We start from the raw sequence: 55,552 nt of genomic DNA, 5'->3' as shown, positions 1-55,552 counted from the left end.
TCCCCAGCCTGACGGCGATCTCGTCGTAGCTGTACTCCGCACCATCGGGCCGACGGCGGGTATCGCGAAGGAAGACGAGACGTCGGTGGACAGAGCTGTGGAGGTTCTCCGGTTCGTCCGCCGGCGCTCCGTTGAGGAGCTGTTCCACCTGATCGGCGGGTATGCCCGTCCTATACACAAGTCGATCGATATTGAACCCGTCGGGGGCGTAACCCAGTTCCTTGATCAGGTCATTTACGGAACTGAGAACGACTTCGAGTTCGTCTGCCACTCCGATCCCCTCCGGCGTGACAGCCTCGTCAGAAGGGTTCATGTTGGGCGGATCTCCTGGGTTGGCGGGCAAAGGGTGGGCACGGTGTGAAGATGCGCTCGCCCAGAGGTTAGTGGGCGTTGGCAGTCTGCGTCACGCCGCATCGTAACAATTGTGACCTCGAGGGTCGGCCGCGCCGAGTCGCAACAATTGTGTCAGTGTGCGGGTCCCTCGAGGGTGTCTTTGGCCCGACTGGGCCCGTGTCGGCTTCCTGCCTGCCGCGGCCGACGATGCGGCCTCTGGACGGCCGGGCCAGGGCGCAACGCCAAGGGCCCCCTTTTGCGGGTTAGTTGAAGGAGCATCTACCCGCGTGGGGTGGCGTCCCTGTGCGACGGCGACGGCAACTCTCCCCACCTGAAGAACAATTGTTGACACCCTTCTCCATGATCGGGCAGGATCGGACATCGTTGGTCACGGGGCGTACACGCCCCATGGCGCATCGCCTTGCGCTCTGCTCGGCGCCGCGTTCATCCAGCGCCTGTCAGCACATCAGATCAAGGAGCCACAGGGCACCTTGAACGCCGGATCCGGCCTCACCCGGCCTCGGCAACCCTGCCGTTCGGCGTCACCAACTCGGGAGACGTGGATGAATGTGTCACCACCCGCAGCAGCCGCCCACCGGGGCCGCCGCCTTCGCCAGTCGGCCCTGATCGGCACGGCAATCACGGTGGGAGCAGGGGTGCTTCTCGCGCCGGCGGCCAGCGCGGCAGACCGCTGGGGGCCCGGATACCTGATACCAGACAGCTCCGGGAAGCCCGCAGCCTCACACATCGGCGCCTACGGCCCGCCCGGGGCGCAGCTCCCCGGTTTCACCGGCCTTGCATACTGCGGTGATCCGGAGCTCGATGGACCCGAATCCGCCGGTCACTACGGCCCTGTGCAGGAAAACACCGCCTGGACCTCGAAGGCCACCGGCAAGTCGGCGACGGCGCAGGACATCGCCCGCGCCGCGTACGTGCTGTCCAAGTACGGCGACGCGAAGAGCGACGCCCAGGCAGCCGCCGTCGACGCCGCCGTTTACAGCTACCTCGAGGCCGGCACCACCTACGCCCTGCCCAACGGCAAGCGTGCCCTGCAGCGCCTGACCTACCCGAACGTGCCAGTCGAAGCGAAGCGGTTCGCCACCGGCTACATGGCCGAGGCGGCCATGTTCGCCGGCCCCTACAAGGTCAACATCAAGCCGGCTGGCACCGCCCTCAAGCCCGGTGCAAAGAGCGTGGTCACCCTCGACGTCACCTCCGCCAGCGGCCACAAGATTCCCGGCGTCACGCTCGACCTGAACCTGGCCGGCGCCGCCGCGGGCACCGTAACGACCAACGCGGACGGCGTCGCCACCACCAGCATCACCCCGGCCAAGGCGGGCGACACCATCCTCAAGGCGACCGCCAAGTCGCTTCCAGGCAACGCCCTGCGCACGATCACGCCGGCCAATGCCAAGGCACAGCGCATGCTGCTCGCCGGCGGAATCTCCAGCGCCCAGGCGCAGTTGCAGCTCAAGGTCGATGCCCTCAAGGGCGGCATCAAGGTCACCAAGACCGCGGCCGAGTCGGGCAAGCCGCTTGCGGGTGTCGAGTTCACGATCAGGGACGCCGCGGGCAGGACCGCAGCCACCGGCAAGACCGATTCAGCCGGCCACTGGCAGGCCGACAATCTGGCCCCAGGCATGTACACCGTGCATGAGGTGAAGGCTGTCGAGGGCTACCAGCTCGCCTCCGACCAGCAGACGACCGTCCTCGACGGCACGACGGCCGACGTCTCGGTCAAGGACGTCAAGATTCCCGACCAGCCGAAGCCGCAGCCGCGGCCGGTCACCATCTCCGTCCTGCCGCAGACCGGCGCCTGACCGCCACTGCGCCACGCATCCACCACGGACCCATAACCGCTGGGTGGTGACCAGCCACCAGCTGCTCACCACCCAGCGGCCCGGCCCGAGCCGCTCTCACTCGCAGGAACCCCTCATGCCCCCCACGAGCAGCACCTCCCAGTCCGACGACACCGTCAACTCCCGCGAGTCCGCCCCCTCCCGCCCCGGCAGGCGCCGCCTCGCGATCGCCGCGGTAGCCGCCACAGGCATCACCTTCGCCGCCCTGCTGTGGGCACAGACCGGTCACAACTCCGGAAGCCACTCCGCGGCCGCCGCGCAGCCCACCTCGTCCGCGGCCGCGCAGGCACCGGACCCGCTGACCTCCTCCGCCACGCCGCCCACCAGTGACACGAAGGTGGCGGACACCACCGGCACGTCCCACGACGCCGCCACCCGGACCCTGTCCGACTGGAGCGCCGCCAACCCGCCGGCTCAGGGAGAGCACACGGTTGGCGCCACGAACGGGACCGGACCCGGAGGCCGCATCGGGGCGGTCCTGCGCATCCCCGCGCTCGGCGCCGACTGGGCCCAGCCCGTCTACGACGGCGTCGCAGAGCAGCAACTACGCTCCGGCGTCGGTCACTTCCCCGGCACCGAACAGCCTGGCCAGATCGGGAATTTCGCGATCGCCGGTCACCGCTCCGGCGTCGCCGACCCGGCTTTCCGCAGCATCGACCGCATCACGGCCGGCGCCGAGATCCAGGTGGTCACCGCGCACCGCATCACCTACACCTACACCGTCACCCGCGTACGGACCGTCGCGCCGACCGATGTGGACGTGATCGCGCAGGTGCCCGGCAACCCCGGCGCCACCCCCACCGCGGCGAGGCTCACGCTCGTCACCTGCTGGCCGGCCACCGGCCATTCCAAGAGGGTCGTCGTGGAGGCGGACCTCGTCTCAGCCAAGGGCGGTGCATAGTGGCCGAAGACATCGACCCACCGGAGCAGACGGCCGAGACGGTCACCGTCCTGCCGGCGCGCCCCTGGCCGGTCTTCAACGTCGACCGGGCCCGCGCCGAGCTCATCGCGATCGAGATGCTCACCCGCGGCGCCTCCTACCTCAGGGTCCGCCACGCAACTGGCCTGGCCCCCAAGGAAGTACGCCGCCTCCAGACGCTGGTCGCCGAAGAAGCACAAAACCCAGCCACTCCACGGATCGTGTGCCGTACACCTGCCCGCGTTCACCCCGGCCGCCCTCGCGGATCTGCCCCGCCCAGCCAGCCAGATGAGACGGCCGACCCCGTCCAGATGACCTTCACGCTCGACTAACCCACCGGCGCCACCCACCAAGCGCGCCTTCGCCCCCTTCAGGCCCGTGCCGCCACGGGTCTATTTCGCGCACGCCAAAACCCAGGACCCCCCTGTGCCCACGACCCTTGCACCACCCCGGCCGGCTCCGCTGCAGCCTGCCACGGAGCCCGCTGCAGCCAGCTCCCGCGTTCCCGCCAGCGGTCAGTGGATGTCCACGACCGGCGGACGCATCGCACCGAACGGTCACGCCTGGCTCGAAGCCGTCTACTGGGTCTACAAATACGGCCCCTACTCCTCCGAGCTCTCGCACGGCCCCAAGAAGTTCGGCGACACCACCCTGCGCCTGGCCCGAGCGATCGCACACCTCACCGAATGCCGCCCCAGCGTCGCCAACTTGGTGGGGTGGCTGAAACTGTCGACGCGCACCGTGCAGTACCACCTCGCGATGCTGCGGGAGGCAGGTCTGCTCACCTACCGCTCCAAGGGGACCCGCGTGCGCGGCGTCGGGGGGCGGGCCAGCGAGTTCGAGCGCACCATCCCGCCGGCCTTCGACGACGCGGCAGGGCTGCGCACCGGCCCCTCCGACACCCTCATCCGCTCCGTACGCGGCTTTTCCCCGGACCGGATCCCCCTGTTGAAGGAGCTCCACGCAGCGGCCCGCCCCCGGCGCCAGAAGCGGACAAAGACGGCCAACCGCCGCTCGGCTCAGGGCACTTCGCGCAGGCCGTCTTGCACCCCAATGGTGGGTAGTACCTCTAGCTCTTCTACTGCGGGTGATACCTCCTCTCCCTCTGAGAGCAAGCTCGCCAGCGGGCAGCACAACTCCACCTCCCCGAAGAAGACCAACCGCCGGAAGCTGAACCAGACCGGCCGCCGCTACCAGCTCGCCGCCGAGCTCACCCAGCAGATCGGCTGGCTCGGTCGCGCCGCAGTCCCGCGCATCGCCTGGATCGTGCGCCACGTCGCCGATGCCGGCTGGACCGCGGCCGAGGTCATCGCCGTCGTGGGGCTCGAGGCCCCGGCCCTGCGCGTCCACCGCCCGTCCGGATTCCTCGCCCGCCGCCTCACCGGCGCCCACCTGCTGTACGACACCGCCGCCAAGCGCGCCCAGATCGTGGACCACTGGCGGGACGCGCGCCGCGCAGAACGCGACCGGCACACCGACTGGCATCAGGACGACTGCCGTCGGCCCACCAGCCCCGCCGTAGCCCGCGACGTGGCAGCGGCCTTCGCACAGCTGCAGCAGCCGGCCGCCGCGCCGCAGGAAGAGCGCGAACTCGCCGTCGGCGATGACGGCCTGGTCGACCTCGAACAGCTCACCCGCGAAGAGGTCATCGACCTGCGCGCCGCCGCCCTCAAAGACCCTGCCCTCGTCCGGGCCACCGTCCACGCCTGCGGCGAGGCGTACGCCCGCCGCCTCTACACGTCCGCGTTGGTCAACCACGTTCAGAACCTCGCCCGCCTGGGCCGCACCATCGTCCACCGCTGGAGTCCGGAATGAGCACCGAAGACAAGCCCGCCGGCGTCGACCTCGCCCGGGTCGCCCTGGCAGCCGCCAGGAAGGCCGCCAAGGAACGCGGCGCCCACACCTCGGCCACGCAGAACACGAAGCGCCGCTCTGCAGCCCGTCGCAACGGCCGTGATCCCATGGGACTCGGCAGGACCCTGGCACACCTTGTCACCGAGCAGGGCTGGGAGACTCCCGCGGTGGGCGGATCGGTGATGGACCGATGGCCGACCATTGCCACCCCGGAGATCGCCGAGCACCTGCGAGCTGTCGCCTACGACCACCGCACCGGCCGCCTCGACCTCGTCCCGAGCAGTAACGCCTGGGCCACCCAGGCCCGCCTGATCACCGCCCAGCTCATCCAGAAGGCCAACGCCGCGGCAGGTACCGAAGCGGTCCGCCACATCCGGGTTCTGCCCGTCGGTGCACGCACCCCCCAAGCCCCTACCGCCCCCGCTGAGCCAGCAGCACCGGCCCCGCGTGGTGAGGTCCGCACGCGGGAGAGCGCCTCGGCCGGCTACCACCGGGCGCGCGCCGCGATCGTGCTCCCGCCCGACGAATCCTCCCCGCCGCCGCCCCGCACACGCCCGGACGGATGCGACGGCTACCAACACGTCATGGCGCTCGTGAAGAGCCCGCCAGCCGCCCGGCGCACTATCGACCGGGCCCCCGTCCGCACGCGCGAGGACGGATGCGCCGGATACCGCCAGACACTCGCCGAGGTCGGAGCTCTGCCCCAGACCCGCACTCCGGACCAGGCAGCCCTCCACACCCGGGAGGCGGCCTCGACGGGCTACCACCTCACCCGCCGCGCACTCCTGGACGGCAAAGTCCGCAACCAGACCCGCCCCGCATGACCACCCCGTCGTGCCCACGGCCGGCGCGACCGAACGAAGGAAGGCATCCGTGACATCAACCACCTCCGAACGCCAACACGCCACCCCCACCCCCGACATGGACCCGGCTGCCCGACGGACCGCCTCGTCCATCACCGACCCCGATCTCGACGCGCTCTACGACCAACGCGACGCTCTGCTGCGTCTGCTCGCCGTCTCACTCATCGCCAGGTCAGCGCCGGCAGGAACCCGGTCACCCCAGCGGGCATCGCCCTGGAGCTCCTGGGAGCACCTGTGACGAGCCACCTCTGCATGCGGCTTCCCCGGGACGCTGGTTGGGAGGACTCGTATTCACCCCGTGTCGGTGCCGACCGGGGGGACGTCGGAGGGAGCCAGGTCGGTGCGGATCCGCAGGAGCCGCACCGGGTGCCGCCACCGGCCAGCGGAGTCGAGGGAAACGTCGACAGCGACTTCCGCAACGATCACCGGGTCAGCCAGTCGCACGTGCAGCTGATCTTGAGAGCCCCACCCTGCGGAGAACGACCATCCCGTCCACGGGTGGTCAGCGTGGCCGTCTCGGAGCCGCTCGCCCAGGGCCTGACGGGCGGCCGTGTTCAGCACCGTTGTGCGGCCCATGTACTGCAGCTGCCCGTTGGCATCGAGGCGGCCGAGAAGGGCGGTGACGGGGGCGGACAGAGTTCCGGTGACCGCGCCGATCAATGCCTCCGTGCTGTGCCTCGACCGGTACTTCCGCCACCCCCGCCAGCCCGGCCGATATGGCTGATCGAGGCGCTTGAAGACGATCCCTTCCATGCCCACCGCCGTCCACGACAGCCACTCGCCGGCCTGCTGCGGATCGGTGGTGGCGGGGCACAGGGCCCAGGGAGCCTGTAGACCGTGCTTGGCGAACAGGGCTTCCAAAGCCGCCCGACGGTCACGGTAGGCAGTGGCTGTGAGATCGACGGCGTCGAGACGCAGCAGGTCAAAGGCGACGTAATGGGCCGGCCACTGAGCAGCAGCGCGAGCGGCTGTTGACCCGCGCCGGTGCAGGCGTTGTTGAAGCAGTTCGAAGGCGAGGCGATCGTGCTCCCAGATGACGAGCTCGCCGTCGAGAGCGGTTCCGGTCGGCAAGTCGACCGCGGCGGTTTCGATCTCGGGGAATGCGGCCGCCAGGTCGCCGCCGCTGCGCGAGCGAATCTGGACATGGCCATCTGCCCAACGGCCCACCAGAGCCCGGAAACCATCCCATTTGGGCTCGGCAGCGTGACCAGCCGGCAGCACTGGATCCTCTGTGGGCGTCGCGAGCATCGGTTCCGGTAGTTCCCAGGTCAAAGGCATGGTCGACGTCTTCCACCCTGGAGAGGTGGTCGCGGGGGTCGTCGCCCGGATAGCCGATTCGAGACAGTGCCTTGTCCAACTCCATCGGCCCGCGTCGACCAGCTCTGCACCGCCCTTCGGCAGCCATCGCGTAACAGGCTGCCACTCAGGGCCGATGGGTAGCCCTGCGGAGAAAATGAGTACGACAACTCACGCATGGTCGGAGCCCGCCACCGACGATGAACAACAACATCGTCGAGACCAGGGAGTTCCCATGCTCAGCCGCATCGCCGACATCCTGGTGCCCGCCGTCGGCCGCCTGTCGGTGACCACCGACCCCGGCACCGCACTCGCGCCAGGCAGCATCCTCGCCGCGAACCACACCTCGATGGCCGACCCCGCCATCGTCATCGCAGCCCTGCGCCGTCTGGGCGCCGAACCGGTCATCATGGCGACCGCAGGACTGTGGCGCGTCCCGCTGCTAGGACGCGCACTCCTCCGCGAAGGGCACATCCCCGTCCACCGCAAGGACCACCGCGCCGCAGCCGCACTGGACGGAGCCGTCGAGGCTCTGAAGGAAGGACGGATGCTCCTCATCTACGCCGAGGGCGGCCTGCCTCGCCGTAGGGATGCCGCGGAAGCGGCCCCCGAAGCCTTCCGCAGCGGGCTGGCTCGCCTCGTCGAACGCACCGGCGCACCCGTCGTGCCCGTGGGCCAGGCCGGAGCCCGGCGGGTGACCTCCGGCAGCACCGCCAAGCAGCTCCTCGGCCTGGCCACTGCGCCACTGCGTCGGCCGGACCTGCACGTTCACGTTGGGACACCGCTGGAGCTGACCGGCGACCACACCGCACGGACGGCTTTGGCCCGGAGTGCCGTGACCACCGCGTGGCGCACTGCGGCAGCCCAGCTGCGCGAACCCTCCGCACTCACTGCGTAACCCGGCGAAGACGAACTCGGCTCGCCCCATCCGGCCACGTGACAATGAGCTGCCCTATGCGTCGGCCGAGTCGATGCTGTGCTGGGAGGGACTTGCGCGGGTGGGAATGCGATCGTGGGCAGGCCGGCTGGTGCTGGCGTGGGCGACACGGAGACCATCCTGCGGCCAGCGGTAGAAGCGGACGTAGACCCCAGCCTCCCGTTCAGCGCTCTGGCGGGGCAGCTGGACGTCGACCTGGACGACGACGCGGCCGTCGGCGTACTCATGACGGGCCATGACGACTGCGTACCGCCAGCGACCTGCTGCCCGGATCCACAGCGCGGGACGATCGCCGCGGGGCCACAGCCAGACCCGCGGAGGCGGGCCGGCCCCTTCACACCAGGGCGGCGCCTGTTCGGGCTCCTCGAAGGCGGCCACGGTTACGACACCTCCCGGTCCGCGTCCGGAACGACGACTGTGCCGTCCCATGCATACAGCCGCGGGTAATGGACAGCCCAAAGCCCGTCGACGATGTGGATGTGCACGAGGGCGGCAGGACTGCCATCGGCGAGAACCGAGGTGCGCAGGATGAGAGCCTCGTGCGATCGGTCGGCCACCTGGACGCGGGCGGGCAACATACCGCCGGACAGCTCGTCGAACGACAATGGCCCTGGACCAGCTGCGAGTTGGGCCGGATGCAGGCGTACAGCATCCCCGGGGCGAGCGGGCAGTACCTCGACCGGGGAGAGGCCATCACCAGACACGTGCATGGAGCGCGGATGCCACCAGAACCAGCCGAGACCCGGCGGTGCACCGTCGGTCGGACGCCGCAGCAGGTGAGCCATACGCCGTCCACCATGGTCGCGGTACTCCGTCACAACGGCCCGCCGGACCCGGCCCGCGAGACGCACCCGAGCATCGAGCCACTGCTCCTGGGCGTAGACGTGCCCGTCGACGGCCGCGGTCCGCGCCCGGAACGCCACGGGCTCCGCATCTTGGGTGAGCGAGGGCCCGATCAGGCAGACCATGACACGGCACCATGACGGGCGACTGCTGCTGCGGGACCCGCGGTCCTGGACCCGAACCGCGCATTCACGCGGTCCAGGACGGTCTCGATACGCAGCCCGCGTTCGCGTCGCTCATCGAGGCTGAGCTGCTCATGCGCCTGAGCGGCGGACACGAGGCGCTCGGCGGTCAGCGTCAGCGCCCGCAGCCGAGCCCGCTGGAATCCCAAAGCCTCGTACGCCTCAACCGCAAGGAGGCGCAAGTCGCCCGTGTGCGCGCTGGGCCCGTCCGGCCGGGTACGCGACCGAACGATCTTGCTGCGGTCGGCGAGCACCACGGTCAGCGTCAGCGCACGGCATGCCTGCCGACGGACCCGGAGCTGCTCACCGAGATCGACCACGAGGCCGAGCAGAGCGGCGCGTGCCACGTCGGAGTCCAGGGTGTCGGTGGCGAACCGCGTCGAGACCGAGGCACTGAGAGGCAGCTCAGCAGGGACAACCGTCCGACGGTCCACTCCGCGGGCCCTCTCCCACAGCAGGCGCCCCGCTGCCCCTCCTACGACACGCTGAACGGTCCCCAGGGGAAGCTGGGCGAGCAGGCCGATGCTGTGCACCCCAAACTTCCGCAAGGTGCGTTCCTGGACTGGACCGACACCCGGCAAGTCGCCAACCGGGCGTGGCTGCAGAAATGCGGCGATCTCCCAGGAGGCGGCGCCCACCACACAGACACCGCCTGGCCCAGGGGCCTGTGAAGCCATCGAGGCAACCGACCAGTTCGGGCCCACCCCGACATCCACCGACACCCCATACAGTCCCAGCGCCCGAGCTCTGAGTACCCGTGCAAGATGAGCCGGGTCCTGGCCGTGGTAGCGCAGGCTGCCCGTCACATCGGCTACGGCCGCGGCAGGCGGAAGCGCCTGGACGACCGGCGTGATGTCGGCGATCAGGCCGAGCACCAGCCGGTACACCTGCTCGTCGATATCACGAGCGCACCGCAGATGCAGGATCGATGACGTGGGTCCCACGCGGTCGTCTGTGTCCATGAGGGCACCTCCACCCCCACGATACCGAACGGATATTCGAAAACACATTTCCTGGAATCAGCTGCCGCTGTGACCGTCACTGTGATGACTGAGCGTCCGGGCGGAGCTGTTGGCCAGGCACGTTGGAGAGTTCGGTGAGGAGACGCGCTTCGTACACGTCGCCGGAGCGGTCGGGCCCATGAGGCTCGGGCCGATCAGTAGGTGCTCCAGTCGCTCGCCGTTGCTGCCGGAGCCGCGCCGACGGCGGATGTGTCCGCCACGACGGCTACTTCGGCGGAGCGTCGCGCTCCGGGGTTCGGGTGGTCAGACGGTGTTGCTAGTCCGACTACTCGGCTTCTGAAGGGGAGCAGTCCAACTGCCCTACCGGCGCAAGGGCCTGTGGCGACTCAATCAGGGGCGCTCCCGGTGCGCAAACCTCGCTGAAGCCGCCCGGAGCGCGATACTCGAGATGTTCACCCAAGGACGGCAGGCTGCTCAGGGGCTCCTGTGGTGAGGATGTCTGTGATGAGGTCGGCGAGGCCGCGGGGGTAGACCCTCTCACCGGTGGAGAGGAGCTCGTCCAGTGTCCACCAGCGGATGGAGTCGATGTTGTCCGGCTGGGTGGCGCGGGCTGGGTCGATGGCGGCGGGTGTGGCGTGGACGAGCCAGTATTTCTCGACCTGGCGGACGGGGTGGCCGCCGACGAGGTGGTCCTGGCTGCGCTCAGCGATCTGGGCGCCGAGAGTGATGTCGGTGGCACCAAGTTCTTCGCCGAGTTCGCGGCGGAGGGCGCTGGGGTAGTCCTCGCCCGGTTCCAGGCTGCCGCCGGGGGTGGCCCAGAATCCGTCGTTCTCTTCGTACCGCAGGAGCAGGACTCGCTGGTCGGTGTCGAGAATGACGGCTCGGGCCGCCTCCCGCCGGGGCAGAGCGTTCATGGCATCAGTGTGGCAGGGGGCTCAGTCCGGCTCGACCAGGTAGTCCCCGATGCACAGGGCGTCCAGGCCGCACGCCTGGAAGGTGGCTAGGGCGTGCGCCGGGGTTTCCACGATGGGCTCTTGAGTGTTGAGGCTGGTGTTGAGTACGAGGGGGACCCCGGTGAGCTGGTGGACGTGCTCGATCAGCGAGGCGAATGCCGGGGTAGTGCTGGGATCGACGGTCTGGACACGGGCGGTCCGGTCGACGTGGACGACGCCCGCGATCGTGTCCGCCCGGTCGGCTCGGACTGGCGGGGCGAGGAGCATGAAGGGGCTGGGTACGTCGAGGTCGAACCAGTGGTGGGCGTGCGCGGCGAGGACGGCAGGGGCGAAGGGACGGAACGGCTCGCGGTGCTTGATGCGGTGGTTCAGGGCGTGCGAGCTGGCGGTGGTGCGGGGGTCGGCGAGAATGCTGCGGCCTCCGAGCGCGCGGGGGCCGAGTTCGCTGCCGCCCTGGAACCAGCCGATTATGTTCCCCGCTGTGATCATCTGGGCGGCGGTGGCGGTGATGTTGCTCTCGCGCCGCCACCGGTAGGGGGTGCGGCGGCGCTCGACCAGGCCTGAGCGCGGGTCCCGGGTGAGGGCCTGTTTGATCTCGGCGTCCGTGTAGGTGCGGCCGAAGTAGTCGTGGGTGAGCGGCCGGCGGGGCAGTTCGCCGGTCAGTTGGTGCCAGGCGTGGAGGGCGCAGCCGAGGGCCTGGCCGCGGTCGGAGGACGCCGGGGGCGCGAAGTACCCGTCGACGGCGTCCAGGCGGCGGAGTCTGTCGGCGGCCACGCAGTTGAGGGCGACGCCGCCGGCGAAACACAGGTTGCGCAGACCGGTGGCGGCGATGGTCTGCTCGGCCAGGGCGGACAGGGCTTGTTCGGTCTGGGCCTGTACGTATGCCGCGGCGTCGGTGGCGCGCGGGTTGTCTCCCCGGCTGCCGGGCGGTCCGAAGTCGGCGCTGTTCCGGCGCGCGAGTTCGGCGACGCCTGCGGCGTGGGTGAGGGTGAGGCGGCCGTGGACGGTGGCTCCGGTGACGTCGAACAGAGGGGCCGGGTGGGCGTGCGGGTCGCCGTAGGAGGCGAGGGCCATGGTTTTCCCGGCCTCCTGTTCGTGCCAGCCGAGCCAGTTCGTGAACGCCTCGTACGTGGCACCGATACCTCCGGCCCGGGGGCGGGTGGGCGGGTTGCCGCCGAGGCGGTGGATGCCGTCGCGGGTGGCGGCGTAGTACGTCTCGGTGTCGTGGTTGTTGCCGCCGCCGTCGACCACCAGGACGGTCGCCTCGTCGTGGGGGCTGAGGCAGTACGCGGTGTAGGCGTGGCTGAGGTGGTGGTCGACGGGGACGATCCGTGCCAGGTCGACGCCAAGGTGGGCGAGGGCGGTCTCGTCTGCGGTGGGCGGGTGGTGGCCGATGCCGCTGACCGCGAGCAGGTCGACGTCCTCCAGCCGTATGTCGGCGGCGCGCAGGCAGTACAGGAGGGAGGCTTGCCAGCCGGGGCTGTAGCGGGTGCGGTTGAGTCGTTCTTCGCCGATGGCGACCATCGTGGTGTCGGTGATGAGGGCGGCGCCGCCGTCGTGGCCGAGGTTGATGCCGACGACGACCGGGGTGTGGGCGGTCATCAGGCGGCCCCTCGTACGGGTTCGGCGAGCAGGTCCCACAGACCGGTGTGGCCCTTCGGGTCGCGGTACAGGGCGCCGAGTTGGCACAGCTGGACCGTGATGCCGCGGTGGTCGAGCGGTTCGGTGAAGGGATGGCCGAGGGATTCCAGTCCGCCGAACGCGTCATAGACGGCCCGGAACTGCGGGTCGAGTTCCGGGCGTACGTCCGGAACGTTGGTGGAGGTGGTGAGCTTCGCCGCGGTGTCGGTGAGACCGGCGTCGGCGAGGAATCCGCTGACCTGGGCGAGGACGGTGCCCGGGGTGGCGCCGTCGGTCTTGATGATCAGCGGTGGGGTGGGGCACAGCGTTGGGGCGATGTCGGTGTAGAAGGAGTGCAGCCGCTCCAGCAGTCCTTCGTCGAACCACTGCTCCCAGCGGGGCCGTTCGGCCACGTGCCCGCGGCGTGTGAGGCTCTCGCCGGGGCTGACCAGGAGGATCGCGGTCAGGACCTGCTCGGGCAGGGCGGGGGCGATGTGGCGGGCGTAGAAGTCGCGGGCGGTGCGGTAGGGGAGGCTGTCGTCCGCGCGGGTCGCCCAGCAGTAGGCCAGGGCGCCGAGGTGGTTGCGGTCGGAGATCAGCAGCCGGGTGGCGGGGTCGGTGGTGAGCCGGGCGGCGGCGCGGGCTTTGTCCAGCTCGTGGCGCAGGAACCAGAGGCTGTGTCCGGCGGCAGAGGGGTGTACGGGGGCTCGCAGGCCGGTGCTCAGCCGTGCGTTGGGCTCGGTGAACCACAGGCACGCGTCGCCCAGGACGGGCACCATCCGCGCGAGCAGGGAGGTCTTGCCGGCTCCGGGGGGCCCGTCGAGTACGAGGACAGGGGCATCGGTGGGCATGTCAGTCCTTCCGGGGGTGCGGGCCGGGGCGGCAGATGGTGGCCAGCGCGAGCGCCAGGTCTTCCACCCGTACCGCGAGGGCGGTGCTCGTGGGCAGGTCGGCCGGGTACTGGCCAGCCAGCCGGTCGCTGACGGACTGCCACATGGCGGCGAACGGGTCGCAGAAGCCGCACTGCTCGCCGGTGGCGGTGGTCAGGCGGGTCGTGGTGGACCGCTGGTAGGGGCGGGCGAAGTCGATGGTGGCCGCGTCCCCGGGGCCGCTGAAGTGGATCTGCTCCAGGAAGCGGCTGGGCGGTGTGGCGCTGATGACCAGGGTGAAGGGCTCGGCGGCCGGCCCGTACAGCAGCGCGTGGAGGGACTGGCTGTCGGAGTCCAGGGTGCACGCGGCTGGCGTGACACCGGGGGCGGCCAGGGCGAGAGCGGTCAGCAGGTGGTAGCCCTGCCACAGAAGGATCCGCAGTGCGGTGCGCTGGTGCGGGGCGGCAAGCTGCTCAGGTACCGCCTGGGGCGGGTCTTCCGCGAAGGTGTACGGGCTGAAACCGGGCGGCAGCAGGCGCCGGCGGGCGGCTTCGTCGACTCCGTCGGCTTTGATGAGCCAGCCGCCCGCCGGGTCCGGGACGGCCGCGAGAGCGGCGTGCAGGGCCGGGTCGTGAGCGCGCATCGCCCCGACCTCCAGCAGCAGCCCCGCCTCCTGCGCGCGGGCGGCCAGTTTGCGGGTGTGGGTGACGTCCAGGCCGACGGGCTTCTCGGTGAAGACGTGAACGTTTGCGTCCAGGGCCGCTTCGATCAGGTCCTCGTGGACGCCGGTGAGGATCACCAGCATGTCCGCGCCGTCGAGCAGGTCCTTCGTGGTCGCTGCGATACGGGGCACGGCGAAGCGGGTGGCAGCGGCGCGGGCCCGGGCGGGGTCGCGGTCGGCCAGTGCCGTCACCTCGAAGACGGTGGGGCGGGAGGCGAGCAGGGGGAGGTGGAGACCGAATGCGGCTGCGCCGCATCCGGCGACAGCCAGTCTCCACGGCCTGGTCTGCGGGCTCATGGGGATGCCTCCTCGGGGTTCCAGCAGCCGGTGGCCGCGCGGTAGGAGCGGGCGGTGATCTCGTCCTGGGGCAGGGCCCGCAGGATGGGGTTGAACAGCTCCACCGAGGCGGTCCCGGCGTAGCCGACCCGGGTGAGCGCGTCGGCGAAGGCGGGCCAGTTGAGGGCGCCGTCGCCAGGGAAGAGCCGCAGGCCGTCCGTCCAGCCGCGCGGGGTGCCGGTGTGGGGAATGTCGGCGATCTGCACGTGCCCGACCCCGCCCGTACCGAGGGCGGTGATGTGGCCGGGGTCGGCTCCGGCGACCGCCCAGTGGAAGGAGTCGACCAGCACCGCGGCGTTCTCCGTGCCGCTCTCGTGCACCAGCTCGGCGACCGCAGGCAGGGTGGCGGCCACCGGGTGAGGGCCCTCGAGTTCGGGCGGCAGTCCGTCCACGACGCTGACGGCCTCCACCGCGAGGCGCACGCCGTAGTCGGCGGCCGTGTTTGCGAGTTGGGCGATCCGCCGGCGCGCGAGGGCCAGGGCATCGCCCTGGTCGAGCGCGGAGAAGGGGTTGAGGACGGTCGTTGCGACAGGGCAGCCCAGTGCGGCGAACGTCTTGAGCCGCTCGGGAAGGGTCTGCAGGTGCTCGGCGTACCCCGCGGTGTCGACCAGCAGCGGGGCGGGAAGGACGGGACCGGCGGGCAGGATGCCGCTGGCGGCCGCCACCGTCAGCCCGTGCTCGGCCAGCAGGTCACGCACAGGTGCGGTGCCCAGGTGCTGGGCTTGCTGGATGGACAGTTCCACCGCCTCGAATCCAGCGGCCGCCGCCAGGGAGAGGAAGTCGGGCAGGCGGACGCCGGCGAGGGTGGCGGGGTTCAGGCACGGCCGAAACGGTGCGGCAGTCTCAGGACGGGCGATCATGCGGTAGCCAGCTTTCCCGCCAGCAACCGCTCCCGTAGGCCCTCCAGGTCCTCCACTACTGCGGTAAGTACCCGGCGGGCGTCGACCGCCAGGATCGGGGTCGGCCCGGAGGTCTGCACGATGGCCTGCCACGGATCGGCCAGATCCCGGCCGGACTGCGAGACGAGAGCCACCGCGCACTCCAGCCCGGTCTCCTCGTGCAGCCGGCGGGCGGCCTCCGTGGCGGCCAAGTTGTAGAGCTTGCCGACGTGGTAGACGGGGTTCTTGCCCGAGATGCCCTCGGCCGACCAGGGACGGAGCATCGAGATCAGCCCGTTGGAGCGGTTGCCCCGGCCGACCACTCCCTCGTCGCCAGACTCGATCGACGACCCGGTCGCCGTCAGGTAGAGCTCGGGCCGCTCATCGACATCACGGGTGTTCACGAAGACCTCGACGTCCACACCCGGCGCGATCCGCCCGGCCGTCTCCACGATCAACTCCCGGGCCAGGGCCCGGCGGGCGACGTAGGTGTCCAGGCCCGCGGTGTGGCGGGCGATCTGCGGCACACATGCTGTCAGGCGCACGCTGCCACCGTGGCGTACGACCATCAGCTTGATGTCCGTGCCGAAGTACGGGTGCTCGGCACGGAACGTCTCGCTGCTCAGATGCGTCTCGATTCCGCTGGCCAGCTGCTCGCCGATACCCAGGGGCGCGTAGCCGACCCCGGCGGAGGTGTCGTTGGAGAACAGGCGGTGCCGCTCGGCGAGGTCGTCCAGGCTCCGCGGGGCAAACCAGCGCTGCCGCGAGGCCGCCTGCTCCGCGTTCGCACCGTCGGCGACTGCTCCGGGGCTGGAAGCCTGGGTCAGCCGGGGCCTCACCTGCACCCACCGCTGGGTGTCCAGCAGCGGCAGGGCTGCCCCCAGGAACGCACGGGCCGCCGTGGTGACGATGTCCTCGACGGGGATGGACTGCGCGCCCAGCGCGGTCGTGATCCGCCCGTTGACCAGGACCTGAATGGGGGCCGTCATCTCGCCGTGCCCGAACGCCACGTCGGCGGAGCCGCCCAGCAGCGCCAGCTTGTCCGTGTTGTGGTGCAGGATCGCGCCGAACTGGTCCAGGCAGTAAGTGCTGTAGGCGCGGGAGATCGCCTCGGCCATACCGTCGGCGAGAGTGTCGGGGTGGCCGGAGCCCTTCCGCTCGATCACCTCGACGGCGTTCTCGGCGCCGGCGGGGTACAGCCCTGCGGCCGTGATGACGTCCATCAGCAGCTCTCCATGATCTTGTGGACAGGTAGTTGAGCGAGCGCGATCGGACGGCGGCCGAGCAGCCGCAGACGTCCGCGCTCCAGGTGGTATGCGCCGATGCGCGCCAGGTCGCGCGCCGACTCCACGGCGCGGGACCGGTCCAGGAAGGTCCATCCGGCGGCCAGCCCGATCACGGCCTGGTGCACGGCCTCACGCCCGGCCTGGATCGCGGCAGGCTCGACGCGCACGCTCAGGTGCATCCGGGCGACGCACACCCCGTGCCCGGCGCCCTGGCGGACGAAGTGCCGCAGGGTCGTCTCCGGACGGTAGACGGGATGGGAGACGACGGCAGCAGGCTCGATGAGGGTCTGGTGTCCGGCCTGGCGGGCGCGGTCCACGAACTCCAGGTCCTCGCAGTCCCCGAGCCACCCACCCCGGCGCCCCAGATCGGTGCGGAACAGGCCGACGTCCATGGCGGTCTGACGGTCGAACAGCAGATTGCAACCGGTAACCCAGTACGGCCACACCGCCAGCTCCCGGTGAGCGGGCCAGTCCACCGCGCCGTGGCACTCGCGCAGCGCCTTCGTCAGCGCCGTCACCGAGCCGCCGGGGTACTCCACGACAGTGCGGCCTCCCACGGCGAACACCTGCTCCTCCTCGATCGCCGTCACCAGGGTCTGCAGCCACTGCGGCTCGGGGCTGATGTCCGGATCAGTGATCGCGACGTAGCGGCCCCGGGCCGCGCAGATCCCGCGGTTGCGCCCCGCGCTCAGCCCCGGCGTCGGCTCGTACAAGACCCGCACCGCGAACGGCCAGTCGCCCTCCCGGACCGCTTCGGCGATCGGGCGGATGGGTCCGGGCAGGTCGTTGTCCACGATCACCGCCTCGAACCGGTCGGCGGGCAGACTCTGGCCGGCCAGAGCGTCCAGCAAGCCCCGCAGGTGTCCGGTGTTCCCTCGGGCGCTCACGACGACCGACACCAGCGGCACATCCAACTCGCCCATCGGCGGTTCCCTCCCTCGCAACGGCGTGTACGGCGGGATCCATGGCACCGCAGCCCGTCTTGGTCGGGGAAGGCGAATCCTGTTGCTGCGCTGTTGCCGAGCCCTCGCCGAAGCGCCCCCGGAGGTCGGCCGAATCGCTAAGGTCGGGCCATCACCGGACGTTGCGTGAGGAGAAGACCGCGATGCCCGATCAGCTGCCCTTACTGCACCCGTTGGCCGCGCTGCGCTCCGCACTCGACCTGACCGGTGCGCAGTACCTGGACCGCCTGGACGACATCCACCACGCCCTGGGGTACGGCCGGATGGCCAAGCGCCGCGAGAAGGTCTCCCGCTGGGAGACCGGCGTCCACGTTCCCGACGAACCCACCCGTTACGCGATGGCCCGCCTCCACGGCATCCCGCTTGCGGCAGTCGAGGAACTCGGCTGGCCCGGCTTTCTCCTGCTGGCCTTTCCTGGCGACCGCCCGGCTCTCGACAGCCCCTGGTCCCCTGCGGGTACCGTGGCAGCAGTAGCGGCTGCCGCTCAGGGAGGGTCCATGGATCGACGGGGATTCCTGATCTCCAGCGGTGCCGCGCTGTCAGGCATCGCGGCCAGCTGGAGCACCACAGCAGCCGCCCCGCCGCTACCCCCCGACCCCGTGGGCCTGGGCCTCGACCCAGACGTGATGAGCCGTCTCGAACAGCGCGTGGACGACCTGCGCCATCTGGACGACGTCCTCAGCAGCAGTGAACTCCTTCCGCCCGCTACCGAGGAATTCCGCCTCCTCAACCGGTTCGCCAGCCGCGCTACCGGCGACAGCAGCCTCAGCCGGCGCCTGTTCTCCACGCTCGCCGAAGCCGCCCGCATCTGCGGCTGGCTGCACTTCGATGCCGATCGGCACGCACAGGCCCAGCGCTTCTACATCACCTCCCTGCGCGCCTCCGCCTCCGCGGGCGACCTCGGAGCCGGCGCCAACACGCTGAATTTCATGGCGATCCAGACCTATACCAAAGGCAACCCGCAGGACGCCGTCAACCTCGTACGCACCGCACAGGACCGGGTGGCGGCGACGACCACGCCCCGCGTCCGCGCACTGCTCCACGCCCGTGCCGGTCGGGCCCTGTCCAAAACCGGTGACTTGAAAGGCTGCGCCAAAGAGTTTGACGCGGCCCGTGACGCCTTCTCTCAGGGAGCTCACGACGACGACCCGCCCTGGGTCTACTCGCTCACCCAGGGCGAGATCGAGATGCTGGCCGGGTCCTCCGCACTCGACCTGGGCGACCCGCACCGCGCCCTGCAGAATTTCGCTGCTGCCCAGCAGGCCGAGTACGCCGCCTCCGGTCACGTACGCGACGGCCTCCTGTACCTCACCCGCAGCGCTCGCGCGCACTTCGACCTCGGCGACCTCGATGCCGCTTGCGCCGCCGCTACGGAAGCCTTCCGCCGGAACAGCAGCGTCAACTCCTCCCGCCCCTCGGCCGCCTTCACACAGCTCCGGGAACAGCTCACTCCGCACAGCGACACACGCTCCGTGCGCGACTTCCTGGCCTTGAGCGCATGAACAGGCTGTCGGTGGACCTGGGGTAAGCCTCTCGCGCACCGACGCGTTCAGATGGCCTGCGCGTCCGCGTCCGCCGACACTCATGCCGCCTCGGCTTTCCGGCGCAGGGCTGTGGCTTCACGTGTCTCCCGCTGGGCCAGGAGGTCCCGTTCGGCAGCCTGCTCCGCGACGCGCTGGCGGAGGCTGACGGGCTCCCGGCGGCCGCGCGTGCACGCAGCGAGGCCTTCGCCAATGCCGCCCGGCGGCAAGGACGTTGGCCCAGAAGGCGCCGCCCCCACCTCCGTTCAACCCTGGGGTTGACCGCCATTCAACCCCGGGGTTGAATGGCGCGGATGAGGACTCCCTCCGCAGCGAGAAGGCCAGACATGAGCGTCTTTCCCGCCGCCGAATCGGTTCCCGCAGTCCTACGGCATGCCGAGGAACGGCGAGACCAGCAGCGCCTGGCCGAAGCTGACCGGCGCGCGACTGCCCTGGAGCAGTACGTAGCTGCGGTCGGGGGCCAAGCCGAAGCGGCCGAAGGCCTCGGCATCAGCGTCCAAGCAGTCTCCAAGTCCCTGGTGGCGGCGCGGCGTCGACAGCCGGGCGAACCGCCATTGGCCGGGCTCATGGAGCTGGACCTCCTGCGCTGCGGTGCCCAAGTGCCGTCCATGCGGGAGTGGCAGGCGCTCGGCCCCGACGCCCGGCGTGATGCCGCCGAGCGAGGCGCACTCATCTGGGCGGCCCTCGCCCACGCGCTGACCCAGCTACACCGCGAGACGCACGCCGCCTGTCAGTTCCTGGCAGGCGTCCAGATCGGGGCGCTGGACCCGGATGACCCCGAGGACGCCGCGGAGCGGCCCCACCTCGTAGACGACCGCGACATGGCGGCCGCCGCACGGCGGACGGACCGATCAACAGCGCTCACTTGGGCGTTCGGAGACCTGGCGGACACACTCACTGCACGGCTGGACGAAGCGTGGCGCGCCCTCGACTGGTGGCAGGGGCAACTCGATTCCCTGGACGGCCTGACCGAGGAGTGACGCGCGAGAGATTCCCCGGCCCGCAGGACGGCTGCGGCGACTGCCGGAAAGGGAAGACGGGGAGGAGCACCGGGCTACCCACGCCGTATTTGAGCTGGCTGACCGCATCGAGGCAACAGGCCGCATGACGCATGTCGTCTTCGAGGGCGGCACGCCGATGGCGAAACCCTGACGCTGACCGGCCTTGCAGACCGTGATCTGGTTCTACAGCCCCACCAGGCGCTCGATCACTACACCTACGGCCCAGCCGGCGAAACCCGCATGATCGACTGCCGACTCCGCACCGTTACCGCATGGTCGACGCCCGGAACCTCTCGAACTGAGGAGAGCGACCACGCACCGGTGACTGTCAGCCGCCCGTGGCCGCTTCAGGCCTCCAGCATCTTGATGAGACTTCGCTCGGGCCGGCACAGGGGTGCGGTTCGACACCGTCGGCGAGGTCCTCCTGCGCCTGGTCACGGGATGGTCCGGGCTTCGCTGTCGTCGTGGCGTTAGGAGCCGGGTCGTGCCGGCCAAGCTGCTCCTCGGCCGCGATCCACCGTCGGGTCTGGTCCAGGCGCTGGAGTTGGACGCGCTCGAGACGAGGGGATTTACATCCTGAGCAGTGGCTTGAGGGGCGGCGGGAGCATGCCTGGGTAGTCGAGGATTTCCCACTGGCATCCGGGGATCTGTTCATCCAGCGCGCGGAGCCCTTGCCTCATCAGCAGCAGGGACAGCGCAGATGTCGCATGGTCGGCGGGGGACCAACGGCGGTTACGCAACGCCGCAAGGAGCGAGGTGCTGGCCAGGAGGGTACGACTAGGCGCCCACTCGGCGAGGGCTTCCCCGAGCTTGCCAGCGTCAAGTTCGGCTTCGACGCGCTTGCACAGGTCCCGGGCCCAGTCACGGATGCCCTGCGCGGCCGTCCAAGCCGCATGGAGGTCGTCGAGGGGCGTCGTAGCGACCAGTTGCTGCAGCATGTCCCGCACGTCGCCGTCGGGGATGGTGGTCATGCCACCCTCGGGGCGGAACGCTGTGGGGCTGTTGTCGGGTACGTCCTGGTCGGTGTACTCGGCGAGCGAGGCCAGGGGATTCCCTGGCATGCCAGGGTTCATTGCGCGGACGAGATCTCCAATCCCTTGCGGGGTGACGGAGGCGCCGCCCAGGAGGACCGCGTACACGCTCGCAGCTGTGGCTCCTTGGGGAGTGCAAGGTGTCGGGTGGGGGTTGCGGTCCAGGGCAGTCAGCTCCGGCGGAGGCCAGGGCAATCCCATGCCGTGCAGATGGCGGGTGAGCCGCTCGTCGATGCGCCGGACACGGGCTGGAACCAGCACGACGAACAGACCCGCTTCGACGGCCCGGTCAGCGACCTGCGCAGCATGCTCCTCCGGGCTGCCACTCTGAGTCTCGGCATTCTCGGCAGCGATGTGGATCCGGCCCACAGCGGCGCCAAAGGCGGCCCGCACGCGCGCCTCAGACACCGGCAGGCCGTCCCCGAACAACAAGAGGGCGAGGTCATCCGGACGCCGGCCCCGTCCGGCATGGCGGGCCAGCCCCACCACCAGGGCGAAACCCGCGGGCACAGGCTGGGAAGCGCTGCCCCCGCGGCCTGGGAAGGACACGGCGTTTCCGGGCAGCAAGCCTGCCCGGCGCCAGGTCGCCAGTTGCTTCGCCGACACGTCAAACCCGTGCCGCGATGCGTGGTCGATGAGCTGCTGGTCGGCCGGACTCGGACCAAGCGTGCGGTGAGACATGCGGCGACGCTAGCGGTCCTCCCACACTCAAGTGGCCACCATGGAAAGGTCTTTAGAGACACCCCACCTTCGTCAGGTCCCTCCGACAGCGGACTGGTTGTCTACGGCCATCGCCGGCGCTTGATCCGGCCCGATGGGAGGAGATCGCCATGGCGACTGCATTGCTGAACCTATGTGTGGCCGTGTCAGGCCTTCCGGGAGCGCTGTCCGTCCTGGCCGTCCTGGTGGTCAGCTACCTCGCCTGCACTGGAGTCGCGCTGTTCCACCCGTCCTGCGCCCGCCGACGAGATGCCCGGCAGCTCCTGGAGCAGCATCCCCTGTCCCGCCGCCGCCGCTGACCCGCCCCCCCCGGATGACAGATCTCTTCATGTTTGCACCCAGGCTCCATGTGAAGCGCGATGCCAGATGTGCCTAGTCTTGACGCACGCGCGTACGACAGAGAGGCGGTAGCCGTGGGCCCCGAGCAAGTCCGGGACGTGTGCATCGAAATCCTGGCCAAGGCCCCGGACATCACCTCGACAACCAGCTGGTCCGACAGCGGCCGCCCCTGCGGACTCTTGATCGCTTTCAGCAGTGGCGCACGGTTGTGGACCGCGATCACCACCGCCGGCGCCACCGATACCGACCCCTCCGCGGAGGCACCGGCCGCCGCGCCGCCGCTGCCCGCGCTCTTCGACGACGCCGGGAAGATCACGGCGACGCGCGCCGAGCAGTACCTGACTGCGGTCCTCCTGGCCGGGCTCGCCCCACAGATCGCCAGCGCGTACGGCTACTCCACCACCTCACCGGCACAGCACCCCGGCGTCGGGCTGTACCTTGCCGACGGGGCCCGCGCGTTCCTGCCGTTCATCTACACCGCCGCGCACGGCAAGAAGCCGCACACGCGCCCGTTCCACCTCGACGCCGCCTTCTGACCAGCCAGAACGACTTCCCAGCCGCACTTTGCACCGCGCCCTGGAGGTCCTCGACAGCGTCCTGGCCGGGTGGGTCACCGGCGATCCCTTCGCCTAGGTCGCCGAGAACCTCGCCAACATCCTCGGCGACGTCGTCACGCAGTACGGCGGCGGCTTCGAGAAGTTCGCCGACGCCCCGCTGCAGCGCTCGCCGAACGCGGCTCCCTACGCGAACTACGCCACCGCACGTGCCCGGTGACGACCCCGACATCCGCCGACGGGACCGCCGCCCCCAGCACCCGCCAGCCTGACCACCACCGGCCCGTGCCCACGGCCGGCGGTCCAGGGGCCGCCGGCCGTCCGGCGTGCCGTGGACGACAGGCCAGCTGAGCCGACCGGGTGCACTCCAGTACACAGACGGCCCACCCGGCGCTCGGATCCCGTGCGATGTCAGTGCCGAGTGCGACCGTGACGGCATGACAACCACCGTGGAGTCCGCATCGGACACCTTGACTAGCGCGCTGCGCCTGCCGGTGCGGGAGGCACTCGCGGACCGGGCTGAAACCCTGCGCCGTGCGCTGCCCGCCCGGCCGGACGATGCCGCGCAGCGCTGGCACTGGTGGCAGGACATGACCGCGGAACAACAACGTCACGCCGCCCTCATGGAGCGCCTGGACGCCCTGTGCGGGCACCTCACCGGGCAGCCGGCACTTGGATACGCCCCCGGCGATCCGCTGCCGCTCGCGGCCCTGGAGGAGGCCGACGGCTTCACCAGCGAACCCGTGGCCGAGCTGATGGCGGCGTACAGGGCGGAACGTCGGGAGATGGCAGAAGGTCAGCCGCTCGAAGCGCGCCAGCCCAGCCAGATGCCCGCGAGCGCGTAGAAGACGCCCGCGGACAGTAGGAAGTGGAACGTCATCCGGGCGCGGCGGGTGGCAAAGGGGGCGCTGATCTCCGGAGCCGTGTAGTGGGCGGCGTGCCGTCGCGCGCCCGTCCACCGGTTCGCTGCGGTGAGGAGATGCCCGATTCCCACCACGGCGAAGATCGCCGAGAACGTGGCGTAGCCCTGGGGTGCCATGAGGTCAGGGTAGCGAGGTCAACCTCTCCGTCCCGGGTGGTTCAGGCACTGCAACGCTCGCCTCAACTCCTAGGCCACGGCGTACGCTTGGCGTTCCCCGAGCTCCAGCTCGGGTCAACTCCCCATCAGGAGCGCGGGCTTCGCCGGTCGCGTCCGCGCACCGCATGCACGGGGACGAGGTGGCGGGCTATCCGTCCGTGAGAGGGATCCCCTCCATATCGGGGAGGGTGCCGCTGCGTTTTCGTGTGCAGTAGAACTCAGGGTCCCTTTGGAACCGCGGCGGGTGCAGGGCGGCGCAGAAATTCACCGGTCCAGGACTAGAAGCGGTCCGCAGAGCTAGCCGGACCATCAGAACCGTTGCCTGAAAGCTCCTAATTGCCATGAATCATCCAGCGGGAACTTCGTGTATCCGCGTGCTGTGATGGCGCGCACGAGTGCCTGGGAAACGCCGGAACTTATCCACAGGGAAACTCTCCTAGCTTTTCGGGCGTGTGCTTTCCGCTTCGAAGGCGGGACGTCGTAACTCGTCCTGCCCGCGAATTCGGACGGCTCCTTGGGAAACGCAGTCCACGGCTCAGGAGACGAAGAATGCAGGCCAAGTTCATAGGCCGCGCAGGCATCGCGGTCGCCACCATCACAATGGGGGCCGCGGTCACCCTGGCGGCCGCCCCATCCGCCCTCGCGAGCACCCCCGCGCAGGCGCCGGCAACGCTTGCCGCAGCGAATACCTGCCCGACCTGGTCGGTGACCGGCAAGGCGGTCAACCTCCGCAGCGGACCGAGCACGAACTACCGGTCGCTCGGGCTGCTTTACCGCTGGAGCGACTCCGGCACGAAGGTCGGCCGCAGCGGCGACTGGATCAAGATCAAGCTCGATCACAATTCGAAGACCGGCATCAAGAAGGGCACCACCGGCTGGGTCCACAAGAAGTACCTCGAGCAGTGCGTCTACATGCAGCTCGACTGACCGGCCACAGCTTCCTGGCCCGCGGCTGACGCCGCCGTCCTGGACCCCCGGCCGGGCACTACCCCCTGCCCGGCCGGGCCCCGGCCGAGGACCGCCCTTCAGCCCCGAAGCGGCGCCCGGTCCTGCTCCTCGTCCTGCGAGAGCGGGCCTGTCCTGGCCAACCAGGGGGTGCCGCCTCCCACGTCGGCGGCACCCCCGCCTCTTCGCATCTGCATGGCGCCGCCCATCAGCGCCGCAACCTAGCTGGAGTCTGTGTGTCCACCACTGCCGCGCCGGTCGTGCGACCGGACCGGGCCGGGACCGGAGCCACACGCCGATGGCCGGCGGCGATCTGGACGCTGATGGTCGGCACCTTCCTCGCCAGGGGCTTCGGATTCACCTACCCGTTCCTGCCGTACCGCCTGCACGACCTGCACCTTTCCACCGGGACCGTCAGCGCCATCCTCGCCGTCTTCGGCGCGGGCTGGCTGGCGGGTTCCGTGCTGTGCGGGTGGCTCGCCGACCGGATCGGCCACCGCGCCACCCTCATCACGGCCATGCTGCTCGCCGCGGCCGCCTTGCCCCTGCTCGCCCAAGCCCACGCCGTTCCCGCCCTGTTCGCGGCGACCTTCACCGCCGGCATCGTCTACGACGCCTCCCGCCCGGTGTTCACCGCCGAGATCGCTGACACCTTCCCCGAGGACGGCGTCCGTGCCTCCGTGAACGCCTGGAGGCACTTCGCCGTCAACGTCGGCGCCGCCGTCGCCGGAACCGCCGGGGGCATGCTCGCCGGCCCGCTCGGCATCCAGGCCCTGATCTGGATCAACGCCGGTGCCTGCACCCTGTTCGCGCTCCTGGTGTGGCGCTTCCTGCCGGCCGACCCGCACCCCGACCCCGACGCTCCCCGGCCCGCCAACTACCGTGCCGCGCTCACCGATCGTGGGCTGTGGCTGCTGCTCCTGGCCAGCCTGTGCGCGCTGACCTGCGCCGCGAGCCTGTTCTCCTCCCTGCCGATGCTCATGGCCGAAGACGGACTCGACGCCGCCGCCTACGGCTGGACCCAGACCGCGAACGCGGGAGCGGTCCTGCTGGTCTCCCCGCTCCTCAACCGCTGGCTCAGCCGCCAGGCCGACGGCCCGAAGCCGATGACCGGCCTGTTCGCCGCGAGCTCCCTCGCCCTGGGCGCGAGTATGGGCGCCGCCGGATTCGCCTCCACCACCCTCGGCTACGCCGCGACCGCCGCCCTCGCCGTCCCCGGCGAGATAGTCGTCTTCGTCGCCGCGTCCGACCTCCTCAACCGCCTCTCCCCGCCCACCGCCCGCGGCCTGTACGCGGGGATCTGGGGAACGACCCTGGCCGGCGCCGTCATTATCGCCCCTGCCCTCGCCGGATGGGCGCTCACCCACGGCGGCGGCGAACTCGCCGCCCTCACCACCATCACCGTCGGCGCCCTCGGCGCCGCTCTGGCCTGGCCCCTGGCCGCGCTTATCCACCGTGCCCACCCCGTACCCAACCACCGCTGACCAGGAGCCACGATGAACCACCACACCCGGCCCGTCCTGCTCGTCCTGGGCGCCGGCGACCGCGCCTACCGCTCGTTCCTCCTGCAGGAGTTCGCCGCCCGTCACCACCTCGTCCTCCTCGACCACCAGCCGCCTGCCTGGACCCGCCCCTACGTCACCGACACGGTCACCGTCGACCTGCACGACCACCAAGCCGCCCACCGCGCGGTCACCGAGATCGCCCTGCGCCAGCCCATCACCGGCGTCACCACCTACCTCGAGCACCACGTCGAGCTCGTCGCCCGCCTGGCCAAGGAACTGGGTCTGCCCGGCGCCGCCCCAGGCGCCGTCGCCGCCTGCCGCGACAAGGCCCGCACCCGCCAACTCCTCGCCGAGCACGGCGTTCCCTCCGCCCGATCCGTCCTCGTCAACAGCGCCGACGAAGCAGTCGCGGCCGCCGACGCCATCGGCTACCCCGTCGTCATCAAGCCCCGCGGCCTGGGCGGCAGCGCCGGCGTCCATCGCGCTGACTACCGCGAGCACGTCAGCGCCCACTACGACAACGCCGCCGCCGCGACCCTGATCGGCTTGGAGGCGAGTGCGGTCGCCGGCGTCCTGGTCGAGGAGTACCTCCACGGCCCCGAGATCAGTGTCGAGTGCGCAGTCCGCGGCTTCGGTGACGTACACATCGCCGCGATCACCCGCAAACGGCTCGGCTCCGAGCCGGCGTTCCTGGAGACCGGCCACCTCGTCGACGCCACCGACCCGCTCCTCGACGACCCGGCCCTCCGCCACGTCGTCACCTCCGCCATCAAAGCGGTCGGCATCACCACCGGGATCCTGCACGTCGAGGCACGCCTCACCCGCCAGGGCCCGCGCATCATCGAGATCAACGCCCGCCTCGGCGGCGACCTCATCCCGCGCCTCGTCCACCTCGCGACCGGCATCTCCCTCCCGCAGGCCCAGGCCGCCCTGGCCACCGGCGACACCCCCGACCTTGCCGAGTCCGTCGCGCAGAGCGCAGCGATCGAGTTCCGCTACCCGACCGTCACCGGCCCCGTCCAGGCCGCCCACACCCGCGCGTTCACCGCCGACTGGCTCGAACGCCTGGTCTGGACACGGCAGTCGGGCGACGTTGTAGCCGCCGGCCCGCACAGCACCATCAACGACCGCCTCGCCCACGCCATCGTCAGCGGCCCCAACCCCGACGCCTGCCAGGCACGCCTCGACCAGGTGCTGCAGAGCCTCACCGTGCACATCGCCGAACCCGTCCGCACCACCGCCTGCGTGCGCTGACCCGACCCGTCTCAGGAGCCACCACCATGCCCCGCGCCCTGGCCGCCACCGCACCACGGCACCTCCACCCGCCGTACGACGACCGGAGGCCGACAACGTGGTGACCCTGCCCTTCACCCGAACCAAGACCGCCCCGCACCGCAGCGACAACGCCGCACCGGCAGACCCGACCACGCTCACGGCGCGGCTGCGCCGCATGGGCCAGGGCCTCGCCCTGCCGATCGCCGCGATGCCCGCCGCCGGCCTGCTCCTACGCCTCGGGCAAGACGACCTCCTGGGCCGCTACCAGCACCTGCACACCGCGGCCGCGGTCATCTCCGGAGCGGGCGCCGCCGTCCTCGATCACCTCCCGGCCCTGTTCGCCGTCGGGATCGCCTTGGGTTTGAACCGCGCCAAGGACGTCGCCGGCCCCGTGCTGGCCTGCCTCATCTCCTACCTGGTCCTCGCCAAAGTCGTCCTCGTCCTCAACCCGCTGCCAGCCGACCAACTCGACGCCCCGCCCGCCCGATGGCCCTACGGGGCGCTCGCCGGGATCGTCGGCGCCTTGCTGGCCATGGCCATCTGGAAGCGCGTCACCACCGGACGCCGCCGCATTCCCCCGTTCGCCGCCTACGGGATCGTCGCCCTCGCCGCCCTCACCGTCGGCACCCTGCTCGGGCTCGCCTACCCCACCGTGGAACGAGCACTCACCGCCTCCGCGGCCACCATCTCGGACCACGCGGTCCTCGGCGGGGGAGTCTTCGGGTTCCTCAACCGCCTCCTGGGCCCCATCGGCATGCACCAGCCTCTCAACGCCGTGGCCTGGTACCTGACCGGCGACTGCGGGGGCGGCGTGAAAGGTGACGTCCCCTGCTTCATCGAGAAACACAGTCCGGAAGCCGGCGTGTTCATGGGCGGCTTCTTCCCTGTCTACATGGCCGGCCTGCCCGCCGCCGCCCTGGCCATGTGGCGCAGCGCACTGCCCGAGCACCGCCGCCGTGTCGGCGCCCTGCTACTGCCCGCGGCCTCAATTTGCTGCCTCGCAGGGGTCTCGGAGCCCATCGAGTTGACGTTCGTTTTCGTGGCCTTCCCGCTCTACCTGGTACACGCGGTGCTCACCGGGCTCAGCCTCGCGATCGTCAACCTCCTCGACATCCATGCGGGCTTCGTCTTCAGCGCCGGAGCGATCGACTACGTCCTCAACTACTCAATCTCCCAACGCCCGTTGCTCCTGCTGCCCCTCGCCCTCGCCTACGGCGCCCTCTACTACATGATCTTCCGATTCGCGATCACGCGCTTCAACCTGCGCACCCCCGGCCGCACCCCCGCTCCACCCGATGACACCCGCACCGAGAGCCCTTCGTGTCCCCGACCCTGACTCGTCCCCACCCCTACCCAGCCATCCCGCACCTGGAGACAACCACGATGAACAACTCCACTGCCCGTCGCCTGCCGCTCGCCGCTCTCGCCTGCACGGCCGTCCTACTGACCCTGACGGCGTGCAACAACGACTCCGCCGGCACGTCCAAGTCGACCGAGCAGGCCCCAATGGCACCCCCGGCCAAGGCGAACGGCATCGAAGAGCTGCCCGCCGCCGACATCTACAACAAGGCGATGCGAACGAACGCCGAGGCAGGGTCGTTCCGCGAACGCATGGACCGCTCGGACGCCGTCACCGACCTGCGGCTGTCCGCCACCGAGTGCACCGGCACGGTCGACAAGAAGCAGCGAGGCTCCTTCGAGATCGTCGTCAAGGGCAGCGACATCTTCGCCAAGCTCGACCAGACCCTGGCCAAGGAACTCGATAACCAAGTCCCCGACGCGCAGTGGATCCACGGCACCCGGGATAACGCCCTGATGAAGGCCCTGGCCAGCTACTGCCACCAGGAGCAGTTCACCCACCCCTACACCGCCTCGACCACCATGACCAAGAAGGCGATCCGGGAGACGGGAGGCCACCGAGCCGTCCCCGTAGAGCTCGTGTCCGGCGGCAAGCCGATGACTTACCTCGTCTCGGCCGATGGCACCTCCAACCTCCTGTCCGTGGACAGCTCCGACAACACCGAGGCGGGTGACATCACCTACTCGGACTTCGGCAAGCCCGTCGGCGCCACGACGCCCACCAACGTCGTCGAAGCCCCCTCCCACTGACCTGACCACCCGGCCCAGCGCCCCGCCGACACGGCGCCGACGTGCCCCATCCACACCAGCGACGGAACCAACACCCATTAAGGAGCGACGAGTTGACCCAGCACGAAGTTCAGGCCGCCCACTACGGCATCGGAGCGATCTACCCGATCGTCGTCCTCGACCAAGTCCACCGGTGGTACCAGCCCGTACACCCCGGCCCACCCGAGCAGCAGACTGACGACCACCACGGAATGCTCGTCCTGCGCTGGACCGGCCCACTGAGCGAGGAAGCCGAAGCGCCTGCGATCCTCGAAGCCGCAGCCGCCCGAGCGCCCACCGCGCCCCCCAGCCGCACCGAACTCCAGGACTTCCAGGCATCACTGCCCCCCGGCCTCCACCTGATTCACCTGCCCGCCCGCCACGTCATCGGACCGTGGTCCCAAAGGCCCGGAGCCACCTCATCCCACGTGCCGCGCCGCGCCGCGTAGTGCCCACTCGCCCACGGAGAAGATCCATGCCCAGCCCTGCCCAGCCTGCCGTTGCCGTCATCACCCCGACGGGCTTGAACCCCACACGCCTGCCATTCCTCGAGGAGCTCTACGAGAGCCTCCGTGCCCAGGAGGAGGTCACCTGGCAGTGGATCGTTGCGCCCAACGGCCCCCAGGCCAACCCCGATCTCATACCGCGGGCGATCACGAGGGACCCCCGGGTCAAAGTGATCGCCAGGCCCGGGCCCGGGCCGGCGCCCGCCCGAAACACCGCCTTGAACTATGTCGACGCTCCCCGTTGTGCCTTCGCAGACGATGACGACCGGCTCGCCACCCCGTTGAGCTTGGCAATCAGGAACGAGCACGCCGTCGCCGCCGGACTGCGCTGGGTCGCTGGCCGGTCGGCCGACTGGGACCCCCGCTCCGGGAACCTGTCGACGTGGATGTGCCCGACCCCCGTCGGGCCGCTCGCGGCCGGTGAGGTGTTGTCGTACTGGCCGGACCCGCTCGCCAGTAAGCCGCCCCTGGGGCACTGCATGCTGCTCACCGACACGGCCCTTGCGCGTGCAGTTGGACACGGCGGTCTCCACAAAGGGGAGGACTACAGCTTCGTGCTTGGCGTGTGTGCACGCGCTGCCGGGGAACTGCTGCCCGATGTTGTGTATCACCGCCGCGTCCACGACGGGCAGTGGAGCGCCGAAGAAACGTACCGTGATCAAGCAGAGTTCGATTCTCGGACTCATGCATGGTTGAAGGGTGTTGCTGAGCTAGAGCTGCGGGCTGAACCCTCTGTGCAACGGGCTGCATGAGGCGGCCGCAGGAGCCGGAGGGCCCTGGTGGCCTCCCGCCCCGGAGCCGGTTCAGGTGTCACTGGTCGTAGGCCCAGGCGCGGCCGGTTTGCCGGTACTCCTCGACAGGGATCGGGTCGACTCCCGGACGCATGCGGGCAATGTACAGATGCCCCTCAAGATGATCGACCTCGTGCTGGACGAGGCGGGCGAGCCCGCGCTCGTACACGGTGGTGACCTTGCTGCCATCCAGCGCGGTGGTTTCGACGGTGATCCGCAGAGGGCGGGGCACCACGCCGCGGACGTCGAAGAAGCTGAGGCAGCCTTCGTACTGCTCGTCAATCTCGTCGGAGGACGCGGTGATGCGGGGGTTGAGGAGAACGAGCGTCTCGGCGCCAGGAGCGGCGGGCCGTACCGCGGCGGCGGCGTGGGCGATGTTGATCTGCGGTGCGGCCAGCCCCATGCCTTTGCCGGAGAAGTCGTGGGCGCGGGCGATGCGATCCATCGCCTCGGTGAGCTGGTCGATGACGAGTTCGGCGGTGGCCCTTTCGGCGGGCAGGTCAAAAGCCGTTGAGGGGGTGTACAGGGCTGGGGCGCCGTGCTGGACGACTCCGAGGTCTCGCATGCGCTGACTGGGCCGCACCTCGGTCATCCCAACTCCTCGTGGTTCGTGCTGAGTTCGGGCCGTGCCCGGAACTTCCAGGCCAAACGGTATCGGGCGTGCAGGGCAGGTGTGGACGTCGACCAGGCGAAGGTCCGCCGGCCTTCGTCTTCATCGTCGTGGCGGTGCGGCGCTGTCCGCAGCGGCGCGGCCTCGGAGGTCATCGACGTCTCGGTGCCCCACACCACCGGGTCGAGTGCTAGGGGGAAGTCGAGTTGGACTTCGAGGTGTTCCGTAGGCAGCCGTACAGCGCGCTGGAACCAGCGGCCCCACTTGTAGTCGGAGACGGAGTAGGCGTACTCGATCCATACGGACTCGCCCGGGTAGAGAGGGAAGCGGCCCTCGGAGTTTTCGAACAGCAGCCAGACCTCCTTGACCGCGTCGCGATCGTGCTTGGCCTCCCACAGCATTTCCTCGCCGCAGCTGCACGCGGTCAGGTTCAGCTCGGCCCAGGTGAGGGGGTGTTCGCGGTAGTGCTCGTTGGACCGCTCGGGCTCACCGGGATAGCGGTCGACGCTGATGCGGATCAGATACCGCGTTATGGGGTCGTTGCCGGTGTTGCGCAGCAGCCGGCGCATGGTAAGCCGGTACATGGACCCGTCGTAGTCCAGATGGGCCGCGTCGTGCTCGACGACCAGCGCGGTGCCGGTGGCGTACGGCTGCTCGGCGCGTCGGGGCGGTGGCGAGATGGCGAGGGTGTGGGCGCGGGCCTTGGCCGCTTCGTACTCGCACCAGCGGTTCCAGATCGCCTTGCCCGAGTTCAGCTGCTCGTCGGCGATCCGGGCGAAGTCCTCGCTCGGCTTGGTCCGCCCCGCCTCCATGTGGCTGACGTAGGAAGGCGTGTAGCCCATGGCTGCGGCTAGCACCTTCTTCGACATCCCGCGCACCTCACGCCAGTAGGCGACTTCGGCGGAAAAGTTCGCGATGGCCTGCTCGACGGTGACTGTTTCGGCTTGTGCGTCCATCAAAGCCCCGCCCCGGCTGCCGGTTGAGCGCGTGAGTGAACCGTGAGTGATGCCAGTTCATCATTCCGTCACCGCTTCTGGCAGGGGTTTGCTTCCCTTGGCCGGATCGGTTCCCTTCAGTGTGGCGCCGACTCTGGCGGCAGGACAGCTACCTGGCCGTCGGGCTGAGGGCTGCTGCTGAGGGGACGGAGGCTGCTATGCCCGTGCTCCACGATGACCGACCGAGTGCAACGGTCGCCCGTCTCCTCCTGGGGCGGCAGCTCGAACAGGCCCGGATGATCAGGGGGCTGACGCTGGAGCAGGTCGCCGACGCCCTGTTCATGAGCACGTCCAAGCTGTCACGCATCGAACGGGGGCGTCACCGGGCGGTGGGAGATGACGTTGTCCGCCTCGCGGACTTCTACGGAACCCATGGCCGAGACCGGGACCGGCTCATGGAGTGGTCCGGGCAGGCCCTGGGGCGAAGCGTGTACCACTCCTTCGCCGATGTGGCCGATGCGAGCTCCCGCGACTATCTGGAGGTGGAGGCCGCCGGGCTGCGCGCGGTGTACATGCCGCAGGTGCTCCCGGCGGTGGTGCGGACCCGCCACTACGCCCGTGAGCTGCTGGGGCCCGTGAGCAGCGTCGAGGCTGACCGGCGCCTGTGGCTGCTGGGACTGCGCCAGCAGCGCTTCTTCCAGACCGGTCGTGCACCGGTGCGGATCCTGCTGGGTGAGACGGTGCTTGCCCCCGGTGTGGTCGGGCCGGGGGTGATGCGGGAGCAGTACCGGCGGCTTCTTCAGGCGCCGGTGGAGGTACGGGTGCTGCCGGCGCTTCGCACTGCCCTGGCACCGTCGGGGTTTGCTGTGGCTGTCCTGGGGGGCGGCTGGCTCATGCTCGTGGCCCGGGAGCGGGACGATGGCAGGCCCTGTCTGGCTCCGGATCGCAACGGGCGTGCGGCCTCCCGATTCGATGACCTGTGGCAGGCCGCCGCCGACCTGCGGGAACGGGTGGCGTGACCGGGGCCGTCGGGCTATGCGGAGTCGGCGGTCAGCACGGTCCGCTCGTCGTCGGCGCGGACGGGCGCGACCTGCCAGCCCAGCCAGCCGGGGACGACCGCGAGCAGACCGGGGCGGGTGGTCAGGGTCAGGGGACGGCCCCAGGGCAGCCCGGGGAGCCCCACGTTGGCGGCGCCGGCCCGCGGATCGTGGAGCACCACCGCTCCGGACAGGGTTTCCACGTGGCTGGTCCGGGCGCCGAGGACGATCAGCGCGCACCAGGCTCCGGTGCCGTGGCGGAGACCGGCGTGGAATCCGCCTTTCCACTGCTCGGTCCGGCTGGTCCAGGTCAGGTCACGGCCCGGGTGCCCGGTGGGAAGCAGGCTGGGCAGCAGTCCGGAATCGGCGGCGACTCGGGCAAGTACGTCGCTGGCCAACTGTGCGGTGTGGACGGGGGATTCCCACAGGGAGGTGATCACAGGGTGCTCCTTGCTCAGAACCGGCCCGCCCATCAGGCGTGCCGGAAGGCGATGTTGAAGGCGATGACGATGCGCTGGGCATCGCCTTGGTATGGGGTGACCCAGTGCCGCAGCCAGGCAGGGAAGGCGACCAGCATTCCCGGGGCCGGGGTGAGCCTGTACAGGGGCAGGCGTGCGGGTTCCCGGGCTGCGGCGCTCGGGCGAGGGTCGACGAACTCGAGGAGGCCCGTGCCTTCGGTCATGTGGCCGGTGGCGACGTAGTAGACGCCGGACCAGGCGGCGTCGTGGTGGCTGTGCAGCTGGTGGAGACCCTCCGGACGGTAGACGACCGCCCATGCCTCGGCCACCATCGGCTGCTCCCGGCCGGCCGCATCCCGCCCGGCGCCGACGTGGTCGTTCATGGCACACGCCGCGTCCAGGATCCATCCGCGCAACTGGTCGATGGCCGGGTGCTCCCAACGCAGCACGTCGGAGGTGGTCTTGTCGGCGTCCCGTACGCCGACCGCCGGACTGTTCACGCTGCGGGTGCGCTCCACAATCAGTTCGCGCAGCGCCTCGTTCACGGCCGGACCCGGGTCGATGGAGCGGGAGTAGAGGGGGGTCCCCCAGAAACCGCCGCTGGGCAGCGGGGGAGCGGTAGTGGTCATGCCGGTACCTCCAGGATCTTGTCGGCGAGGGCGTGGCCGTGCTCGGTCAGGCACGGGCGCACGGTGTCGATCAGGGCCAGGCAGCCGTGCCGGTAGGCGGCGAGGTGGGCCAGGCGCTGGTCGCGCACCGGGGCGGGGACGTCGAGTAGGGGCCAGAGGCGGGCGAGGCCGCAGGTGACGTGGGCGGCGCCGAGGAGCTCGGCGGGGCTGCGACCGCTGGTGCCCGACGGCAGGGTGATCCGGTGGGTGCAGCCGGAGTGCTGGAGCGCTGCGAGCTCCTCACACAGGTAGAGCCACTGATGGAACGTTTCGTGCAGGACCTGCTCGGCGAGGACGGCCTGGCTGTCGAACGCCTCCGCGGCGAGCAGGATGTGCTGCGGCCAGGCGAAGCTGGACGCGCTGATGCCGCGTCCGGTCGGCATCGGCAGGTACACCAGGGGCAGCGCGGACAGCAGTGGGACCCAGGCGGGGGCGAGTTGGGCGATGAGCCGCACCGCCTGGCGGACCTGCTGGGCCTGGTCGGGGGTGAGCGTGCCGTGGGGGAGGGGCTTGGGGAGGTCGAGGGCCCGGATCCGTACGGCTTCCGCAGGGGCAAGGGCGGCGGCCAGGTCGTGGGGCGTGGGTGCGGCGTGGGTGCCGTCGCGGCGGGCCACGCGGGTGCCGGCCGCAGCGGTCAGCAGGCGCCGGGTGTCGAGGCTGTCGTCGAGGAAGGGCCATCCGCCGCAGTACGCGGGCACGAACAGCGGGGTGAGGGGGGCAGTGTCCATGATCGCTCCGTGAGGTAGGTGCGCAGATCGGCGGACTTCAGACGGATCTCGGGAAACTGGCGCAGATGGGTGCGGGCAGCCGCGGCCGCGTCCTGGCCGGCGGCGGCCGCGATGGCCTCGAAGTAGGCGGGCAGCGAGCGGTCGCCGAACCACCGGCCGGACAAATCCTTGATGGTGTCACGGGCGTGAACTCGGCTTACCACACCGGCAGTCACCAGGTACTCGGCGAAGGCCCGCAGATCCACGAGGGCCTCGGTGATCGGCTGGTAGTCGGGGGCCGGTCTGTGCAGCAGGGCGACCTCGTCGTCCGGGGCGCCGGTTGCCAGCAGGTACGCGAAGACGCGTCCGTAGCCGGACATCCCGAACCCGTCCAGCTCAGCCGCGCGCAACGCTCCGATGGAGCCGAGCCCGGTCACCTGCCATCCGGCCGCGATGGCACCGAGGATCTCGCGGTGGCCGACAGCGGGCACGTCGTCGTACCGGCCGTCCACCAGGGCGATCCGGCCGGGCGGCAGGCTGTCGACGAGAGCGGAGATGCTGCCGCGCCGGGCCGGCGGGTGTACCCGTATGCCGTCCTGGGCCAGCAGGTGCGCGGGCAGACCGTGCGCGGTGGGCCCGACCAGCAACTCCACGGCTGCAGTGAGCGGTTCGGTCATCGTTGCTCCCGGGCGTGCGCGGCTAGGCGGGCTCCGAACCGGCGGGTGTGGGAGGTGAAGTGCTCGGCGCCGGCGACCACGACCCGTACGACGTGGAAGGGCTCGGCCAGCGGCGCGAAGGTGTGCACCCCGACCGGGCCGAGGCCCGCCTTCGCGACCGCGGCGAGCAGTTCTACGAGCAGGTCCTGCGGGCAAGGGGGCACGGGCCGCGCGAGGTCGGAGGGGAAGGCCGCGGCCGGGACTGCTGCGCTACGGCGGGTAAGAAGACGGTCCCGCCAGCGGGCCCGCTCCCTGGGCGCCATGGCGCCGAAGGCGGCGTAGCTGTCGGTCAGATCGTGCCGGGACCCCTGGATGTACGTTAAACGGGACTGCGCGGCCTCCGCGAGTGCCCGGACCGCGGCGATCTCAGGCAGCGGATGGAACCCGTAGCCGCCGTTGCAGTAGAGCGGGTGGGCCCGGTCCGGATCGTCGATCAGGCAGGCCATGTAGTGCCCGCCGTACGCCGGGACCCAGCGCAGCCACACCCCCAGCCCGGCCGAGCGGATCAGCCCGTACAACTGGGCGGGGCTGGGCGGCAGGGTGTCCGGGTCGATGAGGGCGGAGGTGTCGGCCACGCTCATCAGCGAGGTGACATCGCGCTCCAGCACCTCGCACAGCCCGTGGAGGACCGCCTCCGTATGGCTGTTGCCGGAGGCGAGGCCGGTGGTCGTGGACCCGAACAGAGAAGTGGTGGCCTCGGCCGGGCACGGGGTGAGCACCAGCTCGGCCGGGACAGCCAGGTCTCCCGTCCCGCTGAGGGACGGCACGGTGATCCACGGTAGCGCCCGGTCCACATCCACGGTCTGCTCCGGTCGCGGGCACCAGGCGCCGAGCCGGACGCCACCCTCGCCCGCGATCACACGGGGGGAGGCCCACCGCAGTGGCGTGGTGGCCGCGCACTGCTCGGCGACGGCCTGCTCGACCGCCTCCATCAACGCCCCCACCCGCGCCTCGTCCGCGGACTCGCCCTTGCCCGCGGTTACCACCACCAGCTCGGCGCCGGGACGCACCGCGGCGCAGACCGGAATGCCGATGCGGTCCAGGTACGTGGTCTCGGCGACCCGGCTCACGCCCAGGCGCCGCGCCACCGGCCAGGCCCGCACACAACTGTCGGCCGCCGCCGTCTCGCGGACGCTGCTGCTCAGCACCGTCACCGGCCGCTCACCTCCGGGACGGATGACCACGCGGGCAGGACGGGGCAGGGACGTAGCGGCACCGCGGCGAACCAGGGGTGCGCGGCGAGTGGGGTGTCGTCGAGGCCGAGGACGATGATCCCGGTGCCGCTGCGTCGGCCGGGCTGCAGGCACGGCAGCGGGTAGTCGGCCTCAACGTCGCCGATGAACATCCTCCTCACTCCGCCCAGCACGTCGGCGACGAGGTCCGGCCCGCAGACCACTCCGCCGTAGGTGTCGTAGCCGAACCGGGGGTGCCCGATGCGGAAGTCGTCGACGAGGACGACCGCAGCGGTGTCTTGCAACGCGGTCAGCTCGGCGCGCAGCGGCCACTCCGAGCCCCAGTGGGCGTCCAGGAACACCAGGGGCCGCTCCAGTCCGGCCAGGAGCGTGGGCATCAGACAGGCGGAATCGCCGTGGTGGACCACCGCGTTGCCGCGCCCGGCCAGGCGCGCCCGGGTGAAAGCGGCGCGCTGACCGTCCAGTTCACAGGCCCGCACGGGCAGGTGAGGGTAGGCGCGGGCGAGGTAGTCGGTGGTGTCCCCCAGGTGGCAGCCGCTCTCGACGATTCCGTCACACGCGAACTGGGCGATCAGCGCGTGGAGGCGGCAGGCGGTGGTGATGTCGAAGCCGAACGGGCCGCCACCGCCCGCGAGGTGGTCGAGCCCTCCCGCGCGCGGGGTCCGGTAGAAAGCCCCCAGAACGTGCTCGATGGCGTGGTCGTCCATCAGCGGGGGCGGGGAAGCAGTGCGGATTGCGGGCATGGGCGCGCCTTCCGGTTCGGTCGGCCCTGCGGCGGGCCGGGCACCCGCCCACCATCCCCCCACGACGGCGCCGGGTGGCAGATGCTTCTGCGGATGTGCCATTGCACGTGAGCCCGGCAAACCAGCCTGGATGTGGCGGTAGTTGGAGGAAACGGGTCTGTGCTGATGGGCGGGCGCAGCCTACGGTCACAGCAATCCACCCCATCCCGACCGGGAGGCAGGAATGGACCAGCCCGCAGTGACCCGCTACACCACCGACACCGAGAGGGCGAACATCATCGGGATCGACCTCGACCCCGACGACGTCGCCCACGTCATGGAGCTGGTGGGTAAGGGCATCATCGGTGCGGCCGCCATGCACGAGGCGGCCGTCCAGGAAGACATGGCCCTCAGCGCGAAGGTGACCGTCCAGCTCACCCGTGGCGGCATCGCCGGAGCCGACGGTGGGGTCGAAGAACTCACCGGAACCGAGGAGATCACCGGAACCGTCCGGGCGACCAAGATCTTCCTGGACCCGGACAAGGCACCCGCCACCGACAGCTGACCCACAACCGGGGCAGGACCAGGCCGCGGAATGCCGCGGCCCGGCCCTGCCCCGGTCTCCAGACGAGACCGGCCGATCGGGAGGGGCACGTGGACGAGACCGGACGCCAGCAGCAGTTGTGGGACCAGTGGGCGCCCCACTACAACCACGAACACCAAGGCCGCGACCCTGGGCCGGCCGTCGACTTCCTGGCCTCGCTGACCGGCACCGCAGGCAAGGCACTGGAGCTAGCGGTGGGAACGGGCCGCATCGCGCTTCCGCTCGCGGACCTCGGCATCCCGGTCACCGGCATCGACGTCTCCGCGGCCATGCTCGACGAGCTGCACCGCCACCGCGGTGACCGGGCCGTCACAACGCACACCGCGGACATGGCCGACCTCGACACCGGGAGCGAACGCTTCGAGCTGATCTATGTCGCCTTCTCGAGCTTCTACTTCCTGATGACCCAGCCCCGCCAGGCCGCCTGCCTCCAGCAGGTGGTCCGCGCCCTCGCGCCCGGCGGCCGCTTCGTCATCGAGGCAACCATCCCGCGCGCCCCCGGCCTGCTCGCCGGCGCTCAGCAACTCGCCATCCGCGACCTGACCGACACCCATCTGAGTCTCTCCGCGATCACCCACGACCCCATCGCCCAGACCATCCGTTTCCAGGAGCTCCGCTTCGACCAGGACGGCCTGCGGCTCCTGCCGGTCGCCATGCGCTACGTCCACCTCTCCGAACTCGACCTGCTCGCCGCAGACGCCGGCCTCAACCTCACCGACCGGTACGCCGACTGGCACCGGGCGCCCCTGACCGCCACCTCCACCCAGCACATCTCCGTCTACACCCCTGCCGGAGCCGCCCCGTGAACGCCCCTGCGACAACCGGCAGTTGGACGGCCCACGGCGCCCTCCAGCACCTGTGGCCCACCCGGCTCTACCAACGCACCACTCCCACCGGACCCGACACCGCCGCGCTGGCCGAAGAGATCCTCACCCGCGAACACACCGACACCTCGCGCTCCCTCGGCGTAGCCAGTGCCCGCAAGTCGGCTCCGGACATCCTGACGTGGCCGCTCCCGGCCATCCACTCCCTCAACCGCTGGATCCGCCAAGCCGCGCTCAGCGTCACCGGCGCCGCACCCCAGACTCCGCTCCACACGACAGCATGGGCCGTCCACTACCGCACCGGCGGCTTCCACGAGATCCACGCGCACCACGACAGCGCCGTCTCCGGTGTCTACTACCTGCGCACCGCACCGGATCCCACCGGCGCTCTCGAACTCGCCGACCCCCGCCCGGCCCGCCTGGCCACCGAGCCCACCGGCCCCGGCGACTTGTGCGCGGTCCCGCCCCGCCCGGGGCTGCTCATTGCCTTCCCCTCCTGGCTCCGGCACGGCGTCGCCCCCCACCACTGCAACACCGCCCGGCTGTGCGTCGCCTTCAACGTCACCCTGGAGACCCGGTGACCGCCCTCACTACGCTCCCCTTCCCGGCCACCGACGCCACGATGGAGGACCGGTGGACCACGCCTGTCTGGCTCGGCACCCTTCACCCCGCCGCCGATCACGCTCTCCTGGCCGCCCAGATGCGCCAGACCCCACACGGCTTCCGCGAGATCGAAGCCGCCGACGTCCTGGACACGGACACGGCCCGCACGGTCCTAGCCACCCTCGCCCAGACCATTCACCCGCACCCCGCCGTACCGCTCGCGGTGCGGGTGGGCGTCGAGATCTGGGCGGCCGGCCACCGCATCCCGCTCGCCTCCGGCCACGCCGTCTGGACCGCCTGGTGCTACCTGGCCACCACGGGAGAAGCCGCGCACGAGTGTTCAGGAGCGCTCTGTCTCCACGACCCGCGCGCGGGCTGTGACTCCGCCACGGTGCCCGGCCTGCCCTGGGGGCGCGCCCTGACCCTGCAGGCGCAGGCCGGACTTACCGTCGTCGCACCGGGCTGGCTCACCCACTCCGTGCTCCCCGTCACCGACGGGCACACGGTGGCCGTCCTCACTGCCCGGGCCACCAGAACCTGATTCCGGCCGAGACCGCTCACGTCGCGGACGCGGCGGCCGGTGCCATCTCCCTCTGCGCCTGAGACTCGCCCGGGAGCGTACGGATGTCCCGCGACAGGAGGGCCAGCCCCACCGCCACGACGACCAACCCCGCACTGCCGAGCGCAATCGCGCCCGGACCGTACACCGCAGCCAGAGGCCCGGCCACCGCCAGACCGGCCGGCGCCAGCGCGAGGCACCCCAGCAAGTCGATCGACGACACCCGGGAGATGGCCTCCTGAGGGACCTCCCGCTGCAGACACGTGCGCCACAACACCATCGTCACGTCCCACATCACGCCGTACGCCAAAGCCCCAGCGAGGACCAGCAGCAGGGGAGCGCGCACCGCGAGGAGCAGCGCAGGCAGCGCCGCCCCGGCCGTGCACACGGTCGCCAGAAGCATCGGGCGGCCTGGACGCAGCCGCCCCGCCCAGCCCGCCCCGCCGACCTGCCCGACCACCTGGGCCACCATCACCAGCGCCCACGCCCACGCCCCGCCGAGATAGGCCTTCGCCAGCATCGGCCCCAGCAGCCCCGCCACGGCGTTGACCACCGCGAGGACGAACGCCAACTGGCCGGTCGTCACCCATAGCCACTCGTGCGCCACGAACTCCCGCCACCCCTCGCGCAGATCCCGAAGGGCCGACGACTTGTAGCGGACCGGCCGGTCCGGCGTACGCCGGCCCAGTGCCGTGAACAGAGCAGCACAGGCCGCGAAAGAGAGTGCGTCCAGGGCAAGGGCGAGCGCTGGCCCGAGGAGGCTCACCACCACCCCGGCGAGCGTCATCCCGAGCAGGCGCGCCGTGTTCGTGCTCACCTTCAGCAAGGCGTTCGCCTGCTGCCGGTCGGCCTTGTCCTCGATCACGTCGACGACCATGCCCTCAAGGGCCGGGGAGAACAGGCCACGGGTCACTCCGCCCAGCGCCGCGAGCAGAGCGATCAGCCAGATCGGCCCTCCGGCGGCGAACAGCACGGCCAGACCGGTCCAGCACGCCGCCGCCGCGCTCTCCGTCACGGACACGAGCCGGAACCGGGAGCGCACCCGGTCACCGAGCACCCCGCCCCACAGTACGAAGATCAGTTGCGGCAGCGCCTGACATGCCAGCACGAGCGAGAGATCCCCCGGCGTCGCACCAGGCAGCGCCAGCACTCCGAAGGAGACGGCGATCGGCCCGAACGCACTGCCGAGGACCGAGACGAACCGGGCCGCGGCCAGAAGCCGCAGACGCGGCTGGGACAGGAGGGCAACATTGAGACCGGAGAGCACCCGCGGACCCTACCGACGCCCGTCGCCAACTCGCCCAGAATCGCGGGTAATTCAGCCATACGTGACCGCACGATACGAACTTGCTCGCCCGGCAGAGCACGCCACACCGGAATCTGCCCCATTTTGAACCGGGCCTCTCGGCGCGGGCTAGTCGAACAGGCCTTCCTGGACTGGGCCAGACGGCATCAGATGCTCTTCCACCGGGCGAGGCCGCTTGCCGACGAGGTCCTCTACTTGGCGCAGAGTCGACCACCGGCCAGCCGCCAGTCCCTGTACGAGCGCGCGGCGGTAGATTTCCGACGTCGCCCAGACCTTCTGCGTAAGGGACGAGCCCGGCCCGGAGAGCGCCACCCCTAACGCCGAGGCCAGCGACTGCTCGGACGGCTCCGCGACTGCCGGGCACGCGAGCTGGGCCAACCGCATGGCATCCCACACCACCAGAGAAGCCAAGCGAGGACACGACGTCCGATGCTCCCAGAAGACGCTGGCCTCGGTCCTGCCGAGCCGCGCCACCACGACATGGGGACTCCCGGTCAGCCGTCGCTCGACCTCGGCCAACGCGGCTCCTACCGACTCCACCCGCACGGAGTTGCCCTGGCGCGCAGAGTCCGCGTCATCCGCAGCCGCAGCCACGCGGGCGTGCACGCGCCACTGAGACCGCCAGCCCTCGCCCTGCGCTGCGAGCGCGGCAACACCGGCCACCTTGAGCTCCCCGATGCGTCGGGACAGCTCAAGACCCACGACCACGAACGTGCACGCGTCGAATTCGCGATCCATCCGCATGAGCCCACCGTACCTACCTCCCCAAGTCACCGCCGGGCGTCTCGTGCACTGGCGTCTGCGTCGATGTGAAGTTCAGGCAGCTGCAAGTCGCCGCGGCAGCTCGGGTCGGTCAGCGAAGCCTCCGCCGATAGGCGTCGACGGTCAGGCGATTCCAACGACCTGCCCGGCTCGGTGCCGGGCACATCGGCCTCCTCATCCAGCACTCCCAGGGCATCGACGTCCCCGCGGCTCTGCTGCGCCCGGCATGCCCCGTACGCTACGCCGCCCGGTCGCCCCAATGCCCGCCTTCACCGCCCTAATACTGCAACGACACTCCGTGACGTTGTGGGCAGCGCATCGTTGATCGCTGCGTGCGGGCAGAGATAACTGACGGATGGGCAGGGGCGTTTGACGACTTCGTGGCTCGGTTCGCGGGCCGGTTCGGGCGGGTGGAGTCCCGGCGGCGGATGGTGTCCTACCTGCGGGGACTGCTCAGTGAGAACGAGCGGAAGAACGGCTGGACCCTGGCCGAGGCCGCCGGTGACACCGGTCCTCAGGGCATGCAGCGTCTGCTGAACCACTACTTGTGGGATGCCGACGCTGTGCGTGACGACGTCCGTGACGCGGTGGTGGAGCATCTCGGGGATCCCGAGCGGGGAATTCTCATTCTCGACGAGACGGGATTCCTGAAGAAGGGCGTCCGGTCTGCGGGCGTGGGCAGGCAGTATTCCGGGACGGCCGGCCGGATCGAGAATTCCCAGGTCGGGGTCTTCATGGCCTACGGATCAGGCAAGGGCCGGGCGCTGATCGACTGCGAACTGTACCTTCCGAAAGACTGGACATCGGATCGTGAGCGTTGCCGGGCGGCCGGTATCGGTGACGACGTCGAGTTCGCCACCAAACCGGACTTGGGCCTGCGCATGCTCAAGCGCGCGGTGGCCTCCGGGATGCCGTTCGGCTGGGTGACCGCTGATGAGCTCTACGGCCAGGTGAGTCGAATCCGGTTGTGGCTGGAAGAACACGACATCCCGCATGTCCTCGCAGTCCCGAAATCGCAGATGGTCATGACCATGGAATTCTTCGGGCAGGCCCGGGCCCATGAACTGGTCAGTCAACTGCCCGACGACGCCTGGACACGCCTGAGCTGTGGTGACGGTGCTCGCGGCCCGCGCGAGTACGACTGGGCCACAGCCGCGATCCGCCCCTGGCGGCGCGAGGGCTGGGACCACTGGCTCCTCGCGCGGCGCAGCCTCACAGATGACACGGACATCGCTTACTACATCTGTTTCTGCCCGGCTGGGACTTTCCTTGATGAACTCGTGTCCGTCGCAGGGTCCCGGTGGATGGTCGAGGAATGCTTTCAAACCGCGAAGAACGAGACGGGACTCGACCACTACCAAGTCCGCGGCTACACAGCTTGGTACCGGCATATAACTCTCTCCATGGCCGCCCTCGCCTTCCTCGCCGTCCTGCGAGCCGAGGCAAAAAAGGGGATCCCGACACCGGCAGCGAGCGATCCCTCATCCCCGTGACCATGAACGAGGCCCGGCGGCTCTTCAACCGCATTTCCTCTCCCATCCACCATGCCACCCAGCACGTCCTTGCCTGGTCGCTATGGCGCAGAAGAAGCCAAGCCCGAGCCCGCATCAGCCACTACAAACGCAGAGGACATCACGGAGTGTCGTTGCAGTACTAGGCGGCCGGGCCGTCTGCCCCCAACCGGGAAACCGCTCGTCACCGTCATGACGATCGTCCACCTGGTCCTCGGCGAGCACAACGTGTTCAGGCCGGCGCAGCTCCCGGTCGTCTCGTCCTGCCGAGAGGAGGGGAGTTGATCGCCCGGCCGGGCCACTGGGACCGGCCAAGCTCGCCGAACTCGTCATAGCTGGCGGCACGGGCGGGTGACACTGATCGACCGGCCGCGCCGGAACTGGCTGTTGTTGCCGGCGCGCGCCATGCAGGATCAGGGAAGCTGGGCAGAGGGGGAGCGTTCACGATGGCTGATTCGAGCGAGCGCGTGGTCAAGGTGGAGGACAGCAAGGGCAATCCGGTGTATCGCTGGATGCTCCAGCAGCAGCCGTGGCCGTTCGTCGAGCCGCTGAAGTGCTCGGCTTGCACGCGGCCGGTGTCCATCGTGCCGGCCTACCTGCGCCGGGGCTCGCGTGTCTCGGCGCACTTCCGGCTGCACGAGGGCCACGACGTGGGTTGCCCGCTGAACCCGACACGCATCATGAACGACATCGCGTTCGGTTCGCACGGGCTGGCGAAGGTTATGAAGAACGGCACGCTCCGGCTGACAATCCCCGCGCACGACCCTCCAACCTCGCCGGCTTCCACCGCAATCGGGGGAGAACCCGAGGACGACGAGGAGCGGACCCTGCTCCGGGTGACCACGGTGCGGCCATGGCTGCCACCGGCGCTCAACAGCGCTGTGAAGGTGGCCCAGTTCCTGCGGCGGTGTGACTTCGACCCTGACCTCGCGGAGTTGTTCACGGTCGAGTACCGGCGCAAGCGCATCCCCTGGAGCGAGTTCTGCTACGGCCCCGACGACCTCTCCTACGGGCTGCTTCACGACCGGGTAGCGGCAGCCAAGGGCCGCAGGCTCGAACATCCGGTGGCGGTGCACGGCACGGTCCTGCGTACCGGCATGGCCGGCGCCAAGCCCTTCGCGGTCCTGGCGGCCGGGATTCCGTCAGGACAGCCGGGGCGGACCGTGGAGGTGGTGCTGCGCAGCGCCTTTCCGACCTTGTTGGGGAAGGAACTGAAGGTGGGGATGCAGGTGCTGGCCGTTGGAGCCGGCTGGAAGATCTTCGCCCCGCACAAGCGCAGCGTCGACGAGGTTCAGCTCTGGATCAAGGAGCACTGGTACCTCGCCTACTGGACCTGGGACAAGGACACCGAGCAGGCCGGCGCCCCGATGTGCCCGCCACCCCTGTCGCCGGACGAGCGTCGCGACAGCCGCCCGCCCGGAAGTTCAGCCAGCCGGACGCCCTCCCGGGGCAGCCGCCCCGCAACAGCACCGCAAGCGCCGGGCCCGCCGCGTGCCACCGCGCCGCGGGACCAGAGCCAGGCCGCTGAACCGCCAGGCCATCCCGCCGCAGCGGAGGGAGGCTCCTCCGATGACCTGGCCCGGCTCATCCTGAAGGGGTACTCGAAGCCGGACAGCACAAGCCAGCCGACCGCCGTCGATCCGCCCCCGAGCGCACCCGTCCCACCGGCCGTCACTTCCCGCCCGGATCTTCCTATGCCGGAGGTACCCTCCGCCGCGATCCCCTCTGGACCAGATGCCACCCCCGGGCCGCGGCCACTGCCACCAACTCCGGCCGCCCCACTGCCACCCCGACCCGAGCGGCCACCATTGCCGAGACCTCCCCAGCATCCGGCGAGCGGAGCGCCGGTACCGCAGACGGGACCTCGGCCGGAGGCGGCTGAGCCGAACAGGATCCGGCGGCTCTTCGCCCGGTTGCGACGTGACCGATAGCCACTCCTGGAATCCGCCGGCCAGCTGTACCGGTCCCTGAGCCAGTCCCGAAGCACGACCGGCACCCCGTTCATGCGGGGGCCGGCGGACGGCGGCGGCCGTTGGCGGCACCGCCGTCCGCTGCGCTGGCGGCGGGTCGCAGGTCAGGCCGCCACTGTGCGTCCGGCGCGCTTGCGGTCGTCGCGGTTGCCGCCAACGTAGTACTGCTCCTTCAGGTGAGCGGCCGGCGGATCGTTGAGGTAGTCAGCCTGGTAGCAGCCCGACGGGTGGGGACACTCGTTGATGTGGCTGCTGCATTCGTTGCACAGCAGGCCGGTGATGAAGTGGGTGTACCGGTCGTAGTGAAGGTCCTGCCCCAGGCTGTCTCCGCAGGCATGGCACATCGGCCCCGCCGCGGCGATGTACAGATTGCGCTTGCGGCCCTTCCAGTCGCTTCGCGACACCAGACTGCAGGGCGACCAGTCACCTTGGTCGAGGTTGATCGGGCACCGGTCACCCCGCGGCACGAGATCCGGCTGTCGCTCCTCGCCGGTCAGCGCCACGTCCCAGTCCGGCCGGGCACCCGGCCGTTCCTCTTCGACGACATGATCAGCATGGTCGTCGGTCCGGAAGCGGGCCCTGAAGGAGTGGGGGATCACGGTGCCGGGCGTGGGAGCCGGGACATCGAGGTCGACGAGGATGCGCGCCGCGCTGGAACAGATCATGGCTGTGCCGAGCCGTAGATGCCAGCGTCCGTCACTGCCCAAAATGGCGACGGCTGGCAGGTGGCCGCGCCGCTTGTCCAAGCGCTGACACGCGGCACCGCGCCGCTCCAGAGTGCGACTCAACCGGTCGGATATCTGCTCTTCGGTCAGACGCGGGAATCGAGCCTTCAGATCCAGACGGCGATGTTCGGGCAGTGCATACAGGTGAGGTGCTGAGGTCATGTCCGCATGCTCGATGCAGCGGCCTGTGGACAGAGGTACGAGGGCTTGTCGGTGGCCGACGGCATGATGAGAGGCATGAGCGAGCGCGATGGTCAGGAAACGGTGCGTGACGAAGACCGGGAGACCGGTCGGGACGACGAGGACGCCTACGACCGTGCAGGCTGACCACGGCCGGAAATGACCAAGGGGGACAAATCGGATGACCACGTACGTGGCTGAAGGCACCCGCAGCGAGAGCAGGACGGTGGAGAAGACCGCCGGGACCCCGCCGCTGCACCTCGCCGTCGTCGGGCAGATCGCGGCGAGGCTGCCCGAGCTGGAACGGGCCACCGTCCAGGAGATCGTCTCGGCGATGCACGGCAGCACCCGCCGGGTGATCCACGACCATCTGGCCGAGCACGCGGACGCCCTGGTCAGCGGTAGCTCACTCGCGCCTCCCGCCGTGCAGCGGCTGATCCAGACCCTCGCCGACGCCGGATGCGGCCGCGTTCAAGCCCCCCTCTGCCATCGCTGCAACCGCGACCGTCCGCTGGTCCAAACGGTGGAGGGCGGGCGCGTATGCGGCGGCTGCGCGGGGGCGCTGGCGTATGCCGCCTCGGTCGGCGTCTGCGGGGAATGCGCCCGCACCCGGCCGCTGCCAGCCCAGGGCCTGTGCTCGGCCTGCTACGCCCGCGGACTCACGCAGCGAACACCGAAGACCGGCTGCGCCCAATGCGGTCGGCACCGGGTGTGCAGGCGCTCGCGGACCGACGGCCGATCACTGTGCGACACCTGCCGCCCCCGGCGGCCCGTTCCGTGCTCGCTCTGCGGTACCTCGGCCCAGGCGCAGGCCTGTTGGCCACTGGGACCGGTCTGCGGCAACTGCTACGCCCGTGTCCGCATGAACCCCGCGCCCTGCGCGGCATGCGGCCAAACTCGTGCGCTGATAGGCCGGATCGACGGCGCACCGGCCTGCGGACCGTGCTCGGGGGCGACGACCGACTACTCGTGCACCCGCTGCTCGAACCCGGCCGACGCGATGATCGGCGGCCTGTGCGAGCCGTGTGCGCTCGACGCCACGGCAGCGGACTACTTCGCCGGCCTGCCCGCCCCGGCACAGGAACAGCTACGACCGTTGCGCAACAGACTGCTGGACGGCGAGCACCCGCGGGCGGCGCGCTCCTGGCTGAAGCACTCGGCATCCGCGCGCCTGCTGTCCGAGATCGTCTCCTCCAGGGAGCGGATCAGCCATGAAACCCTGGACACCCTGTGCCGAGAACCCGGTCAAGGACAGGCCGTCGGCTATCTCCGGGACGTCCTCGTCGACGCCGGTGTGCTGGCTCCGCGCGACGAGCACATCGCGACCGTCGAACGCCGCTTCACCCAGCTGATCGGCGCCCACCCTCAACTCGCCACGTACCTGTACGCCTACGGCCACGGGTCGGTCCTGCCCCGTCTACGCAACCGCGAGCGGCCTAGCACGGAGTATGTCGCCGAATGGGCTACCGCCCGCATGACGGTGGCTGCCGAGCTGCTGACCTGGGCACGAGACCGAGGCCTCGCCCTGGACGAACTCGCCCAAGAGCATGTGGACCAGTGGCTCGGCGAGGGCACGAGCACCCGGCACAACGTGCGCGACTTCCTCGTCTGGGCCGCAGATGACGGCCGTGCCCAACGTCTGCACGTCCCACACCGCGACAGGCCGACCCCCATCGGCCTGGAAGCCCGCTCCCACTGGGAGCTGCTCCAGCGGTGCCTGCACGACGACCACGGCCTCCCGCTCGAGGTCCGCGTCGCCGGCGCGCTCGTGCTCTTCTACGGGCAGCAGGCCACCCGGATCGTGTCCCTGGCTCGCGACTGCCTCCAGCACCTTGGCGAGGACAGCTACCTCCTGCTTGGAGAAACACCCGTGATGCTGCCCCCGGCCCTCACGCGCCTGGTCGCCGAGTTGGGAGCCCCCGATCCGCAGTCCGCCACCGGCGGAGGGACCATGTCCCGCTGGCTGTTTCCCAACGCGCGCAACCGCATGCGCCACCAGTCGGCCGCCTCGCTCACCGCCGTACTCAACAACCACGGCATCACGGTCAAGCCCGCGCGGGCGACCGCACTGATGAACGCGGCGATGGACCTGCCTCCCGCCGAGTTCTCCGCCAAGCTCGGCATCCACCTCATCACGGCCGAGCAGTGGCGACGACGGGCCTCCCGGGCCTGGACCGCCTTCATCACAACCGCTCCGGCGTAGGGCGCAGCCACACCCTTGACCTGGTGCGCAGGGCAGGCTGAGAGGGAGCCCGCGCTGCATCGGCCAAGCACAAGGCCCCCGCAGCCGTCGCACGGCTCGGGGGCCAGGTCGCGTGAGGCGGGCCGGACTACCGGCTCAACCAGCGGTCCGGATGACCCTGCCCGTCGACGTCCAGCACCCTTACGCGGGTGTCCTGGGCGACGAAGCGGAGGGCGAGCATCTGCGAAAGCAATCCGGGCGTTCCGGGTTCGTCCCGCTTGGGCTGGCCGCCCTTGGCGAGTCCGTAGGTGACGAGGGGCAGCCGCCGGCCGAGGGCGGGAGGGGCCGTCGCGTCCTGGGCGGGAGCCGGGGTGTGCGCCGTGTGCTCTTCGGTCATGCGCCGTCTCAGGTCGAGGAAGGTTTCCGAGCCGTGCGGCTGGAGCCACCGTGTCGCGCGGAGCGTGGAGCGGACGCTGATCGGCACAACGGGTGGACGGTCGAGACGAGTTGGGCTTCTGTCAGTGCGTCGGTCGGGGGCCGCGGTGCAACGCGCCGAGGATCGTGACGCCGAATCTGGTGCGCAGTCGACGGATCTCCCACATGGACAACAGGGTCACGGACAGTGGCGGGCCGACCAGGAAGAGAAGCTGGACCGCGTGCGGCGCCGCCACGGGGGATCCGCCGGCGAGCTGAAAGCCGAACATCACCCAGACGAGCACTGGGGAGAGAAGCGGAGGCAGGATTTCGTGAACATCTCCGGTGCGGAACACGTGATGGACGCACAGCACCGCCGAGGCGAGGCCGAAGGGCACGGCGAACAGCACCGCGGCCAGGGCGACTAGCAGGAATACGATCTGGAATGGCCCGAACTGCGGAGCCAGTCGAGCTCCGTCGCTGTTCTGCAGAAGGAGGAACAGTGTGAGCACGGACGCGAACAGTGCGGCGAAGCCTGCCATCGGGCCCGATAGTCGGCGGACGTAGACGGCGCGGCTCGGGGCGCGTGCCGCGGCCACGAAGAGCACCAGTGCCAGGGGGCCGGCGACGATCAGCACGCCGGTGCTGATGAAGATCTCGGCGAGCTTGTCCTTGGCGAACGAGGACATGGACTGCTGCATCGGGTACGCGTAGATCATCCATATCGTCGCTGCGAACCCGATGATGGTCCGCGCCAGCTGGAAGGCTTCGATCGTCCCGTCGGTTAGCCGGCCGGGCCGGGCCGGCCGGAAGGCGCGGGCCGCGAGTGTGAAGGGCAGCATTAGGAAGGCCGGGCGGGCTCTCCTGTGCGGGTGCTGGGTGTAGATCATCGGGTCTCCCGTGGGACGGGCCGGGTGTCTGCCGGCGAGCGAGTGGTGCAGGACGTGGTGTGGTCGAACTGGGCTTGGATCAAACGTTGTTGTGGTCGGACAACGCCCCCGGTGAGGGTGGCCAACTCACTAGATGATCCAATTAGCTTGACGTGATATGGAATCTTAGCTTAAGTTAGTAGGGTCACGCGAGGGGGGTTCCCTCGCTCCCTGAACCCGGGAGTTCCATGATTCACCTGCCCCTTGCCCAGGATCTCGACAAGGAGATCTACAACCCGCACGAGTTCCACAACCGGGTACGCAAGGCTCTCCTCACCGCCGCGGAACTGCGGACCAGCCACTTCGGCGGCATCATCACCTCACGCGAGGTCAACACCCTCACCCACGAGCACATGGCGCTCGCCGCACGCCGCATCAGCGAGAAGCCCCCGACCGTGCGCTCCGATGGCAGCCCGACCGCCGACCTGATCGTCGAGATCCTGCGCACCCTCCACACGGCCCAGCCCTCCGGCCGGGGCCGCAGCGTCCACCAGCCCGCGTGGGTCGCGGACTTCACCGACGACCTCCGCCAGGCAATCCCTATCGCCTTCGACGCGTTCTGGAACATGTTCGATGGCCACCTGACCACCGACCGCATCGGCAACCTCACCCCCCGCCAGATGACGACCATCGCGTTTCGGACCAGCTCGGCTGGACGGGCGGCCGTCCAGTTGGGAACCCACACCGAGTCGCTCGTCCGCAGTCTCCTGCGCGTTATCCACGACGCTCAGCCGGAGGACTCCGCGACGGCGCCCACCCCCATCTCGGCGGCGCAGCTCGACCAGACCCGGGCAACCGATCCGACCACCCTGAACGAGGCGGTGACTGCGGCGATCGCCGCAGCGGCCCAGTCGAAGACCCCGACGATCGTGGTCTTCAGCCTCCCTCAGCCCTAACTCCCGCCTCAGTGCCCGGCGGTGCTGACCAGCACCGCCGGGGGCGGCTGCATAGCGAAACCCGGTCCGGCACCTCGCCGTGCTTGCCGATGGCATCGCGGTGGCCGGGCTCAACGCGCACGCGACGACACGTCCGCACGGACCGCGCCCCCGCAGCAGAACCCTCGCCCGACGCATCGAGACCGGCGCCACGACCGCGGAGTACCGCGCTACGTCGAACCGGACGCCGCACGGCCGCTTGCCACACCCGCACGCGTCGCCGAAAGCGGGCCGAGACCTCTGCACGCGATCCCACACACCTTCACCACCAAGGAGCACCACCATGCACGTTGACCTAGAAAGCGCCCTCGCCGCCCTGTCCGTGGGAGAACATGTTCACGCTCATGGCGCGGACACCCGCGGGCATCAGGTGACCCGCGCTGGCTACCTGCTGGCCGCGCCCCAGCGCAAGACCGGACGGCATGACAACGAAGCCAAGGAGGGCTGGCTCGTTCACGTCGGCGCGCGCGAGGACGCACTCATCAATTCCAACCGCGTCATGCTCTACCCGGGCACGGGACACATCACCCGCACCCCCGAGCCGGACATGAGCCGGTGGCGCAAGACTCCGCTGACGGAGACCGGAGCGAGCGCACGCACGAGGAATCTGCAGATCGTATTCGGCGGCAAGGCCCTCCGCGGTGCGGCCGAGCCGACCGAGGAGACCATCGTGGACGTCACCTACAACACCGAAGGCCTGTACAACCTGAGCCGCCCGGACACCAACGGGTTGGTGCACTTCCAGTGCCGCCTCGGGGCGACCATCTGGTGGGCCCCACTACCGACCGCGCCCTCCCGTGAAGCCCGCGCGTAAGTGACGACCCAGGAGGCGCTGCGCAGGCCCCGGCACCGCAAGTGATCACCGCTGCGCCGTCCCGTCCCCGAGCCGGACGACCCACACCACCAGTGCTCCGACCACAAGGCCACTCCGACTCTGGGACCAGCGTCACCTGCGGCCTCTGGTCTCGACTGGTTCGTAGAAGCCCGCGAAGCAGTTGCCGCCACCGCTACACCACGGCGGCAACCATCACTTCTGCGGACGATTCCCGCGCGTTGCCGCCGCACCTACCAGACCGAGGGGCCTGCCGGTGATCAGCCTTCAGGAGTCCTTGCCGTTCGAGGACCTCGTAGAGATCCCGACCGCCTCGGCCTGGTGCCAGCGCTGGCGAGCCCGTACACACTCATGGCGCCACCTGAGCGAAGGCGGCTTCGATGCCCGGCGGTACGCGGTCGAGCTGCTGCCGGAGAAGGGGGCGAAGACCTTCGTGGTGGAGCACCACTATTCCGGCTCCTTTCCCTCGGCGCGGTTCCGCTACGGTCTGTTCGACCACGGCACGGGCGAGGCCCGGCTGTGCGGGGTCGCCGTGTTCGGTGTGCCGGTCAGGGCGGAGGTGTTGTCCCTGCCGTTGCCCGACCTCGTCCCGTACGTCGAGTCGCTGGAGTGCTCGCGGTTTGTGCTCCTCGACGAGTGCCCTGCGAACGCCGAGAGCTGGTTTCTCGCCCGGTGCTTCGACGCGCTCCTTGCCCGCGGCGTCCGCGGGATCGTGTCGTTCGCCGATCCCGTGCCGCGCACGGACGCTGCGGGGGCGGTGGTGGCTGTGGGGCACGTCGGGACGATCTACCAGGCCACGAACGCGGTCTACATGGGTCGGGCGACCCCGCGGACCAAGAAGCTGCTGCCCAACGGCGTGGTGCTGAACGAGCGGATGGCGCAGAAGGTGCGCCGCCAGGAGCAGGGTCACGAGTATGCCGAGCGGATGCTGCTAGGACTCGGAGCAGCGCCGATGCGTGCTGGCGCTGATCCGAAGGTCTGGCTGCGGGAGGCGCTGGAGGCTGTGGGTGCGCGCAACCTGAGACATCGAGGTGTGCATCGGTACGTGTACCGGTTGGGCAGGAACCGCCGGGAGCGGGAGAGCATCCGGCTGGGTCTGTCGGCAGGCACCGCCTACCCGAAGGTCCCCGACGGGCGAGGGATCTGAGTCCGCCCCAGGTCGAAGGTGAAGCCGGAGCCCGCCTCACCCACGCTTCCAGGTGCCTGGGCCAGCGGCGGTGTCGAACCCGCCGGGTAGGGTCGCCCGCCGTACCAAGATCCAGGAGCGACGTACCGATGGCATGGCAAGACCGCATCGACCCCGATGCGATATCGAAGTACCCGCAGCTCAGGCGCTTGACGCGCGCAGAGGGAGAGCAGTACCTCCGTGAGCGGAGGGCCGCGTGGTCCAGGTACGAGCGCGAGAAGGCGGACGTCCGATGGGCGGTGGCCGCGAACGCGAGGATCCGTCGCGCCGACGGCCGCGTGCTGTTCGGCCGGGACCTGCGCATCGCCGAGGAACAGCGGCTGAGGCGGCGCCTCAAGCGCCGGTACGGTTGGAGCGGGTTTCCCGAGGAGCATCCGTGCCGGTGGTTCGAGCGGTCCAGGGAGTTCACCGCAGAGCTGCGGGAGTTCGCGCGGGCCGTGGTGGTCCGCTGGGACGTCGACCGACGGGAGATGGGCCAGCGGGAGCGCGATCACCTGCTGATGGAGGCGCTGGACGCGTTGGACTGGCCCGATCGGCAGGGCGGGATCGAGAGCGTTGCCGCGTTCTTGGACCGGCATCCGGCGGAGCTGCGCCCAGTGGTCGACGAGGCCCTGTGGCGGCATGACGAGATGCTGGATGAGGAGTCCTGTCCGCGCTGCATGGGGTTTCGCGACGAGGAGGCACCCCATCGCGTGTACATCGCCCACTACCACCGCCTTGGTCTGTTCAAGGTGGGCGTCACCACCCGCAGCAGCGACCGTCGGCTGAGGACCCACGAGTCGGCGGGCGCCAGGATCGTCGACACCTTCGGCACGGCGGACTTCCAGGAGGCGTTGATCCTCGAACGGGCCGTCCTCGACGCGGTGTCGAGCTGGCGTACGAGCAACCCGCTGGTGGCCGGGGGCGGCGAGGTCTGGAAGGACGACGTGAAGCTGATCAGCCTGTCCAGCTTCGTGGAGCGCGGCCTGTGGTGATGCTCTGCCGCCCCGCCGCCCGTGCAGTCACCGCCGCCGGGTGAGATCGGGGACCGCGGCATGCCGCCCTCGCGCCGGCGCAGGCCGCTGGAGTAGAGGAGGTCGGCGAACGCGGTGTCCCGGCCAACGCACCGGCGGTGCTCTCTCCGGGAAGGTGCCGGACTGGACGGTCCAGATCCCGGCGGCGTCAGTGGAGCCCAGCAGCGGCTGAAGCAGGGACAGGGCGATGCCGCGGCCGCGCGCGTCGGAGTCGAGGTAGACGGAGTGTTCGACCACCCCGGCGTACGCGCACCGGTCGGAGACCGGAACCACCGCGGCCCAGCCCAGCACCCGGCCGTCCGTGTCGACGGCGACCAGGAGAGTGCAGGTATGCCGGACAGGGAGTCGGAAACGGTGACGATCTGCGTCTGTTGCCCACCTGCGCGGGAACGGCGACACCGTTGTGTCACCGTTCCCGAGTGACCCGCGTCACTGCCGGGGCAGGTCGCCGCTCTTGTCGAGCGCGGCCAGCGCCTCGTTGGGGATGGCACCGCCGAAGCGGCGGTCGCGGGAGGCGAATTCCAGGCAGGCCCGCCACAGGTCGCGCCGGTCGAAGTCGGGCCACAGGACGTCCTGGAAGACCATCTCGGCGTAACTGGACTGCCAGATCAGGTAGTTGGAGGTGCGCTGCTCGCCGCTGGGGCGCAGGAACAGGTCGACGTCCGGCATGTCGGGGTAGTACAGGTACTTGGCGAAGGTCTTCTCGTTGACCTTCGACGGGTCGAGCTTGCCGGCGGCGACGTCGCGCGCGATGGCCTGCGCGGCGTCGGCGACCTCGGCCCGGCCGCCGTAGTTGACGCAGAAGTACAGCGTCATGGCGTCGTTGCCGACGGTCTGCTCCTGGGCGACCTGGAGCTCCTGGACGACGGACTTCCACATCTTGGG

The 55,552-nt window shown here is 70.1% G+C and carries 60 protein-coding genes and 1 pseudogene (1 of these 61 cut by a window edge); 31 read left to right on the top strand and 30 right to left on the bottom strand.

The window, feature by feature from the left end; all coding sequences use genetic code 11:
* Positions 1–313: the 5' end (the start) of a helix-turn-helix domain-containing protein gene (locus IE206_RS33760; RefSeq protein WP_189969009.1), read on the bottom strand. The gene continues 446 nt to the left of window position 1, outside the view; the window shows 313 of its 759 coding nt (coding positions 1–313); the start codon lies at positions 311–313; its stop codon lies off the left edge, out of view.
* Positions 314–1,187: 874 nt separating this feature from the next.
* On the opposite strand from IE206_RS33760, the gene IE206_RS33755 reads away from it, so the two are divergent.
* From IE206_RS33755 to IE206_RS33730, 6 genes are all read left to right on the top strand, one after another.
* Positions 1,188–2,153, top strand: a complete 966-nt coding sequence (locus IE206_RS33755; protein ID WP_189969007.1) for a prealbumin-like fold domain-containing protein — start codon at positions 1,188–1,190, stop codon at positions 2,151–2,153.
* Positions 2,154–2,268: 115 nt separating this feature from the next.
* Positions 2,269–3,093, top strand: coding sequence for a sortase (locus IE206_RS33750; RefSeq protein WP_189969005.1), 825 nt, complete (start codon positions 2,269–2,271; stop codon positions 3,091–3,093).
* Positions 3,093–3,443 (top strand): hypothetical protein, encoded by a 351-nt coding sequence (locus IE206_RS33745; RefSeq protein WP_189969003.1) that lies wholly within the window; start codon positions 3,093–3,095, stop codon positions 3,441–3,443. The genes IE206_RS33750 and IE206_RS33745 overlap by 1 nt, the downstream gene beginning before the upstream one ends.
* Positions 3,444–3,633: 190 nt before the next feature.
* The gene (locus IE206_RS33740) at positions 3,634–4,926 is read left to right on the top strand and encodes a helix-turn-helix domain-containing protein (RefSeq protein WP_189969001.1); all 1,293 of its coding nucleotides are present in this window, start codon (positions 3,634–3,636) and stop codon (positions 4,924–4,926) included.
* Positions 4,923–5,789: a DciA family protein gene (locus IE206_RS33735; protein WP_189968999.1), complete on the top strand. Its 867-nt coding sequence runs from the start codon at positions 4,923–4,925 to the stop codon at positions 5,787–5,789. The genes IE206_RS33740 and IE206_RS33735 overlap by 4 nt, the downstream gene beginning before the upstream one ends.
* A 49-nt stretch (positions 5,790–5,838) precedes the next feature.
* A complete protein-coding gene (locus IE206_RS33730) occupies positions 5,839–6,066 on the top strand; it encodes a hypothetical protein (RefSeq protein WP_189968997.1) in 228 nt (75 codons plus the stop codon).
* A gap of 53 nt (positions 6,067–6,119) precedes the next feature.
* Here IE206_RS33730 and IE206_RS33725 read toward each other — a convergent pair whose 3' ends face one another.
* Positions 6,120–7,106 (bottom strand): ATP-dependent DNA ligase, encoded by a 987-nt coding sequence (locus tag IE206_RS33725; protein ID WP_229853269.1) that lies wholly within the window; start codon positions 7,104–7,106, stop codon positions 6,120–6,122.
* A 253-nt stretch (positions 7,107–7,359) separates the two neighbouring features.
* Here IE206_RS33725 and IE206_RS33720 point away from each other — a divergent pair, with 253 nt between their 5' ends.
* On the top strand, positions 7,360–8,022 hold the full coding sequence (locus IE206_RS33720; protein WP_189968995.1) for a lysophospholipid acyltransferase family protein: 663 nt from the start codon (positions 7,360–7,362) through the stop codon (positions 8,020–8,022).
* 54 nt (positions 8,023–8,076) lie between these two features.
* Here the strand turns inward: IE206_RS33720 and IE206_RS33715 are convergent, their stop codons facing one another.
* From IE206_RS33715 to IE206_RS33670, 10 genes are all read right to left on the bottom strand, one after another.
* Entirely contained in the window at positions 8,077–8,298 is a 222-nt protein-coding gene (locus IE206_RS33715; RefSeq protein ID WP_189968993.1) for a hypothetical protein, read from the bottom strand.
* Positions 8,299–8,441: 143 nt separating this feature from the next.
* Positions 8,442–9,029, bottom strand: a complete 588-nt coding sequence (locus IE206_RS33710) for a hypothetical protein (RefSeq protein WP_189968991.1) — start codon at positions 9,027–9,029, stop codon at positions 8,442–8,444.
* Complete coding sequence (locus tag IE206_RS33705; protein WP_189968989.1) at positions 9,017–10,048, bottom strand: DNA polymerase Y family protein; 1,032 nt, start codon at positions 10,046–10,048, stop codon at positions 9,017–9,019. The genes IE206_RS33710 and IE206_RS33705 overlap by 13 nt, the downstream gene beginning before the upstream one ends.
* A 452-nt stretch (positions 10,049–10,500) precedes the next feature.
* Positions 10,501–10,962, bottom strand: a complete 462-nt coding sequence (locus tag IE206_RS33700; protein ID WP_189968987.1) for an NUDIX hydrolase — start codon at positions 10,960–10,962, stop codon at positions 10,501–10,503.
* A 21-nt stretch (positions 10,963–10,983) separates the two neighbouring features.
* Positions 10,984–12,603: a carbamoyltransferase family protein gene (locus IE206_RS33695; RefSeq protein WP_189968985.1), complete on the bottom strand. Its 1,620-nt coding sequence runs from the start codon at positions 12,601–12,603 to the stop codon at positions 10,984–10,986.
* The gene (locus IE206_RS33690) at positions 12,603–13,472 is read right to left on the bottom strand and encodes a DEAD/DEAH box helicase family protein (RefSeq protein ID WP_189968983.1); all 870 of its coding nucleotides are present in this window, start codon (positions 13,470–13,472) and stop codon (positions 12,603–12,605) included. Before IE206_RS33690 ends, IE206_RS33695 begins: the two co-directional genes overlap by 1 nt.
* A gap of 1 nt (position 13,473) precedes the next feature.
* On the bottom strand, positions 13,474–14,508 hold the full coding sequence (locus IE206_RS33685) for a Gfo/Idh/MocA family oxidoreductase (protein WP_189968981.1): 1,035 nt from the start codon (positions 14,506–14,508) through the stop codon (positions 13,474–13,476).
* Positions 14,505–15,407, bottom strand: a complete 903-nt coding sequence (locus IE206_RS33680; protein WP_189968979.1) for a sugar phosphate isomerase/epimerase family protein — start codon at positions 15,405–15,407, stop codon at positions 14,505–14,507. Before IE206_RS33680 ends, IE206_RS33685 begins: the two co-directional genes overlap by 4 nt.
* On the bottom strand, positions 15,404–16,648 hold the full coding sequence (locus IE206_RS33675; protein ID WP_189968977.1) for a methionine adenosyltransferase: 1,245 nt from the start codon (positions 16,646–16,648) through the stop codon (positions 15,404–15,406). The genes IE206_RS33680 and IE206_RS33675 overlap by 4 nt, the downstream gene beginning before the upstream one ends.
* Complete coding sequence (locus IE206_RS33670) at positions 16,648–17,634, bottom strand: glycosyltransferase (RefSeq protein WP_189968976.1); 987 nt, start codon at positions 17,632–17,634, stop codon at positions 16,648–16,650. The genes IE206_RS33675 and IE206_RS33670 overlap by 1 nt, the downstream gene beginning before the upstream one ends.
* Positions 17,635–17,816: 182 nt before the next feature.
* Here IE206_RS33670 and IE206_RS33665 point away from each other — a divergent pair, with 182 nt between their 5' ends.
* Entirely contained in the window at positions 17,817–19,175 is a 1,359-nt protein-coding gene (locus IE206_RS33665) for an NsdA family TPR-like regulatory protein (protein WP_189968974.1), read from the top strand.
* A gap of 404 nt (positions 19,176–19,579) precedes the next feature.
* Here the strand turns inward: IE206_RS33665 and IE206_RS43280 are convergent, their stop codons facing one another.
* Positions 19,580–19,714, bottom strand: coding sequence for a hypothetical protein (locus IE206_RS43280; protein ID WP_268254458.1), 135 nt, complete (start codon positions 19,712–19,714; stop codon positions 19,580–19,582).
* A gap of 66 nt (positions 19,715–19,780) precedes the next feature.
* On the opposite strand from IE206_RS43280, the gene IE206_RS33660 reads away from it, so the two are divergent.
* A complete protein-coding gene (locus tag IE206_RS33660; protein WP_189968972.1) occupies positions 19,781–20,194 on the top strand; it encodes a hypothetical protein in 414 nt (137 codons plus the stop codon).
* Positions 20,195–20,784: 590 nt separating this feature from the next.
* On the opposite strand, the gene IE206_RS33655 is transcribed toward IE206_RS33660, so the two are convergent.
* Positions 20,785–21,927 (bottom strand): hypothetical protein, encoded by a 1,143-nt coding sequence (locus IE206_RS33655; RefSeq protein ID WP_229853268.1) that lies wholly within the window; start codon positions 21,925–21,927, stop codon positions 20,785–20,787.
* A 149-nt stretch (positions 21,928–22,076) separates the two neighbouring features.
* On the opposite strand from IE206_RS33655, the gene IE206_RS33650 reads away from it, so the two are divergent.
* The 3 genes from IE206_RS33650 (at position 22,077) to IE206_RS33640 (ending at position 23,704) form a co-directional block, all read left to right on the top strand.
* Entirely contained in the window at positions 22,077–22,265 is a 189-nt protein-coding gene (locus tag IE206_RS33650) for a hypothetical protein (protein WP_189968970.1), read from the top strand.
* Positions 22,266–22,379: 114 nt separating this feature from the next.
* Positions 22,380–22,841 carry a hypothetical protein gene (locus IE206_RS33645; RefSeq protein WP_189968968.1) on the top strand — a complete coding sequence of 154 codons (462 nt, stop codon included), beginning with the start codon at positions 22,380–22,382 and terminating at the stop codon, positions 22,839–22,841.
* A gap of 455 nt (positions 22,842–23,296) precedes the next feature.
* Positions 23,297–23,704, top strand: coding sequence for a hypothetical protein (locus IE206_RS33640; protein ID WP_189968966.1), 408 nt, complete (start codon positions 23,297–23,299; stop codon positions 23,702–23,704).
* Here the strand turns inward: IE206_RS33640 and IE206_RS33635 are convergent.
* The gene (locus tag IE206_RS33635; RefSeq protein WP_189968964.1) at positions 23,656–23,898 is read right to left on the bottom strand and encodes a hypothetical protein; all 243 of its coding nucleotides are present in this window, start codon (positions 23,896–23,898) and stop codon (positions 23,656–23,658) included. The genes IE206_RS33640 and IE206_RS33635 overlap by 49 nt on opposite strands.
* 588 nt (positions 23,899–24,486) lie before the next feature.
* Here IE206_RS33635 and IE206_RS33630 point away from each other — a divergent pair.
* From IE206_RS33630 to IE206_RS33600, 7 genes are all read left to right on the top strand, one after another.
* On the top strand, positions 24,487–24,864 hold the full coding sequence (locus IE206_RS33630; protein ID WP_189968962.1) for an SH3 domain-containing protein: 378 nt from the start codon (positions 24,487–24,489) through the stop codon (positions 24,862–24,864).
* Between the two features lie 254 nt (positions 24,865–25,118).
* Positions 25,119–26,366 carry an MFS transporter gene (locus IE206_RS33625; protein WP_229853267.1) on the top strand — a complete coding sequence of 416 codons (1,248 nt, stop codon included), beginning with the start codon at positions 25,119–25,121 and terminating at the stop codon, positions 26,364–26,366.
* A gap of 12 nt (positions 26,367–26,378) precedes the next feature.
* Entirely contained in the window at positions 26,379–27,641 is a 1,263-nt protein-coding gene (locus IE206_RS33620) for an ATP-grasp domain-containing protein (protein WP_189968960.1), read from the top strand.
* A 97-nt stretch (positions 27,642–27,738) separates the two neighbouring features.
* Positions 27,739–28,998 carry a PTS transporter subunit EIIC gene (locus tag IE206_RS33615; RefSeq protein WP_189968958.1) on the top strand — a complete coding sequence of 420 codons (1,260 nt, stop codon included), beginning with the start codon at positions 27,739–27,741 and terminating at the stop codon, positions 28,996–28,998.
* 47 nt (positions 28,999–29,045) lie between these two features.
* Positions 29,046–29,771, top strand: a complete 726-nt coding sequence (locus IE206_RS33610) for a hypothetical protein (protein WP_189968956.1) — start codon at positions 29,046–29,048, stop codon at positions 29,769–29,771.
* 92 nt (positions 29,772–29,863) lie between these two features.
* Entirely contained in the window at positions 29,864–30,238 is a 375-nt protein-coding gene (locus tag IE206_RS33605) for a hypothetical protein (RefSeq protein WP_189968947.1), read from the top strand.
* Positions 30,239–30,264: 26 nt separating this feature from the next.
* Entirely contained in the window at positions 30,265–31,047 is a 783-nt protein-coding gene (locus tag IE206_RS33600; protein ID WP_189968945.1) for a glycosyltransferase family 2 protein, read from the top strand.
* Positions 31,048–31,105: 58 nt separating this feature from the next.
* Here IE206_RS33600 and IE206_RS33595 read toward each other — a convergent pair whose 3' ends face one another.
* Both IE206_RS33595 and IE206_RS33590 read right to left on the bottom strand, forming a co-directional pair.
* Positions 31,106–31,678 (bottom strand): peptide deformylase, encoded by a 573-nt coding sequence (locus IE206_RS33595; protein ID WP_189968942.1) that lies wholly within the window; start codon positions 31,676–31,678, stop codon positions 31,106–31,108.
* On the bottom strand, positions 31,675–32,652 hold the full coding sequence (locus tag IE206_RS33590; RefSeq protein WP_189968941.1) for a helix-turn-helix domain-containing protein: 978 nt from the start codon (positions 32,650–32,652) through the stop codon (positions 31,675–31,677). Before IE206_RS33590 ends, IE206_RS33595 begins: the two co-directional genes overlap by 4 nt.
* A gap of 197 nt (positions 32,653–32,849) precedes the next feature.
* Between IE206_RS33590 and IE206_RS33585 the strand changes: the two genes are divergently transcribed.
* Complete coding sequence (locus IE206_RS33585; RefSeq protein ID WP_189968939.1) at positions 32,850–33,650, top strand: Scr1 family TA system antitoxin-like transcriptional regulator; 801 nt, start codon at positions 32,850–32,852, stop codon at positions 33,648–33,650.
* A 14-nt stretch (positions 33,651–33,664) separates the two neighbouring features.
* Here IE206_RS33585 and IE206_RS33580 read toward each other — a convergent pair whose 3' ends face one another.
* The 6 genes from IE206_RS33580 to IE206_RS33555 are packed head-to-tail and all read right to left on the bottom strand — an operon-like array spanning position 33,665 to position 38,153.
* The gene (locus IE206_RS33580; protein WP_189968937.1) at positions 33,665–34,108 is read right to left on the bottom strand and encodes a 2OG-Fe(II) oxygenase family protein; all 444 of its coding nucleotides are present in this window, start codon (positions 34,106–34,108) and stop codon (positions 33,665–33,667) included.
* Positions 34,109–34,140: 32 nt separating this feature from the next.
* Complete coding sequence (locus tag IE206_RS33575; protein ID WP_189968935.1) at positions 34,141–34,755, bottom strand: TIGR02466 family protein; 615 nt, start codon at positions 34,753–34,755, stop codon at positions 34,141–34,143.
* Positions 34,752–35,522 carry an aKG-HExxH-type peptide beta-hydroxylase gene (locus IE206_RS43275; RefSeq protein WP_189968933.1) on the bottom strand — a complete coding sequence of 257 codons (771 nt, stop codon included), beginning with the start codon at positions 35,520–35,522 and terminating at the stop codon, positions 34,752–34,754. The genes IE206_RS33575 and IE206_RS43275 overlap by 4 nt, the downstream gene beginning before the upstream one ends.
* The gene (locus IE206_RS33565) at positions 35,429–36,178 is read right to left on the bottom strand and encodes a TfuA-like protein (protein WP_189968931.1); all 750 of its coding nucleotides are present in this window, start codon (positions 36,176–36,178) and stop codon (positions 35,429–35,431) included. The genes IE206_RS43275 and IE206_RS33565 overlap by 94 nt, the downstream gene beginning before the upstream one ends.
* On the bottom strand, positions 36,175–37,371 hold the full coding sequence (locus IE206_RS33560) for a YcaO-like family protein (RefSeq protein ID WP_189968928.1): 1,197 nt from the start codon (positions 37,369–37,371) through the stop codon (positions 36,175–36,177). Before IE206_RS33560 ends, IE206_RS33565 begins: the two co-directional genes overlap by 4 nt.
* On the bottom strand, positions 37,368–38,153 hold the full coding sequence (locus tag IE206_RS33555) for a class I SAM-dependent methyltransferase (protein ID WP_229853266.1): 786 nt from the start codon (positions 38,151–38,153) through the stop codon (positions 37,368–37,370). Before IE206_RS33555 ends, IE206_RS33560 begins: the two co-directional genes overlap by 4 nt.
* Positions 38,154–38,376: 223 nt before the next feature.
* Between IE206_RS33555 and IE206_RS33550 the strand changes: the two genes are divergently transcribed.
* The 4 genes from IE206_RS33550 to IE206_RS33535 all read left to right on the top strand — a co-directional run bounded on the left by IE206_RS33550 (position 38,377) and on the right by IE206_RS33535 (position 40,704).
* Positions 38,377–38,697: a hypothetical protein gene (locus IE206_RS33550; RefSeq protein ID WP_189968926.1), complete on the top strand. Its 321-nt coding sequence runs from the start codon at positions 38,377–38,379 to the stop codon at positions 38,695–38,697.
* Between the two features lie 89 nt (positions 38,698–38,786).
* On the top strand, positions 38,787–39,542 hold the full coding sequence (locus tag IE206_RS33545) for a class I SAM-dependent methyltransferase (protein ID WP_189968924.1): 756 nt from the start codon (positions 38,787–38,789) through the stop codon (positions 39,540–39,542).
* Positions 39,539–40,141 carry a putative 2OG-Fe(II) oxygenase gene (locus IE206_RS33540; protein ID WP_189968922.1) on the top strand — a complete coding sequence of 201 codons (603 nt, stop codon included), beginning with the start codon at positions 39,539–39,541 and terminating at the stop codon, positions 40,139–40,141. The genes IE206_RS33545 and IE206_RS33540 overlap by 4 nt, the downstream gene beginning before the upstream one ends.
* Positions 40,138–40,704: a 2OG-Fe(II) oxygenase family protein gene (locus IE206_RS33535; protein ID WP_189968919.1), complete on the top strand. Its 567-nt coding sequence runs from the start codon at positions 40,138–40,140 to the stop codon at positions 40,702–40,704. Before IE206_RS33540 ends, IE206_RS33535 begins: the two co-directional genes overlap by 4 nt.
* Positions 40,705–40,720: 16 nt before the next feature.
* Here the strand turns inward: IE206_RS33535 and IE206_RS33530 are convergent, their stop codons facing one another.
* Positions 40,721–41,989, bottom strand: a complete 1,269-nt coding sequence (locus tag IE206_RS33530; RefSeq protein ID WP_189968917.1) for an MFS transporter — start codon at positions 41,987–41,989, stop codon at positions 40,721–40,723.
* A gap of 147 nt (positions 41,990–42,136) precedes the next feature.
* Entirely contained in the window at positions 42,137–42,772 is a 636-nt protein-coding gene (locus tag IE206_RS33525) for a hypothetical protein (RefSeq protein ID WP_189968915.1), read from the bottom strand.
* Between the two features lie 362 nt (positions 42,773–43,134).
* Here IE206_RS33525 and IE206_RS33520 point away from each other — a divergent pair, with 362 nt between their 5' ends.
* Entirely contained in the window at positions 43,135–44,283 is a 1,149-nt protein-coding gene (locus tag IE206_RS33520) for an IS701 family transposase (protein WP_373301029.1), read from the top strand.
* A 464-nt stretch (positions 44,284–44,747) separates the two neighbouring features.
* Positions 44,748–46,232 carry a hypothetical protein gene (locus tag IE206_RS33515; RefSeq protein WP_189968911.1) on the top strand — a complete coding sequence of 495 codons (1,485 nt, stop codon included), beginning with the start codon at positions 44,748–44,750 and terminating at the stop codon, positions 46,230–46,232.
* Positions 46,233–46,375: 143 nt separating this feature from the next.
* Here the strand turns inward: IE206_RS33515 and IE206_RS33510 are convergent, their stop codons facing one another.
* Positions 46,376–47,158, bottom strand: coding sequence for a hypothetical protein (locus IE206_RS33510; RefSeq protein WP_189968909.1), 783 nt, complete (start codon positions 47,156–47,158; stop codon positions 46,376–46,378).
* A gap of 199 nt (positions 47,159–47,357) precedes the next feature.
* Here IE206_RS33510 and IE206_RS33505 point away from each other — a divergent pair, with 199 nt between their 5' ends.
* A complete protein-coding gene (locus IE206_RS33505; RefSeq protein WP_189968907.1) occupies positions 47,358–49,379 on the top strand; it encodes a hypothetical protein in 2,022 nt (673 codons plus the stop codon).
* 127 nt (positions 49,380–49,506) lie between these two features.
* On the opposite strand, the gene IE206_RS33500 is transcribed toward IE206_RS33505, so the two are convergent.
* Positions 49,507–49,755 carry a hypothetical protein gene (locus IE206_RS33500; RefSeq protein WP_189968905.1) on the bottom strand — a complete coding sequence of 83 codons (249 nt, stop codon included), beginning with the start codon at positions 49,753–49,755 and terminating at the stop codon, positions 49,507–49,509.
* A 121-nt stretch (positions 49,756–49,876) separates the two neighbouring features.
* Positions 49,877–50,662 (bottom strand): hypothetical protein, encoded by a 786-nt coding sequence (locus IE206_RS33495; protein WP_189968903.1) that lies wholly within the window; start codon positions 50,660–50,662, stop codon positions 49,877–49,879.
* Positions 50,663–50,889: 227 nt separating this feature from the next.
* Here IE206_RS33495 and IE206_RS33490 point away from each other — a divergent pair, with 227 nt between their 5' ends.
* The 4 genes from IE206_RS33490 (at position 50,890) to IE206_RS33475 (ending at position 54,628) form a co-directional block, all read left to right on the top strand.
* Entirely contained in the window at positions 50,890–51,597 is a 708-nt protein-coding gene (locus IE206_RS33490) for a hypothetical protein (protein WP_189968900.1), read from the top strand.
* A 322-nt stretch (positions 51,598–51,919) separates the two neighbouring features.
* A complete protein-coding gene (locus IE206_RS33485; protein WP_189968898.1) occupies positions 51,920–52,450 on the top strand; it encodes a hypothetical protein in 531 nt (176 codons plus the stop codon).
* A gap of 274 nt (positions 52,451–52,724) precedes the next feature.
* Positions 52,725–53,615, top strand: a complete 891-nt coding sequence (locus tag IE206_RS33480; RefSeq protein WP_189968896.1) for a Mom family adenine methylcarbamoylation protein — start codon at positions 52,725–52,727, stop codon at positions 53,613–53,615.
* A gap of 128 nt (positions 53,616–53,743) precedes the next feature.
* Positions 53,744–54,628: a hypothetical protein gene (locus tag IE206_RS33475; RefSeq protein WP_189968894.1), complete on the top strand. Its 885-nt coding sequence runs from the start codon at positions 53,744–53,746 to the stop codon at positions 54,626–54,628.
* 144 nt (positions 54,629–54,772) lie between these two features.
* Here the strand turns inward: IE206_RS33475 and IE206_RS33470 are convergent.
* Positions 54,773–55,066: pseudogene (locus tag IE206_RS33470) on the bottom strand (GNAT family N-acetyltransferase); the annotation flags it as partial.
* A gap of 30 nt (positions 55,067–55,096) precedes the next feature.
* On the bottom strand, positions 55,097–55,552 hold a 456-nt coding region (uppS, locus tag IE206_RS33465), incomplete at its 5' end, for a polyprenyl diphosphate synthase (RefSeq protein WP_189968889.1).

The sequence above is a fragment of the Streptomyces violascens genome (assembly GCF_014649955.1).
In the GTDB taxonomy this organism is placed as follows: domain Bacteria; phylum Actinomycetota; class Actinomycetes; order Streptomycetales; family Streptomycetaceae; genus Streptomyces; species Streptomyces violascens.
Note: the sequence above shows the minus strand (reverse complement) of the source record. Positions and strands in the feature narration are given on the sequence as shown.

Bases quoted from the DNA above. Each gene is read 5' to 3' on its own strand.
- IE206_RS33650 (WP_189968970.1), top strand. From the start codon at position 22,077: ATGGCGACTGCATTGCTGAACCTATGTGTGGCCGTGTCAGGCCTTCCG.
- IE206_RS33750 (WP_189969005.1), top strand. From the start codon at position 2,269: ATGCCCCCCACGAGCAGCACCTCCCAGTCCGACGACACCGTCAACTCC.
- IE206_RS33630 (WP_189968962.1), top strand. From the start codon at position 24,487: ATGCAGGCCAAGTTCATAGGCCGCGCAGGCATCGCGGTCGCCACCATC.
- IE206_RS33660 (WP_189968972.1), top strand. From the start codon at position 19,781: ATGGAGCTGGACCTCCTGCGCTGCGGTGCCCAAGTGCCGTCCATGCGG.
- IE206_RS43275 (WP_189968933.1), bottom strand. From the start codon at position 35,522: ATGGACACTGCCCCCCTCACCCCGCTGTTCGTGCCCGCGTACTGCGGC.
- IE206_RS33525 (WP_189968915.1), bottom strand. From the start codon at position 42,772: ATGCGGATGGATCGCGAATTCGACGCGTGCACGTTCGTGGTCGTGGGT.
- IE206_RS33700 (WP_189968987.1), bottom strand. From the start codon at position 10,962: ATGAACGCTCTGCCCCGGCGGGAGGCGGCCCGAGCCGTCATTCTCGAC.
- IE206_RS33555 (WP_229853266.1), bottom strand. From the start codon at position 38,153: ATGCCCGCAATCCGCACTGCTTCCCCGCCCCCGCTGATGGACGACCAC.
- IE206_RS33680 (WP_189968979.1), bottom strand. From the start codon at position 15,407: ATGATCGCCCGTCCTGAGACTGCCGCACCGTTTCGGCCGTGCCTGAAC.
- IE206_RS33640 (WP_189968966.1), top strand. From the start codon at position 23,297: ATGACAACCACCGTGGAGTCCGCATCGGACACCTTGACTAGCGCGCTG.
- IE206_RS33735 (WP_189968999.1), top strand. From the start codon at position 4,923: ATGAGCACCGAAGACAAGCCCGCCGGCGTCGACCTCGCCCGGGTCGCC.
- IE206_RS33655 (WP_229853268.1), bottom strand. From the start codon at position 21,927: ATGTCTCACCGCACGCTTGGTCCGAGTCCGGCCGACCAGCAGCTCATC.
- IE206_RS33505 (WP_189968907.1), top strand. From the start codon at position 47,358: ATGACCACGTACGTGGCTGAAGGCACCCGCAGCGAGAGCAGGACGGTG.
- IE206_RS33620 (WP_189968960.1), top strand. From the start codon at position 26,379: ATGAACCACCACACCCGGCCCGTCCTGCTCGTCCTGGGCGCCGGCGAC.
- IE206_RS33720 (WP_189968995.1), top strand. From the start codon at position 7,360: ATGCTCAGCCGCATCGCCGACATCCTGGTGCCCGCCGTCGGCCGCCTG.
- IE206_RS33565 (WP_189968931.1), bottom strand. From the start codon at position 36,178: ATGACCGAACCGCTCACTGCAGCCGTGGAGTTGCTGGTCGGGCCCACC.
- IE206_RS33490 (WP_189968900.1), top strand. From the start codon at position 50,890: ATGATTCACCTGCCCCTTGCCCAGGATCTCGACAAGGAGATCTACAAC.
- IE206_RS33675 (WP_189968977.1), bottom strand. From the start codon at position 16,648: ATGGACGTCATCACGGCCGCAGGGCTGTACCCCGCCGGCGCCGAGAAC.
- IE206_RS33600 (WP_189968945.1), top strand. From the start codon at position 30,265: ATGCCCAGCCCTGCCCAGCCTGCCGTTGCCGTCATCACCCCGACGGGC.
- IE206_RS33740 (WP_189969001.1), top strand. From the start codon at position 3,634: ATGTCCACGACCGGCGGACGCATCGCACCGAACGGTCACGCCTGGCTC.
- IE206_RS33500 (WP_189968905.1), bottom strand. From the start codon at position 49,755: ATGACCGAAGAGCACACGGCGCACACCCCGGCTCCCGCCCAGGACGCG.
- IE206_RS33705 (WP_189968989.1), bottom strand. From the start codon at position 10,048: ATGGACACAGACGACCGCGTGGGACCCACGTCATCGATCCTGCATCTG.
- IE206_RS33670 (WP_189968976.1), bottom strand. From the start codon at position 17,634: ATGGGCGAGTTGGATGTGCCGCTGGTGTCGGTCGTCGTGAGCGCCCGA.
- IE206_RS33475 (WP_189968894.1), top strand. From the start codon at position 53,744: ATGGCATGGCAAGACCGCATCGACCCCGATGCGATATCGAAGTACCCG.
- IE206_RS33515 (WP_189968911.1), top strand. From the start codon at position 44,748: ATGGCTGATTCGAGCGAGCGCGTGGTCAAGGTGGAGGACAGCAAGGGC.
- IE206_RS33635 (WP_189968964.1), bottom strand. From the start codon at position 23,898: ATGGCACCCCAGGGCTACGCCACGTTCTCGGCGATCTTCGCCGTGGTG.
- IE206_RS33710 (WP_189968991.1), bottom strand. From the start codon at position 9,029: ATGGTCTGCCTGATCGGGCCCTCGCTCACCCAAGATGCGGAGCCCGTG.
- IE206_RS33590 (WP_189968941.1), bottom strand. From the start codon at position 32,652: ATGGACGCACAAGCCGAAACAGTCACCGTCGAGCAGGCCATCGCGAAC.
- IE206_RS33725 (WP_229853269.1), bottom strand. From the start codon at position 7,106: ATGCCTTTGACCTGGGAACTACCGGAACCGATGCTCGCGACGCCCACA.
- IE206_RS33665 (WP_189968974.1), top strand. From the start codon at position 17,817: ATGCCCGATCAGCTGCCCTTACTGCACCCGTTGGCCGCGCTGCGCTCC.
- IE206_RS33510 (WP_189968909.1), bottom strand. From the start codon at position 47,158: ATGACCTCAGCACCTCACCTGTATGCACTGCCCGAACATCGCCGTCTG.
- IE206_RS33595 (WP_189968942.1), bottom strand. From the start codon at position 31,678: ATGACCGAGGTGCGGCCCAGTCAGCGCATGCGAGACCTCGGAGTCGTC.
- IE206_RS33485 (WP_189968898.1), top strand. From the start codon at position 51,920: ATGCACGTTGACCTAGAAAGCGCCCTCGCCGCCCTGTCCGTGGGAGAA.
- IE206_RS33495 (WP_189968903.1), bottom strand. From the start codon at position 50,662: ATGATCTACACCCAGCACCCGCACAGGAGAGCCCGCCCGGCCTTCCTA.
- IE206_RS33550 (WP_189968926.1), top strand. From the start codon at position 38,377: ATGGACCAGCCCGCAGTGACCCGCTACACCACCGACACCGAGAGGGCG.
- IE206_RS33585 (WP_189968939.1), top strand. From the start codon at position 32,850: ATGCCCGTGCTCCACGATGACCGACCGAGTGCAACGGTCGCCCGTCTC.
- IE206_RS33695 (WP_189968985.1), bottom strand. From the start codon at position 12,603: ATGACCGCCCACACCCCGGTCGTCGTCGGCATCAACCTCGGCCACGAC.
- IE206_RS33610 (WP_189968956.1), top strand. From the start codon at position 29,046: ATGAACAACTCCACTGCCCGTCGCCTGCCGCTCGCCGCTCTCGCCTGC.
- IE206_RS33690 (WP_189968983.1), bottom strand. From the start codon at position 13,472: ATGCCCACCGATGCCCCTGTCCTCGTACTCGACGGGCCCCCCGGAGCC.
- IE206_RS33715 (WP_189968993.1), bottom strand. From the start codon at position 8,298: ATGGCCCGTCATGAGTACGCCGACGGCCGCGTCGTCGTCCAGGTCGAC.
- IE206_RS33685 (WP_189968981.1), bottom strand. From the start codon at position 14,508: ATGAGCCCGCAGACCAGGCCGTGGAGACTGGCTGTCGCCGGATGCGGC.
- IE206_RS33575 (WP_189968935.1), bottom strand. From the start codon at position 34,755: ATGACCACTACCGCTCCCCCGCTGCCCAGCGGCGGTTTCTGGGGGACC.